Consider the following 56,857-nt stretch of genomic DNA (forward strand, 5'->3'; position numbering starts at 1 on the left):
AATCCAAATCAGCTGAAACTTGGACTATACTTTCAATGAACCGGACAGCCGTGGCCTTGTGCCGGGCATCCACGTCTTACTGGTTTCAAGCGGGAAAGACGTGAATGGCCTGGACAGGCCCCGGACATGCAAGGTTGAAATGACCGATATCCGCCGCGACGACCGCCTCAAGGGCAAGGTTGCCGTCGTCACCGGAGCCGGCTCGCGCGCCGAAGGCATCGGCAACGGCCGCGCCACGGCCGTCATTCTGGCGCGGCATGGCGCGAAGGTCACGCTGGTCGACACCGTTGCGCAATGGGCGGAAGAGACCAAACGGCTGATCGAAGCCGAAGGCGGCAACTCCCAGATCGTCGAAGCCGACGTCAGCGATCCAGCTTCATGTCAGGCCATCGTCGCACGCACGGTCGACAATTGGGGCAGGCTCGACATCCTCGTCAACAATGTCGGCATCACCGGGCCGCGGGGCAATGCCGTCGAAGTCGATGCGGCAGCGTGGGACCAGGCCATGCGCATCAATGTCGCCTCGATGATGCTAATGGCGAAATACGCAATTCCCGAAATGATCAAAGGCGGCGGCGGCTCGATCGTCAATCTGACATCGGTAGCGGGGTTGCAGGGCGGACACCCGAGCCTGCTGTATCCAACGTCCAAGGGTGCCATCGTCAGCCTGACGCGCGCGATGGCGGCGCATCACGGCCGCGACGGCATCCGCGTCAATTGCATCGCACCTGGCACCGTTTATACACCCATGGTGGCTTCTCGCGGCATGACGCCGCAGATGCGCCAAGCCCGCAGCGAACGCACGCTGCTCGGAACCGAGGGCACGGGGTGGGATATTGCCTATGGCGCCCTGTATCTTGCCAGCGACGAGTCGCGCTGGGTCACCGGCATCACGCTGCCGATCGACGGCGGCGCCACCGCGGGCAGCCGTGGATCGCCGGTGCCGCCGAGCCAGCCGGCGAGCGTGACCCCGGCGCGGTGACCGCTTCCGTTCACGAGAAAACGGTCCATCCATCGGCACGGGACGCGCAATATACGACGACCAGCCGGGTACGGGTTGCAAAGCAATTGTGCCATTCCCATATCTTCGGGCGCTTGTTTGCACAGGGGAAGGCCAATGCTTATCGGAAAGACAGTTAAGGCAGCGCGGGTCACCGCTACGATCTTGTTGGCCAGCGCGAGCACCGTAGCCTTCCTCAGTTCGAATGGGGGGCGATCGCTGTATGTGCGCTACGTTGAACCGGTGCCCTCGCCGCGGGTTATTCAGGCTCCGGCCAGCCAAGTCTCTCAAGCGGACAAGAACGTAGTTGCTAGGCCCGCTTCAGAAGGGGCGACATCTGCGCGGGGTTCGACTGAGCCGCCGCCGGCAAGCAGGCCGTCATCCGAAACGACGGCAACCGCAACCAAGGAGGATTCGACCTCGATGGCGGTTGGGGCGGGAAATACCGGATCGACAACGACGGGGTCGACAACAACCGGTTCGGCAACGACCGGGTCCGCCTCGACTGTGGCTAGACCAGTTCGTAGCTACGAAAACGAGGCAGCCGAGCTTCGTCTCAAGGCGGTGATCAGCGACCTGCGTTTCGATGCACGGACTTCGATCGGTGAACTTAACGACTACGCGGCAAATTTGAGGGGGCAAGCGCGAAATGCGCTTCAGCGGGCGATCGATTTTATTGCTCGCACTCAGGATCGGACGGAGATTCTGTCAGATGTCGGACGCGACCTTATTGGTCAAAGAGACAATGCGCTTCGGACGAACAAAGACGACAAAGCTGCAAGGTCCGGAAGTGCGGCTGCCTCGGAGAGTCTTACCACGGGCCAAGTGAATTCGAAGGAGAACTCGTCGTTCGATCTCGGAACGATGGTGGCGGTACTCGGATTTGCAATCACGGCCATGGTCGCTTGGTTCGGGGACAATCTAGGTGAGCGCAAGTTCGGCCGGAAGCCCGGTTCCAAACCTGCGTTAGTGCAGACTGAACCGCCGACAGGCACCGCCGCCGGATAGCCGCTCTCTTCATGAGCTCAAGGTTGGGCCGCAGGAGCGTGCGGCTCAACGTCGCGCTGCTGCGCCAGCCCGGTCCGTTATTGAGGCCTTCTATTTCTTGGTGCCCAGCCGCGGCACGCATTTTCGCGCCCGTGCAATCCCGGTCGCGGTCATTTTGACGCCAGTGACTTCCTTGATCTGCCCGGCGGGGCATGATCCGTCGTCGACCAAGATGCGTTGCCCTAACCGCACGTCGGTAATGTCCTGTTCGCGCGCGACTTGCTGCGTCATACCGGGGGCGGTGAATCCGACCAACAGAAGCGCGGAAAAAACCGCGCGCCAGACTTTCATGCGGCCTGTCATTTGTTCTGGATCTTCAGTCCGTCAGGACCGACATTGATCTGAACGCCTTTCGGCTCCTTCCTGGCCTCATAGAGATTGTAACCGAGCACGCCCACGACCACGATTAGCGCGCCGACGACGAGAAACATGAGATTGCGGTTGCCGGGCATCGGATTTCCTTGCTGCGTTTGTCATTGCAAGGAGCGAAGCGACGAGGTGGTCCAGTTTTCTCATAGCTCTCGACGCTTCCCGGAACCCATCTTCGGGCGGCGCTTTGCGCCGATCCGTTGGCTCGCAATGACGATCCATTGTATGGACGCGCTTGCGATTCTCCTAGCGATCAAAAACGTCGGCAAATCCTGATAAATATGGTTTGATCGGACCTCAACGGGAGCAGCGACACCATGGGTTCCGACGATACCGAACGCAAAATCCTGGATGCCGTGGATGCCGGCTTCGACGCGCAACTGGCAACTACCAAGGATTTTGTGGCGATTCCATCGACCCGCGGTGCGGAAGGCCCGTGCCAGGACATGATCGGAGATCTGCTGCGCCAGCGTGGTTACGAAGTGGACGACTGGCACATCGATGTCGACGACCTCAGCGACATGCGCGGCTTCGGCCCGATCGAGCATGATTTTTCCAAGGCGCGCACGGTGGTCGGGACTTACCGGCCTTCGAGCAATAGCGGTAAATCGCTGATCCTGCAGGGGCACTGCGATGTGGTGCCGGCCGGTCCGCTCGGAATGTGGGAGACGCCGCCGTTTGCGCCGGTGATCAGGGCCGGAAAAATGTATGGCCGCGGCGCCTGCGACATGAAATCCGGCACCATCGGCGCGCTTTACGCGCTCGATGCGATCAAGGCGGCCGGGCTGAAGCCGACCGCGCGAATTCATTTCCAGTCCGTGATCGAGGAGGAGAGCACCGGGGTGGGGGCGCTGTCCACATTGCAGCGCGGCTACCGCGCCGATTGCTGCTTCATTCCGGAGCCGACGTCGGGTCACATGGTGCGCTCGCAGGTCGGCGTGATCTGGTTTCGCCTGAAAGTGCGCGGCCATCCCGTGCACGTGTTCGAGGCCGGCGCCGGCTCCAATGCGATCACGGCAGCCTATCATCTCATTCAGACGCTGGAAAAGCTGGAGGCGGAATGGAACGAGCGCGCCAAGGGCGATCGGCACTTCAAGGCAGTAACGCACCCGATCAATTTCAATCCCGGCATCATCAAGGGCGGCGACTGGGCCTCCAGCGTGCCGGCATGGTGCGACGTGGATTGCCGCATCGCGATTCTGCCGGGCTGGTCGGTCAAGGATTGCCAGGCCGAAATTCTAAGCTGTGTCTCCGCGGCAGCGCGCGACCATCGCTTCCTTTCCAACAATCCGCCGCAGGTGGAGTGGTCCGGGTTCCTGTCGGAAGGATATGAGCTGAAGGAATCCGCCGCACCGGAAGCCGCATTCGGCAAGGCCTACGATGCGGTCTACGGCGGGGCTGCGCCCGATCTGGCGTTCACCGCGTTGACCGACACGCGCTTTTACGGGCTGAACTACAATATTCCGAGCCTGTGCTTCGGCGCCAGCGGGGCCGCGATGCATGGTTTCAATGAATATGTCGACCTGGAATCGCTGCGCAAATCCACCAAGGCGACCGCGCTGTTCATCGCGGAATGGTGCGGCGTTGAAAAGGCATAGGTCTCGCAGGATGGGTTGAGCAAAGCGAAAACTCATCACACCATCGGCCGCGAGCTCCCGCGTCGTCGTGGCCGGACCGGCTTAGTTCGCGCTTGGTCATGGCCGGGCTCGTCCCGGCCATCCACGCCTTTCTCTGCTCAACCCCGCCAGGACCCAGGAATGACGGTTTCAAGATGGATACGCGGGTCGAGCCCGCGTATGACGAGGTGGGGAGGCCGATCGATCATGACGCCGCTTGAAAAAATCAACGCGATGAAGATGCCTTTTGCCGAATTGAAGGGCGTGACCTTCACCCAAGCCGAACAGGACCGGGTGGTGGCGCGGATGCTGGTGCGGCCCGATCTCTGTACGCTCGGCCATACCATTCATGGCGGCGCGCTGATGGCCTTTGCGGATTCGGTCGGGGCGGCGGCCACCATCATCAATCTGGCGGACGACGCCAAGGGAACCGCGACCATCGAGAGCAAGACCAATTTCGTCAGTGGGGCGAAGGAAGGAACAACGGTGATCGCGACTGCGACGCCGGTGCATCGCGGCCGACGTACCCAGGTGTGGCAGACGCGGCTGGAAACCGAAGGCGGGAAGCTGATAGCCCTCGTCACTCAAACCCAGATTGTGCTCTGAGCGGAACATTTTGGAACAATATTATTGAGTGCACAACGCTTTCTGCCATTATTTCAAGTTGTTAAGGTCTTGTAATTATGGTGCGACGCACAATATTAGTGCTCTAGGGATTCGACGCCTCCTCGAGGGCTTCACGAGGAGAAAAGATCATGGCTGCACTTCCTGCGAACGGCACCATCCGAACCCTCACCGCGCGCGAGATGCCGTTGTTGCGCGAGCACCTTCTCAGACTGGATTCCGCCAGCCGGCGTGATCGCTTCAATGGCGCCGCCGACGAGCGGTTCATCGAATCCTACGCGGCGCGCTGTCTTGCCGACGGAACGGTAGTGATAGCGTATGTCGAGGACGACAAGGTCCTTGGTGCCGCCGAACTGCATCAGCCGGATTCGTCGGACGGCGGCATGCCCGAGATTGCCTTCAGCGTCGAGCGTTCGGTCCGCCGCAAGGGCGTCGGTACCATTCTGTTCCGGAGGCTGATCGCGGAAGCGGAAGGGCGCGGCTATCGTAGCCTGCGGATCACCACTGGCTACAGCAATGGCGCGATGCGGGCGCTCGCCAACAAGTTTGGCGCGCATTTGACATTCCGCCAAGGGGAATCGACCGGGAGTATTGATCTTAAACAGCAAAAACAGCCCGAGCTCGGCAAACCTTCATCGGCGGTGTCCAAGGCGGTACGTGCCAGTGTGAGCTTCAACCGTGCCTGGTGGAAATTGTTGTGGGGAATGTCCGGTTGGGGTCGGGCAGCCCAGCCAAGGGCAGAATAACACAGGCACACCAAGCTGTTCGTGTGCCGGAGCCGCCTGAGCGTCAGGTGCCGGTGCGCTTGTCGTTGCCGAATTTCCTGACAATGCGGCGCTCGACCACTATGGAGCGCTGCGCGCCTTGTTCACCGGCGATGACACGCGTTGTCGAGCGGCCCGCGGTGACGCGGCCGGCCTTCTTTACCACGGCCTGCACCTCGGCGATTGGCAACCCCATCAGTGCGGCGGCGATCTCGGCCTGCGCTTCCTGATCGTCGGTGATGCCAATCGCGGCGAAGACGGCTTCCTCGAGCGTCGGCGGGTCGCGGCGCACGCGCCGGGGCCCGTATTTGGTGTTCCAGTCTTCGCTCATTGTGCGCCTCGCATGTCCCACCTACCTAATGACGCCAATGTTGCAACGCAATATAGGATTAAAGAAGGCAATGCTGCTATGCAAGGCGCCGAGCTAAAGTTTCTCAAGCTTTGTTGCGTCATAAAGTTCAATCGTGGCTGCCGTTGCGGCCAACGCCTGCAACGCGCGGACGAAATCGCGCGAGGCGGGCACCGCGAAATGCGCCAGCAGTGCGGCTCGGTCGGTCCATTGCTCGATGAACACCAGCCGCAGTGCGTTCTCGCAATCGATATGTACGGCATGGGAGATGCAGCCCGGTTCGCCGCGCGAGCGATGCACGTGTTCGAGGCTTAACCTGCGTACTTCGTCGAACGTATCCTGCCGGGCCACCACGCTGCCCGTCACCACGATCATGTTGCCCTTCCTCACGTCTCAAATTGCTCAAGGTCAGCAAGTCGGCACGAGTTGGCCTGCATCCGCGATTGGCATCAACTGCTGCGGCCACCGTTTCAACGCGGCACGTCCGGCGTCGGTCAGCGCGTAAACGCCGCGCTCGGCGCGGTCGAACCAGCCATAATGATTATGACGCAGGATTTTCGGTGCGTCCGGGATGTCGGGGCGCAACTCGCGCACCTTACGCGGGCCGAGTGCCAGCGCCGCCGCGCAGGACAGCGCTTGCTGGCGGTATGCGGTCATGATCGGCGATCGTGTGCTGCCGCCGGCGGTCGGATCGCCCTTGCGCCGGTTATGCTCGGCGACCAGCCGCGAGCGTTTGTTGGGATTGCGGCGCGGGGCCATGGTGGCCGGTCGGACGATAACTTCGACCTGGTCGCCGGCGGTGACAGCCAACATGCCGAAACCGAGCCGACGGCACAGATTGCGGTAGCGCGGGTCGCTCTCGCGGCCCCGGCCGCGTGCCGACATCCTGGCCGCGAGCCAGACCTCGTCACAGGCGCCGGCGCGGTCGACGGCCTGCAGGATCAGTTCGAGATTGAAGGTGAGTTTCAACTCGCCGATCACCACGACCGGGGAATCGCCCCCGCTCAGCGCCACCAGATCGCAGCCGCCGACCTCGCCCTTGACCGTGAAGCCGAGGTTTTCGAGGAAACGTTTGACGGGCAGATATAGCGCGGTTTCCAAGGGGCAGGCTCCGGGGCTGCGGCAGCGGCGACTCAAGCCCGCAGTCTACCCGAATCTCCGTAAAGGATTTGCCCAAACCGGCCGGGAGCGGTTACGATGGGCCCGGGACAAGATGAATCATGGCATTTGAATAAACCCGCGGATCGGGGATCCGCGGGTTGCGACGCATTTCATCGATGCCGGAGCGACTGCGGTGCTGCAGGGGCTGTACAAGGTCGAATTTAATACGGTGCACGGTTCGCGCTGCGGTGTGATCTATGCCTATGACGGCAAGATGCTCGGGGGAAATTCCGCCTTCGCATTCATCGGACGCTACGATGAGTCCGGCGAGGAGATCAGGGCGGAAGTATCGACCGTGCGCCACCATGAGGATCCGAACTATCAGCCGCTGTTCAAGACCGACAAGATCACGCTGAAATTGCGCGGATGGCGGGAGGACGATCATTTTTATTTTGAGGGGGGCAGCACGCAAATGCCCGGCATCCCTTTCAAATCCCTGATGACCCCGATCAGCGACGAGGCCGCGCCCCCGGTTACTCCCACCCAAGCGCGCGGCATCGGCAACGGGCTCTATTCCATTCACATCCAGATGCTCGACGGCGTCGACGGCGGCAACACCGGGGTGATGGTGCTGCGCGACGGGTTGATACGCGGCGGCGATGGTTTTTTCGATTACATCGGCTCCTACACCTGCGCGAACGGCAAATGGAAGGGTGAGATCGTCAATCACGAGCACACTCCGAGCAAGGGCGAGCGGCCGGTATTCGGCGGGCATGAAGTGGGCATCGGCTTTTCCGGCACCTACTCCAGTTCAGGCGCGGAAGCCGAAGCCACTGCGCTCGCCGGCAAGCGCAGCATTCGTTTCAAGGCGGTGTTGAAGAAACTCGCCGAAGGATGATTGCGCTGTCACCCGGCATCTGGTTGTCGCGGGCGCGGCGAAAAGCATGGTGTCGAGAGTACGGATCATAGGCTTTCGCCGACCAGGGCAAGCCTACACCCGCCCGGCGACCGGCAGCAATGCGCCGGTGATGGCGCTGGCGGCGTCGCTGGCGAAAAACAGGATCACCTTGGCCAGTTCGTCCCCGGTCACCCATTTGGTAAAATCCGCGTTCGGCATGCCGGCGCGATTGGCGGGCGTATCGATGGTCGATGGCAGCACCGCATTGACCGTGACCTTGCCTTTAAGTTCGGCGGCCAATGCTTCGGTCAGGCGGTGCACGCCGGCCTTGGACGCGGCGTAGGGACCCATGCCGGCGCCCGCCTGAAGCGCGCCCATCGCGCCGATATTGACAATCCGACCCGCGCCGGATGCGATGAGGTGCGGGACAGCCGCGCGTGAAGCGTTGAGCGCGGTAAGCACGTTGATCGCATACAGCCGCTCCCAGGTCTTCGGATCACCCTCGGCGATGGGTTCGAATGAAAAGCCCCCGGCAATATTGATGAGCACGTGGAGCCTGCCGAAATGCGCCACTACCGCGTCGACGGCCTGCCTGGCTTGCGCCGGGTTGGACAGATCGATGCCGCCCTGCCGAAACCGGCCTGGGCCGTCGGTGCCCTGGGACCGCGGCGCAAAGTCTACCGCACCGACCTGCGCTCCTTCGGCAATCGCCATGTCGACGACCGCGACCCCGAGGGCGCCGAAGGCGCCGGTTACGAGCATGACTTTTCCGCGCATGGAAAATCTCCGGTGATCTTGTCGGGCTTTGTAGCCCGGATGCAGCCGGGTGCAATCCGGGATTGCCCGGCTCGTCCGATTTGTTGGCTCGATTTTGGGGTCAAGCCGGTCGATCGCGGGAATTTCATTTGCAATATTCTGACGCTTTGGCTTCCAGATCCGCCGGCAACCGGCGATGGTCTTGGTTAATGGACTATTCACATGCTTGATATGTCACGGCCCTGTATTCCCCATCCCCAGCTTGTCCGGTTCAAGTATCCTCTTCCGCATTTGGCCCGAGCGCTCAAATCGCAGCGGAAGATAAGGATCGTGGCGATAGGTTCGTCATCGACCGCTGGCGAAGGAGACATTGTGCCTTACCCAAGCCGGTTGCAGATGGCCTTGCGTAAAACGTTTTCCGACCGGATGATTGATGTTCTCAACAGGGGAATTGGCGGCCAGGAAGCGCCGTCCGAGCTTTCGCGCTTTGAAAGCGATGTCCGCGCCGAGGCGCCGACATTGGTGATCTGGCAGGTCGGAACCAACGCGGTGTTTCGCAAGGAAGAATTCGATCTCGGCGGCGTGAGTGCTTCGATCGCGACGGGGCTTGGTTGGCTCAGGGATCTTGCGGCGGATGTGGTGCTGATGGACCTGCAATACGCGCCAGCCATCGTCGGCCCCGACAGGATCAAGTTTTCCGAAGAAATGGTTTTGCGGATCGCGGACGTGGCGGACAAGGCGAACGTTGACGTATTTCGTCGCTTCGCACTGATGAAGCGATGGACCGTGGACGACGGCGTCCCGCTCCAGGATATGATCGATCCGACCGACCCGGAGAATCTTCACCAGAGCGAATGGAGCACCATGTGCGTGACGCAGGCGCTTGCCCAAGCGATCGCGGAAGCGGTGCCGTCGCCGATGATGGCGTGAGAACGCCGAGGCTGCCCGAACCGTTAAAATTTGCCGGAGTTTTGTAAGTGGATTTCAGAAATACCCCGCTACAACTGTCATGCCCAACAGAAGAAGGCCGGGGAAAAAGTCATGATGAAATCGCTTGCCGATCACGGTCTGCCGCTGGTTCAGCTCAAAGAACAGCGGAGGGATCTCGTGGTGGCTCTGCAGAAGCGCAACGGTCCGATCAACGGCTGGGAATTGATGCAGATCGCCGCGGTTCAGCAGGCGATTTCCGCATTCGAGGACGTCATCGCCGATCTCGACGCGGAAATGGAAGCTGCAGCGTAAGTTGCTTCCGTCGTCTCCGCGCAGGCGCAGACCCGGATCGGCGGGTTTGCGCCGGATCAAGTCCGGCCATGACAAACCGGGCTTTCCATGCGCTATATTCTGCCGAAACGGCTGGGACGGAGCATGAAGCGGGGCAAGGCCACACTCAGTCCCGGCGCGGCGATAGCGGCTGCGCGCGTAACAATCGATCGGCGCCGGCGACGGCGGAGACCTTCCGGACCTACGTCGGTGCCGACGGCTCGGCGTGCAGCGAACCGCGATGGCCGCAGCTGTTGCTTTGTCGCCGTCCTGGGGGCCTGAGGTTGCAAATGACCGAGATGTTCGATCCGGCCCAGCACCGGCGTTTTGAAACCCGCTGGTTCGGCGATTTCAAAATCGGCGAACGCTTCGTCCTTCCCAGCCGGACCATGACGGACGCGCTGTTCGCCGCATTTCAGGGCGCAAGCGGGGACAACCATCCCGTTCACTATGACGTCGAATATTGCCGGCGACGCGGGATGCCGCACATGCTCGCGCACGGCTATCAGGTCCTGATCCAGACCGCGGCGGGAGCGGGGGACTTTCCATACATGGTGGAAGACAGCCTGATCGGCTTTCTCGATCAGTCATCGCGGTTTCTCAAGCCCGTCTATAGCGGCGACACGCTATATCCGGCACTCGAGATCGCCGAACTCGCGCCCAATCGTACGACCGGGGTTGTCGCGATCCACAGCACCGTTCATAACCAGAGATCGGACCTGGTGATGGAAGGCACGCAACGCTATCTCCTGCGCAGGAGACCGTAATCGATGGAAAATGTCGTCCGGGTACTCTCGACATTGGCTTTGAAGGGCGCCATTGCCGCGCTGGCCGAACGATATGAGGCGGTGACGGCAACGCGTATCGAAGCTGATTACGCGCCGACGCTGGCGCTGCTGGATCGTCTCAAGGGCGGCGAGGGCGCCGATCTCGTCATCCTGACCCGCGAGGGGCTCGAAGGCCTTGCGAAAGACGGCACCGTTGTGCCGGAGAGTTGCGTAGACCTGGCGCGGTCCTATGTCGGCGTGGCCGTAAAGGCCGGCGCGCCACACCCCGATATCGCCACATCCGCCGCCCTGCGCGCCACGCTGCTCGGCGCCCGGTCGGTAGCCTATTCGCGCCTCGGGGCAAGCGGCATCTTCTTCGCGCAGCTCATCGAGCGGATGGGCATCGCCTCCGATGTTAACGCCGCGGCCACCATCATTCCGCAAGGTTTGACCGCCGAACGGCTTCTCAGCGGCGAAGCCGACCTCGCCGTGCAGCAGATCAGCGAATTGAAGCAGGTCGCAGGCGTTGAAGTCGTCGGACCGATACCGCTGGATATGCAAAGCGCGGCGGTGTTTTCCGCCGGACGGCTGGCGGGGTCGCCGCGGGCGGTTCAATCCGACGCGCTGCTCCGGTTTTTGACTTCGGCGCAAGCAGCATCGGCGTTGCGTCAATCCGGCCTAGAGCCGTAACCGCGCTTGCGCTATGGGGCAGGGCCGAATTTGAGGTTGCCTTGCTGCGAGACCGTCGTGCCGTTGATTGTGAGCTTGCCCTCGATCCGGCCGTTGCCCTCGATCACCGTCGAAGCCCCGGTGATTTTCACGTCGCCCTTCGCCGTGCCGTCTAGCCGCAGGCGCGTGCCCCGGCCGCGCAGGATGATGTCTCCGATCACTGTGCCGGTCTGGCCGATGGTGAGCGTATTGCCGGATCCCCGTTCGTCCACCGCGACGACGTCCTTGGTGTAGGCCGATTGAAATTCTTTTGGGATGGCTCCAATCAGGGTGCCGTCGATCTTGACCGCATTGCCGCGGCCCTGCAACGCCAGCATCGAAGGCGGCGGCGGCGACAAGGACAAGCTCTCGGTTGGCGCCGCCGTCGTCAGATCCCGGGGAACCGGCAGTGGTCGCCGTATCGGCGGCAGACCTGGCGCGGCGGCCGACACGAACTGATTGGTTGGGGGGGTGAGCGGTACGTTGCGCAGGACAAAGGAATTCGATTGTCCGGGCGCAGCGGTCAATAATGCCGTCTGTGGCGCCAGCGCGCGCGACTCGGAGACATAAAGTCCACGGCCTCCCGGCGCGATTGACAGCGAATTCCCGGTCCCTGCCAGCACGATTGGACCGACCACGGCGCCCTGGGGGCCGATGGAAAGTGCATAGCCGCGCGCTTCCCGCCGCACCTGCACGGCCTTGGTTTTGATCCGCTGCGTTTGCACGATTCCGTCGACCGTGAGCTTGCCATTTCGGCCGGCGAGATCGATCGCCGTGGAGACATCCCTGTCGGTCGCGACCATCTGGGTCGAAGGGGTGCCGGGGAGCTGCTGGTCGGGATTCCACCAGACCACCGAACTGTTCACCTGACCGTCGACCGTCATTGTATTGCCGGTCCCGGTGTCGCGCAGCCCGGTGACATCACGTCCCGATGCCGCCACGCTTCCTTCGATCGAGACGGTATTCCTGGCGCCTTTCACGCTGATCGCGGCCGATTGATTGCCGACCAGCGCCAGGGCCGCGCTCGGCTCGATCTTGAGCGTTGCGGATCCGCCCAATGCGAGTGCGGATTGATGGTGTCCGTAGGACGCCAGCGTGGGGACCGGGGTGTTGGCGTTGTCACTGTGGAGACCATCGGCCGTCGGCACGTAGGTATCGTAGGATTTGCCCGAAGGCTGCAGGGTCAAAGCACGTGCAACTGCGAGTGACGACAGCCGAACGCTATCGCCCGTGCAGATCGCCTGATAGGGCGCCGGCTTTGCGTTGGAACCGCAATTACCCCTGGACTCGATGGCTCCCCAGACGTTGCGGTCGAGGATCCATACCAGGGCAGGGGCTGTGAACTGGTCGGTGAGCAGAAACGTGGCGACGTTGGCCGCATAATCAGTTTCGTTGTCGAGACGCCGGAATACGTCCGAGGTGTATCCGAAGATCGAACCCGCGTGGCCGAGCATCCTTTTGTTGTTGAGCATCGACTGCATGTAATAAATGCCGAGCCCATATTGTGCGGGTATATAGGCCACGCTGCCCGGGTTCGTTTCAGTGACGCGTTTGGCTTGCATCTCCAGCGACAGCAGACGGAATTCGTTGGTGGCCAACTGGCTCGACCAGATCAGTTCATCCTCCGCGGTAGAGATCATCGCCCCGGCGGTCCACGGCACCTGCGGCTTAACGTGCGTAAACTCTACGTATTCGTCAGCATCGGGATTGGCGAATGCCGACGCTCCCTCGATCGGTTGTTTCGCCACCGCGCGCGCATAGCCACCGCTGAAGGGCGGTTGAGGGAAATCCGCGTCGTCTGGGAACGTGGTGCCCTTCAGGCCGGGGACACGGCTAAGCACGCGGCGCTTCAGTTCGTCGATGTAGCAACTCGGCGGCGGAGCCTCGCCACAGCCGGCGATTTTCTCGGCGATCATTCCGAGCAGCACGAAGTTCGTATTGCTGTAGGCCATGGTGCCGAGGCCGGTGTTGGCCTGGCAATTGGCAGCAGCGACCAGTTCGGCCGGTGTCGCGGTCATCAGCCCGCGCTTTCTCACCCATTCGTCGAGCACCTGAGAGTTGTCGCTGGGCTTGGGACAGCCGCCGCCGTGCAACGCCGCCGCCGGACCGGTGAGGTAGTCAGGAACGCCGCTGGTCATATCGAGGAGCATGCGGATGGTGATCTCGCGGTCGTGATCCACATTCAGAGCCGGCAGCCACGCCTGCAATTTATCGTCGAGGCTGATCTTGCCCTCCTCGACCATCTGCAGGATTACCGTGCCGGTATAGGTCTTGGTCTGGCTGCCGATCCGCATCTGGTCGGTCGCGACCATTTTCTTGCTGCCGTCCTTGTCGGCTGATCCGGCGGCGCCCGACCATCGTTTGCCGTTCTTGAATGCGATGCTTGCAGTCACGCCGGTGGTTGGGCGTTGCGCCGCTTCGGCTTCCAGCGTGATCTGGGCGATCGGGGCGATGTCGCCTTCGCTCCAGGACCATGCCGGCCGCGGCGTGTTCAACAGCGCGGTGGCGGAGAGCATCAACGTGCCTGCGAGCACGCGTCGGGCTCGCTTACAGCTATGAAACGCGGTCATCGCACAGTTCCCCCTTGTCGCACCTTCAGGTTGTTTTCAACATCATGCGCGCGTGCCTGTCCAAGTCAACGTCCGGCTGCCGACGCCACCGTCTTTCAGCGGCCGGATGCGCCGGGCTGCTCGCGCGCCGAAGCGATCTTTCCTTCTTCCATATGCAAATGCAGGTCGGCGACGTCGAAATATTTGTCGTCATGCGTGACGGCGATGATCGTGATGCCGTCCGCTTTCAATCGCGGCAGCACTACGCGGTAGAATTTCTCCCGGAAATGCGGGTCCTGGTCGGCCGCCCACTCGTCGAAAAAGCAGATCGGCCGCTTTTCCAGAAGAGCGGCGATCAGCGCCAGCCGCTTGCGCTGCCCGCCCGAGAGCTGGGTGGTGCCGAACGCCCGTCCGTTCAGTTCGGTCTTGCGGTTCATTTCGAGCAGCTCGAACAGCTCGGCCGCCAGCGCCCGATCGATGGTTTCGATGCCGAACAGCTCGCCGAACAGGTGGTTGTCGGAAAACACCACCGAAAACAGGTTGCGGTAAGCGTTCACGTTCTGCGGTCCGACCGGCTCGTCGTCGAGATGCAACATGCCGCTGTGCGGAGGATACAGGCCGAGCAGCATCAGCATCAGCGTGGTCTTTCCCGAGCCGTTGCCGCCGGTGATGAACACCGTCGATCCGCGCCGAATCGTCAGGTCCACCGGACCGACCTTGAAGCCGGGTTCGCCGCTTGGCCCGGGATAGCTGAATTCCAGCGCTTCGGCCTTGATCTGCCGGAAATACAGGAACGGCGGCGGGTTCTCGACAACGCTGCGCTGCAGGCGCGCCATTCGCGTTTCAAGTTCCATGATGGCGTCCGCGGCTGCATTAGCGTTGCCGAAGATCGGGATGCTGCCGACCACGTTGGAAATCGGCCCGATCATGAACAGCGTGGCCGTCGTCGTCTTCACGACGACGTCGATATAAGTCGGACTCAAGGCGGGGACGACGAATACCATCATGCCGGTCAGCAGGAAAAAGGTGACCTGCGATATGACGAAATCGTTGGCGTGCAGCGTCTGCGTCCTGGTCTTGAGCTTCGCCACCTCCGCCGATATCGATTCGACGCGATCCGCGACCTCGCGCGCCCGCGCGGTGCTCATCTTCACTTCCTTGAAGCCGTCGAGCATGTCGATCAGACGTTCGACCAGTTCGTTCTCGCGCTCATAGGCGTTGCGCAACTGGCGTTTCACCTCGGTGTTCCGGAGTCGGTGAATGAATGCACCCAGCGCGGTGAATATCAGCGAGAGCACGAAAGCAAGTCCGGACAGCGTTGCGATATACAGCATGGTGCAGATCACCAGCACCGCCGACTGCATTGCAATGACGATGGACGGCGCGGCCTGGGCGAGCGTCTGCGTTTCGCGACTCAGGCAGGCGTAAATCTCCGAGCGGCCGATCTGCTCGATCTCGAGCAGTTCGGCGTGGCGCGCCCGCTCGATCAGGCGAACCCGCATGCGATGGATGACTTCCTCGACCCTGCGGCAGATATCGATCATCAGGTGCCGCTGCGAAACCGCAAAGATCGCGATTGCAAGCCCGAACAGCAACAGGAAGCGAAGATTGCCCTGGCGCGTGGCGACGTTCGATGCCGCTGTATTGATAATGGCCAGCACCGCCGCACTGGACAGGCCCGAAAGCGCCGCCAGCACGATGAACGGCACCGGCTTGATGCGCGCCTCGCGCTGAAGAAGCTGCACCAGCGCCGCCACTTCAGTCTGCCTCCAGGAGTTGGTCGATCTGGTCGGCCGAGAATCGGCCGTAGGTGAAATCTTTCGCCCGCGCATGGCCGGCGTGGTCCGTAACTCCTTCGGCAATTGCAGTCAGCGTCTCGACGATCGCCGAAAGCAGGCGCTCGGCGGTCTGCCGCCGATACCGGAGCTTGTCGAAATCGATGGTCAGTTCGAGTCTTCCATCCGTCACCATCGCTATAACGTCGAGGGCATGCGGCCGCGGCATGTCTGGCGCGATCGCTCCGCCGGGTGCGTTCCAGTCGACCGAAAGAGCCGGCCTTATCCGGCTTGCGCCGAAATTGCCCAGGAAATTGAATCCGATCTGACCGGTCACAGCCGGGAGCTTCGGTCCGGATGGATGCCGCGTCAGCAAACCATAGGTTCGCCCGCGATCGGGCATCCGCCGCAAGGCGGAGTGGATCTCCTCGATCGTTTGCGCGACAGCGGCGTCGGTGCGCGTCAGCAGCAATGGAAAGAAATTGGTGAACCAGCCGACGGTGCGGCCGAGATCCGGAAATTCCAGGTCGCCGTCGATGGGTGCCTCGCGGCCGTGTCCTTCCAGGGTGACCAGCACCGCGTTGCGTTCGAAGACGCGGGCTACTGCAGACCCGAGCGCTGCGAGCAGCAGTTCCTCGGTCCCGGTCCCCCAGTCCCGCTGTGCATTTGCGAGCAGCGCTTCAGTCCGGTCCTGATCGAGGACCAGAGAAACCTGTTCAAGGTCGCCGAACATCGGCACGCCGACTACGGGTAAATCGGCCGGCAGCGCCGGGGGGACACTGACGGTGCGCCAGTAGTGAATTCGGCTGCTCCAGTCGGTTTGCGTCGCCAAACGCTGCAGTGCGGATGCATATTGCGCCACCGATGTGGATAGCGGTCCGAGATCAGGCGCCACGCCATCGTGGGCCTGAGCATAAGCGGTCGCGAAGTCCTCGATCAACACGCGCCAAGAAACCGCATCGACGATGGCATGATGGGCGATCAGCAGCAGTTCGCCACCGGCAGGGCCGGATGCAAGCAACCCCTTCATTAGCGGACCTTGGCTCAATGAGAATCCGGCCTGCGCCGTACCCGCTGCCTTTGCCAGCGCTTCGCCATTCGGCAGCAGTTCGAGCAGTTCGACCGGGTCCGGCGAGCCAATGACCTGGATCACGGTACCGCCCTCGCGATTGAACTTCGCGCGCAGCGCGTCGTGCTGGCGCCACAGCGCCGTCAGCGCGGCGGCAACCGCGCCGGTATCGAACGCAGCGTCGCTGCGCAGCACGACCGCCTGGTTGAAATGCGATGGAGTCCTTTGCGTAGTGTCGAACAGCCAGCGCTGGATCGGCGACAAGGGGACCTCGCCGATGACCGGAAAGCGAGCGTCGTCCGCCGCGACGCTCACGGCGGTCGCCGCCAAATGTTCGGGTGTGGGATTCTGGAAGACATCGCGGATTTCCGTGCGCCAGCCGTGCAGGCGCAATTCCGAGACGATCCGGATCGCGTGAATTGAGTCACCGCCGAGCTGGAAGAAGTCATCGTCGAGCCCGATTTCTTCTCGTTCCAGCACCTTTTGCCAGGCTTCAACGACCGCGAGTTCCGCTTTCGAGCGCGGCGGCCGTCGCCGTGCCTGAGCACTCGCCAGCGGCAGCGGCAAGGCGGTCCGGTCGACCTTGCCGTTGACCGTCATGGGAATTCGGTCGATCTCCACAAGGAACGCGGGGACCGCGTAGGGCGGCAGGCGTTCGCCGAGGGCGCGTCGCAGATCGACGACCGACCGGCTAGGCGATCGCGGGATCCGGCCTTCGGCGAATAGCCGCTCGTAAAAAGGAGCATGGCGAAAGCCGTCGGCAATGTGTGCGCTGGTCCAATCCACCTCGACGCTTTCCCGCCCGGGACGCTCAATGACGCCCGTTATCCGGAAGTCGGGGTTGCGGCCCGTGAAGCTTGCGTGCCGCTCGACATTGAGCCTGATGCAGTCACCGGGGCGTGCATCGATACCTTGCGGCAGCGCCGGCAAGTAGACGGGAATCCAGCTCGCAGGGCTTTCCAGGATATCGACCACCAAATCGGTGTCCACGAACAATCGCAGCCAGACCACGAAGCCCGTGATCCGGCTCGCTTGCGTGATGCGAAGGACAATCCGATGCTCGTCGTTCAGCGGGACTTCCTTTGTATAGTCGAGATCCTCGAACGGCGCTTCGGTCGAGACGATGGCCTCGTCCGGCAGATTCTTGAGGCATAGACGAAGATCGAACGGACGGCCGACCGCTTCGAAGATGCGTTCGACATAATGGGCCGCAATATCCGAAAAGCCTCGCGATGCGACATCGTCGTCAATGCTGACGGCCGCAATCAAGGTGAGGCTGCGCCGCGGCAGCATGTTGGCGGGATCGGCCAGCAGCCGGCGGGCGCCGTTGATGATCGCCGCAGCGCCTTCGGAGCCGCCAATCGCGCCGACGATTTCTGAGATGCACCAGTCGGCAGGCTCCGGCAGTGTGATGGCGGCCGCGTCGCCCTGTATAACCTCGATCCGATCCGACAGTCCGAGCTCGGCGACCGTCCGGCGCGCCGCGGCGGCGGTCTGCTCGAGCAGATCAATCGCGTAGACCTTGCGTGCTCCTGCCGCAACCGCAAGTTGTGCCAAAATGGCCATCGGTCCGGTGCCCACGTCCACGACGACTTTGCCCGGAAGATGCCGGGCGAAGGCCGTGCGGTAGCGCCGGTTGCGGTTTTCGTCCGCGGCCATCCGGCCATAGGTGACGTCATCGTAGACGAAGAATTCGGCAATCGAGGGCCACAGTTCGAGCACCGGTTCGGGCACGTAATAACCGATCAGGGCAGTCGAGCCGTCGCCGCGCAGATGGGGAGCTACATGCGCGTCGCGGAGCCACTCGACCGCACGCATCGCCTGCTCGACCTCGCCGAGTTCGATCCGGTGGCCGGAGACCTTGACCTGTTCGTCGCGGCGGCCGAGGAAATCCACGCTGCCGTCGCTCAGCCAGCGGGCGCGGTCGCCGGTCCGATAGAGCCGCGCCCCGGTGTCCGGATGGCGGACGAATTTCGCCGCTGTTTGCTCGGGCTCGTTCTGATATCCGCGCGCCACGCCGAGGCCGCCGAGAAAGATTTCACCGTCGATACCGATCGGAACCCGCCGCAGGCGCGCATCGAAAATATGCAGGCTGGTGTTCGGCAGCGGCTGCCCGATCGGAACGCGCGGCGGCTGCAGGCCGGAGTGGACGGCGTGCATCGTGGCGCAGACGGAAAATTCCGTCGGTCCATAGGCATTGAAGGCGGCAAGCTGCGTGGCATAGTGCGCCATCTCTCCGGATGGCGCTGCTTCACCCGCCGAAATCAGCGTGCGAATGCCCGAGAGCTGCGCGCGCTCCAAAGCGCGCAGGTAGGTCGGGGGCAGGGTGACGACGGTTGCCTTGCTGACGGCAAGGTATTCCAGGAAAACTGGCAGCGACTGCAGCGCGGATGACGGCGGCAGCAGGACGGTACCCCCGGCGAACAACGCCATGAACATGTTCGCCAGCGACGCGTCGAATGACGGCGAGGCGAATTGCACCACGCGGTCGGTTGCGTCCAGCCCCAACGCTTCGATCTGCCCGAGCGACATATTGACGAAACCGGCGTGCTCCACCATCACGCCCCGCGGTTCGCCGGTAGATCCGGATGTAAAGATCACATAGGCGACGTCACGCGCGGCGCTGCGGTCCTTAAATGCTTCGCTGTTCGGGCGGGGGTGCGCAGCAGCGATCAAATCGTCGATCAGTACCGTTCGCACGCCGAGGCGGGGTGTGGCGATGCGCAGCGCCGGGTCTGCGAGCACGAGCCGGCAGTCTGCACGACGTGCCATCGCGACCATCCGCGCCGCAGGCAGCGCCGGATCAATCGGAACATAGACGGCTCCAGCCTTGACGATGGCGAGCATGGCGGTGACCGATGCGATACTGCGTTCCGCGAGCACCGCCACCCGGTCGCCGGGAACGATACCCAGCGCGCCGGCAAGATGCAGCGCGAGATCGTCCGTAATCGTCGCAAGCGCGCCGTAGCTGATTTCCCTGCCTGGTTCGGCCAGCGCCGCGCGATCGGAGAAACGAGCGGCGGCGGCGCTGAAACACGATGTGATGGTTGCCGGGGCCGGTCGCTCGACCACCGGACCCTGTTCGAATTTCGCGATGGCGCCGTGCTCGGCCCCGGTCAGCAGCGACAGATCGCCCACCTCGGAATCCGGAGCGAGCGTTGCGCTCCACGCCAACTGCTGGAAGTGCTCGCCGCAGCGCCGGATGCGCGGAGCGTCATACAGGTCGGTGTTGTAATTGAGGTCGAGCACCAAGCCGTCGCCGGCGCGCTGAAAGTGAAAAACCATGTCGTAGCGGCTGAACGCCCAGGCGTTCTGGGGGCCGAAGGGCGAAGCCGCGATACCGTCCAGAACGAGGTCCACCGCGTCGAACGCCTGTTCGATGATCATGACGTCGAACAGCGGCGAGCGGCTCATGTCGCGCTCCAACGCGAGCTCGCCGATCAGTGCATCGAATGGATAGTTCTGATGCTGCTGGGCCTCCGCCACCGTCCGCGCCACCGCGCTCAGCAGGCCGGCAAACGGCGCCGCGGAATCCACGTCGTCGCGCAGAACGACGGTCGTGGCCAGATAGCCGATCAATGGCGCCATGGCGGGATGGTCGCGACCCGCCGTGGTGGTGCCGACTGCGATGTCGCGTTGCCCGGTGTAGCGATGCAGCAGGGCTTTGAGCAATGCCGTCAGCAGCACGAAGATCGTAACGCCGCGGCGCTCGGCGAGTCCCGCCAATGCCGCGCTCAGCTCCGGACCGAACTCGAATCTCTCGGTCGATCCGTTGAACCTCTGCAGCGGCGGCCGCGGCCGGTCGACCGGCAGCTCCAAGGGCCCCGGCGGGGTACGGAAGCGCTCGATCCAGTAGTTCCGCGCGGTGGCGAATTCACCCGCCGCCTGGCGTTGCTTCTGCCAGGCCACGACGTCGCGGTACTGCAACGGCAGCTCCGGCTGCAGCGGCTTGCCCCGCCGGCAGTCCCGATAGAGCTGCGCCAGGTCGCGCACCAGAACATCGAGCGACCAGAGGTCGCTGACGATATGGTGAATATTGAACAGGAACAGATGCCGTTCGCGGCCGTCGGATGCGGCGGGTAGCCGCGCGAGGCCAACGCGCAGCAACGGACCGTTCGCCAAATCGAATGCGCGATTGCGCTCGGCTTCGGCCAACTGCGATGCGGCGTCGGCCGCATCTGGCCGCTCGCTAAGATCATGCCGCTCGATCTGCCACGGCAGATGGTCCTGAACGACCTGCCGCAATTCTCCGTCGTCTTCGCCGAACGTCGTCCGCAGCGCTTCGTGCCGCGCGATAAGGATCGTGAAAGCCTGTTCCAAGGCGGCGGCATCGAGCGCGCCTTCCAGCAGATACGCTTCAGCAAGATTGTACGCGGTCGCCGCAATACCCATGCGATCAAGCCGCCAGAGCCGCTGCTGGCCGGGCGACGTCGGATAGGACCGCGCCTTTTCCAGGCGAGGGATCGGCAACACCGACCCGCTGTTTCGGTGCAGCGCGATGAAAGCGGCGAGATCGCGGACTGTCGATCGCTCAAAAAAATCCTTCAGCGCGATCTCGACGCCGGTTTCCTCCCATATCCGCATCACCGCGCGGATGGCTTTCAGCGAATCACCGCCGAGTTCGCGAAACGCCGCCGTCGCGCCGACTCGCGCGATCCCGAACAACTCGCTCCAGACCCGCGCGATTCCTTGCTCCAGCTCGCCTTCTGGAGCGACAAAGGGAATGCGCTGGTGGATCAGCTCGTCGGGCCGGGGCAGCGCCTTGCGGTTGACCTTGCCGCTGATCGTCTGCGGCAGTTCGGCCAGCACCATGAAGAAGTGCGGCTGCATGCCCGCCGGCAGCGTGCGATTCATCTCGGCCTGAATGGCCGCCGTCGCCAACGCCTCCGTCGAGTTGTCGCTTCGCGTGTAATAACCGACCATGCATGGCTGGTCGTTGATGCCGGCATGCACGGCCACCACGGCCTGATCGATGCCGGCGACGCCGCGCAGCGCGGCCTCGACTTCTGCAAGCTCGATCCGCACACCGTTGATCTTGATCTGGTTGTCCATGCGGCCGAGGCACTCGACCGCGCCGTCGGGAAGGTAGCGGCCGAGATCGCCGGTCTTGTAGACGACATCGTCCGGTTCATTGCTGAGCGGATTGAAGATGAAACTTGCGGCGGTGAGTTCGGGCTCGCCGAGATAACCCAGCGAGCGATAGGGTGTCTGGATATGGATTTCGCCGATCTCTCCGGGGCGGCACAGCCTGTTTCCGTTGACGATCAGTGCGGCAGTGTTGGGGAGGGCCAGTCCGACCGGCAAAATCTTGCCTGGATCTTCCGGCAGTGCGGTGATCCGATGAAACATCTTCGCCAGCGTCGTCTCGGTCGGCCCATAGAGATTGACCACCTCGGCTTCGGTGCCGGCGATCTCGCGCCATGCCCGGATGTCCCCTGCGAGCAGCGGTTCGCCGGCGACCAGCAAATGCCGGAGCGCCGGAAAGGGCCGCTCTGCGACCTGACGGCGCTGCAATTCCCGCACGATCATCCGCAGCATGGTCGGCACGATGTGCACGAGGGTCACGCCGGTCGCTGCCAGCCAATCAACCAGGCGGTGGGGCAGAACACGGGTGTCGGCCTCGGGAATGCATAAGGTGCCGCCGGTCATCAGCGGCACCAAGACGTCACGCAGGCTGACGTCGAAGGTAGAGGGCGCCAGCCAGGAGCAGCGACACCTCGCGTCGAGGGCAAACGTATCGATTTCCCAGCGCAGAAAATGGCTTAAACCGCGTTGCTGGCCAAGGATGGCTTTGGGCGCGCCGGTCGAACCGGAGGTAAACATCACGTAGCAGGGATCGCCGGGCGCGATCCGCAGGCCCGGATTGCCCGTTCCCGGTCCGGCATCGGCGGCGGTATCCGCAACCACAATTTCCGGCTTACGGCTTGTCGCGCCCAGCGCGGCGCTCAGGCGGTCGACATTGCTAGGGTCGGTGACGATGTGCCGGGGCGCCGCCTTGTCCATCTGAGTTGCAAGCCGGCGCTCGGGCAGCGCCGGCGGTAGCGGCAGGAACGCGGTGCCAGCCTTCGCTGCGCCGAGGAGACCGGCGACGTAGTCGATGCCGGGATCCATGAACAGACCCGTGACCTCGCCGGCCTGGGCGGAACTGCGCCGCAGAATGTCATGGGCGATCCGGTTGGCGGCCTGGTTCAACCGGCGATAGTCGATCGAGCGATCCCATGTCCGTACCGCAACGGCGTCCGGATGCGTCTCGGCCATCAATTCGAATTGTTCGACGAAAGCGTTGCGTTGCATGAAACGTTCCGGGCTCAGGCTGGCGGCAGATTGAAAATATCGAGAAAGAGGCCGAACGTCAGGACCACCATCAGCAGGTCATCCTCAAAAGTCTGGCTCAGGGCGAAATTGGGACGCCGATATTGCGCCTTGAGCCGTTCCACGGTCTCGACGTTGAAATAGCCCTGGCGGCGGATCCGCTCCGCCGACAATAAATCCTCCACCCAAGGCAATTTCAGTTCCAGCAGCGCCGGGCTCGCCGGCGCGACGAAACTGAATTTTTGGCGATCGACAATGGAATCCGGCAAATAGCGCCGCGCCAGCGTCTTCAACACCGCTTTCTCGCGGCCACCTTCCAGCATCAGTTGCGGCGGGATCTGCCGTACGCATTCGATGACGCCGACGTCAAGAAAAGGGTAGCGGGCTTCCACGCCGTTGGCGAACGCGACGCGGTCGCCATGATCGGCGAGCAGATGATCGGCCATCCGCAGCTTGAAATCGACATAGGAACGCTTGTGGAAAACGCTTCGGCCATCGAGGCGCGCGAGGTCGACCGGCGGTTCGGCAAGACAGTCGAAGTCCGTATGCCGCGCCGCAAGCGGTGGTGCGTAGAGCGCCTGTTTCATCTCGCCCAGCGCGTAATACGGCTTTTCGTAGAAGAAGTCGGACGCGCCCCATAAACGGGTGCGCATTTCCGCTTCCAGCATGTCGGCCACGTCATGACCGCCATTGTTGCGGCCGCGCTCGAGGTCGAGACGATATCCGATGTAGCCGCCGAACAGTTCGTCCGCGCCTTCGCCCGTCAGCACCACCTTGAGGCCGGCATCGCGCACCATCCCCGACAGCACAAGCGAACACGCGTTGTAGGATTCCCGCAACGGAGCTTCGGCGCAGCGCACGATGTCGGTGAGGCAACCGAGGATATCGCCCGAACTGATCTCGCGCTGGTGATGGCGGGTGCGCAGCCGCTCCGCCATTACCTGCTGATACCGTCGTTCGTCGATCGCAGGATCGGCGAATGCGATCGAGAAGCTGTTCCTTGCTTCATTCGGTGCGAGGTCGGCGGCAATGGCGGCGATCAGCGCGCTGTCGAGGCCGCCGCTCAGATAGGCGCCGACGGGAACGTCGGCCTGCAGGCGATAGCGCACCGCCTGGCGCAACGCCGCATCAAGCGATTCGATGCAGGAGGAGGGATCGGCGGCGGTGTTTTCGGTTTCGCCGGGATAGTCCAGATCCCAATACTGAATCAGTTGCGGCTTGCGGCCGGCCTCGGCGACCAGAATATGTCCGGGCGGCAGGCTGCTTACGCCCTGGAATAAGGTGCGGGGCGATATCGGCCCCGGAAACGTCAGCACTTGATCGAGCCCGGTAAGGTCGACACGCCGCGGCGTGGCCGCGTGCTTCAAAAGCGATTTGATCTCGGAGGCGAACAGCAGGCCGGTGCCGGTTTCCGTATAGAATAAGGGTGCGATCCCGACGTGATCTCGCCCGAGCACCAGCCGGCGCCGCCGCTCGTCATACAAGGCAAAGGCGAACTGTCCATTCAGCTGCGACACGAAGTCGAGGCCGTGCTCGATATAGAGTGCGGGCAGTACTTCGATGTCCGAACGCGTGCGGAAACGGTGGCCGCGGCTTTCCAAACGGGCGCGCAGTTCGCGGTAATTATAAATCTCTCCATTACAAATACAAACGACGCTGCGGTCGGCGCTCCAGATCGGCTGGTTGCCGGTTTCCAGATCGACGATCGAGAGCCGCCTGAAGCCGAGCCCGATGCCGGGCCCCATGTGGTAGCCCTGGTCGTCGGGACCGCGGTGCACGAGGGCTTCGGTCATTGCCGCAAGCGCGCGCGGGTCAATCGGTACCGCTGCATCGAATCCGTGGATACCGGCGATACCGCACATCGGGCTTACCATCCCTCCGCGAGCAACTGGGCTCGGTCGGCGCCTGCAACGATCATCGGCGTGGCGGCGGGGCGCCCGATCCGGTCCGCAAGCTCCGCCACCGTCAAGCGTGGATCGTTCGCGACCTCGGCGGCAAGCGCCACGAAATCCTGCGCGATTGCGGCGGCGGAGGATCGATCAAACATATCCACGGCGTACTCCAGCAGTAATTCGAGCGATGGCTTGTCTTCGACCATGAAGTTGAGGTCGTATTTGGCGCTGATCGAAACGTCCCTCAACGGCCGCGCCTTCACATCCGGCAGGTCAAGCCGCAGTGGATCGTTGTTCTGCAGGATCAGCAGCACGTCGAACAAGGGGTGGCGGTTAGCCGCCCGCGGGCCGGCGATGTCCTCCACCAGCCGATCGAAGGGGTATGACTGGTGCGCAAGGGCATCGAGCACCACGCCGCGCAGTTCGGAGAGAACGGAGGCGAAAGTCCGGCCGCTGTCATGAACCGCGCGTAGCGGCAACAGATTGAGATAGAAGCCGACCTGTGGTTCAAGCTCGAGCCGCTGGCGTCCGGCCACCGGCGTCCCGATCACGACGTCAGCCTGTCCTGACAGCAGATGCATCTGCACGTGGACCAACGCTGCGAGGACCATGAACAGACTGGCCTCATGCCCGAGGGCCAGATCGCGCAACCGGCTCGACAGCCGCGCATCGAGCGTCAGTGCAACGATGTCTCCGCGACGCGTCGGTACCGCAGGCCGCGGCCGGTCGTAGGGCAGATCGAGGGTATTGCCTCCATCTTCGAACCGTTCGAGCCAGTATCGCCGCGCCGCCGCGACCGCCGGGCTGTCGGCGCCGGCGCGCTGCCATGCCGCGAAGTCCTTGTATTGGATCGACAAGGGCGTCAGGCGCGTCGTCAACTGCGCGGCCGATAAGCCTGGTTCGGCGCGGGCGATCACATACAGCGCCTGCAGGTCGCGCAGCATGACCGTTACCGACCATCCATCCGCGACGACGTGATGCATGTTGAGCGCCAGCAGAGAGCGGTCCTGGCCGGCGGCGGCCTCGGGCAAGCGCATTAGGCGCGCACGCAGCAGCGGCCCCTTGCTGAGATCGAAGACATGGTGCAACTCGGCAGACAATACCTTTTCGATCAGTGGGGCTTCCGCCGCCGAGGCGTTTTCCTCCAGCGGCAGCGTAAAGCCTTCCGGCGCCGCATCGACGATCTGCCGCGGTTCGCCGCGCCGGAGCACGAACCGCGTTCGCAGCACTTCATGGCGCGCGGCCAACGCGGCGAATGCGCGGGCGAGCGCATCTGCGTCGAGCCGGCCTTCGAGAACAAAGGCTCCCACCATGTTGTAATGCACTTGATCGGGTTCGGTGGTCTGCAGCAGCCACAGGCGACGCTGGGCAAAGGAGAGCGGGTAGCCGGCATCGGGCTCGGAAGGTGTCGGGGCGGGGCCGATGCAATCGCCGGCAAGGGTCGCGCGGGCGTCGATCAGTTCGGCCAATGCGGACAGGGTAGGGGCGCTGAAAAAGTCTTTCAGGCTGAGCTGCCGGCCCAGCCGCTGGCGAATCCGCGCTACCGCCTGGCTTGCCTTGAGGCTGTGGCCGCCCAATTCGAAGAAGTTATCGGAACGGCTTACGCTGGCCGCGCCGGTCAGCTCGCGCCAAATCTCGGCCAGCGCCTGCTCCAGCGCCGATTGGGGCGGATCGTCCGAACCCAGCGGAGAGGCCAGCGGCGTTGCCGGCAATTGCGTCAGCCGTTTGCTGTCCACCTTTCCGTTGCCGGTCATCGGTATTGCGCCGATGAGCTTATAACGCGAAGGCAACATATAGTCGGGCAATTTGTCGCCCAAATGGGTGAGCACGGCCTCGAGCGTCAGCGCTGGTTCGGCCACCAGCCAGGCGGTCAGGCCATTCGCGCCATCGGCACGTACGGCGGCGTCGCGTATCAGCGGGTGGGTCAGCAACTGGCTTTCGATTTCCCCGGTCTCGATGCGATAGCCGCGGACTTTGGTCTGGTCGTCGATACGGCCGAGGTAGATCAACTGCCCGTCCGGATCGAGCCGGCCGAAGTCGCCGGAGCGGTAGAGCCGTTGTCCCGGCAAGTCCGGATGTTCGATGAAGCGCGCGGCGGTCAATTCGGGCCGGTTGAGATAGCCTCGCGACACGCCGTGGCCGGCCACGCAGATTTCTCCCGGAACCCCCGGCGGCTGCAGCCGCAGGTCGGCATCGACGACCACGATGGCGTAACTGGGCAGTGCATTGCCGATCGCACTGCGTCCATCGGCGATCTCCGCCGGTCCGATTACCTTCCAGGTTACGTGAACCGTCGTTTCGGTGATGCCGTACATGTTGACCAGCCGCACGCCGGGATGCCGGCGGTGCCAATCGGCCAGCCGCGCCGGCTGCAATGCCTCGCCGCCGAATATCACGAGCTTGAGCGCGAGCTCCGGCTGACCGAGCGCGGCATCGCTCAGGGCATAGAAAGCCGTCGGTGTCTGGTTCAGCACCGTCACCTGGTGAGCCGACAACAGTGCGAGGAATGCCGGCGCATCCTGCGCCGTATGTTTCGGCACGATCACGAGACGGCCGCCGAACAGCAGGGCGCCGTACGTTTCCCATACGGAAAAATCGAAGCAGGGCGAGTGGAACAGCGCCCAGGTATCTGCGGGTCCGAAACCGAAAGGAAGGTTTTGCTGGAACAGCAGTTGGATCACGTTGCGATGTTCGATCATCACGCCCTTGGGCTGCCCCGTCGAACCGGACGTATAGATCACATAGGCAAGGCTGACCGGCCGCGCCGCCGGCGGGAGATTGCCTTCCGCTTCATGGTCGAGCGCGGCGAGATCCACCACCGTCGAAACCATCGAAGCCATCCCAGAAGCATGCGCAGCGTCGGTGACGATTACACGCATGCCGGAATCCTCCGCCATGAAGCGCGCCCGCGCGGCGGGATAGTCGGGGTCGATCGGAACATAACCGCCGCCGGCTTTGAGGATTCCGAGCATGGCGATCGGCAGGCCGATATCGCGGTCGAGGCAGATTCCGACCGGCTCGTCCGATTGTACGCCGAGAGCTTTCAAGCGGTGGGCGAGGCGGTTTGCCGCCCGGTTGAGTTCATCATAGGACAGCGTCCGCTCGCCGCTGATGACCGCGACGGCCGTTGGCTGCGCCGCGGCGATGCGCTCGAATACGCCGTGAATGGTGAGGTCGCGCGGATATTCCGCAATGTCGCGAGCCCGTGCCAGCGCGGCTTGGCGCTCCCCGTCCAGCAGGATCTCGAGTGCGGCAATCGGCTGCGAAGGCTGCGCCGTTGCCTCGGCGAGCAGCCGATGAAAGCGCGCGGCGATGCGGGCTGCGGTGCTTTGTGCAAACAGATCGCGATTGTAGACCAGGCTGAGATCAAGCCCGTCCGCATGGGCGCGGATGCTGAGTACCAGATCGTATTTGCCCCAGCCCAGCCCGGTATCGACCATGCGCGCGTGCAGCGTGCCGAAAGCGGGCGGCTCCGGCGCATCGTCGTAGTGGAACAGCACGTCGAACAGCGCCGTCCTGCTCATGTCGTTTTTCGGCTTGACCGCCAATACCATGAGATCGAACGGCATCGCGGCGTGCGCCAGCGCGGTCCTGTGGATGTCGCGGGACCGGATGACCAGCGCCGCAAAGGTATCGCCCGGCAACATCTCGAGCCGCTCCGGTACCAGGTTCGACGCCGGACCGAACAACAGGGGAAACGCGCCGGAAACAGGCTCGCCGATCATGATGTCGGCTTGTCCCGACAAGCGATGCAGCAGCGCCTGGAATGCGCCGCGCAACAGGTCTGCGCGTACGCAATCGTGGCCCACCGCGCAGGCATCCAGCCGCGCCGTCAGCTCCGCGGGCAATGTCATGGCGACGCGGCCTGCCGAATAGGTATGGATGGAGGGACGCGGCCGGTCAGTCGGCAACAGGAGCGGCGTCATTCCGTCCAGTGCCGCGCGCCAGAACTTTGCGTGCTCATCGTGCGCGCCGGCCTGGGCTCGTTCCGTCGCCGCTACCACGGATATAAAGCTCGAAGCTTCCGGAAGCGCCGCGCCGGGGTCGGCGTATAGAATCGCCATCTCCGCTGCAAGCGCCGCCAAAGCCTGCGGATCGGCGATCGCATGATGCGCGGTCAGGCATAGCAGCGGCTCACGGTCACCGCCGCAGAGTGCTGCCCGCAGCAGCGGCGGCCTGGTCAGATCGAACATTTTTTGGCTGTCGGCAATCGCCGACGATAGCGCGTCGCCGCCGGAATCCAGAACGCTCAAGACGACGTTCGCCATCGGCGCGACCTCGATCACGGGGCGCTCGCCGTCCGTCGTCAGGCCCGCGCGGAGCAGTTCATGTCGCGCTACCAGCCGGTCCAGCGCGGCCTGGAGCCGGATTTGGTCGGGCGGCCGGTCAAAAGCGAGGACCGCCGGCATGTTGTAATAAGTCGGCCCCTCGGCGTAGAGCTCGCCGCGCTCGAACTTGTCGACGAACCACAACCTTTCCTGATGAAAGGATGGCGACGCCGCAACGGGCGCCAGAGCGAGCCGGGCGACCGCCGTCTCCGGCGCGGCCGCCGCGGCGGCCAGGATTGCGACAAGGTCGCGCATCATCTTCTCGATGCGCGGGCGATCGAACAGGTCGCTGTTATAGACCGCCTTGAGCAGGATTTCGGCGGGGCTGTCGGTCACGTAAATCGTGAAGTCGAACTGGCTGGTGGGCGTGTCGATTTCCATAAAGCCGAAATCATAGCCTTGCAGGATGTCGCGGATCTCTTCGCGCTCATCCAGCACCAGAACAACGTCGAACAGCGGATTGCGCGCCGGATCGCGGGGCGCGGCGACGCTGTCTACGATGCGATCCAGCGGAACCTCGCCGAGCTCGATGGCCTTGAGTAGTTCGTCGCGCACGCCGCAAGCGAGCATTTCGAACGACTGCTCCGGATCGATCTCGACCCGCAGCGGTACGGAATTGACAAAAAAGCCGACGACATCCTCGATGGCCGCGCGATCGCGTCCCGCCACCACGCTGCCGATCATAAATTCCTTTCGTCCGGTGAGGCGATGGAGCAGGAGATCGGCCGCCGCCGTGACAATGGCAAACGTTCCCGCTCCGATCCTGGAAGCCATGGCCCGGAGCGCGTGCGCCGCTTCTGTCGTGACCGCGGCCAAGACCTGATCGCCGCGATAGGTTTTCACCGCTGGACGCGGCCGGTCGGACGGCAGATCGAGCGGGGCGCACAACGGCAGCAGGTGATCGCGCCAGGCGCTGACCGCCGCGTCGCGTGCCGCCGTCCGCGCGTTATGCCAGGCGGCATAATCGCGATATTGCAGCGACAGTTCGGGCAGCGCGACGGACGGCGCCCCTTCTTCCTCGGCCAGAAGCGCCATGAGATCGCGGGCCAAGATGCCGATCGACCATACGTCGCTGATCACGTGGTGAATGCTGAACGCTATCCGGCTTTCGTCGCTGAGAATGATCAGCCGCACGCGCCACAGCGGCGCGGAGGACAGGTCAAAAGGTTGGGCGGTCAACCCTGCCGCGGCCTGATGCGCGGCTTCCGCGGCATTCGCGGAAGCCCGGAGATCGAGCGTATCGTAATCCAGCGCGGCTGCGGGCTGCACGCGCTGGCGCGGTTCTCCACCGACGTCGAACAGGGCGGTGCGCAAGCTCTCGTGCCGCAGCGCCAGCCGGGTCAATGCGGCCTCCAGCACGGCGGCATCGATGGTCCTGCCGGTGCGCAGGACAAATCCGATGTTGTAGGCGGTCAAATCCGGTTCGAACTGGTCAAGCATCCACAGCCGCGCCTGGGCGCTTGACGCCGGATAGTCAGCGGCCTCCGGCAGCCGCGGGATCGGCTCGCTGGAAGCCGCATCCGCAAGGCAAGCGGAAAGCGCGGCGACGGTCGGCCGTGCGAGGAAGTCGCGCAAGGCCGGCGCGCGGCCGAATGCGCGTTCGATGCGCGCCAGAATGGCGATCGCCTTCAGGCTATGGCCGCCGAGATCGAAAAAGCTGTCGGTCACGCCAAGGCTCGGCAGACGAAGCACGTCACGCCAAATGGCGGCTATGCGCGCTTCAAGCGGGGTCCTTGGCGCCAGTTGTCGGACCGCCGCGACCCGCGGCAGGGTGAGCGCGGCAAGCGCGTCACGGTCAGGTTCGCCGTCTTTGTGCCGCGGCAAGGCAGGCAGCACCACGTATCGCCGCGGCCGATGGTCTGCGGGAAGATCGGCAAGCAGTGGTGCCAGTCGTCCGGGCTCCGCGGCAGCACCGGCGATAAAAGCGGTGACGCCCTCGTCCTCGACGATCGCCGCGGCTGCACTGACGCCGGGTATGGCGGAAAGTGTGCGTTCGATCAGATCAAGATCGACCCAGCCATGGGTGAGGCGCAGGAGCCGATCGGTAGAAGCGAGCCGCTCAATGGCGCCATCGGCCGACAATCGGCCAATGGCGCTTTCCGTCTTCCACCCGCCCGGCGTCCATGCTTCGATTGTCCCCAAAACACCGACGGGCGCCGGCGTGCCGAACCGGCCTATCACCCGCCGGCTCTGGTCGCTGGCCGCGGGCGGCGTGTCGCCGAATGACAATGGCAGCGCCGCAACGGCGAGATCGGGCGAGGTCGCGGCGGCAGCGATGATCGCAGTCAGGCTGTCGAACCAGCGCGCAGCCGTCGCCGCGCCGATCAGCGCGGTGTCGTAGTCGAGATCGAACAGCGCGGCGCCATTGAATTCCAGCACATTGAGAAAAATATCCGCCTTGGCGCGGTCAATCGGCGCCGATACCCACTCCGTATGCAATCCATCGAAATCGAGCGCAAATCCGCGGTCGACATTGAGCAGCGCTTTCACCGGCGCGGCATCGGCACCGTCGCGGAACAGCGCACGCGCCTCCTTTTGAAGGGAGAGCAGCGCGTTGTGCAGGCGCCGAGTCAGGGCAGCAAAGGACTCGATCGGATCGAGATCCACCGCAATGGGGACCACGACCGAGGCGTGGCCCACCAGCGTCGGCATGCCGGCGGCGATGTGGCCGGCTACCGGCAGGCCGATTGCAAAACGCGGCTGATCGGCCAGCCTCCCCAGCAGAACCGCAAAGGCCGATAGTAGGGCCGCGACGGGGCTAACCCCGATGGAACGCGCCAGTCCCTTTACCGCGTCGTAAACAGCCATGCCGGTCGGCAGCCTCGGATCGCGGCGATGCAGGCGACTGCCGGTCACGCCGGCCGCCCGGGTCAGGCTGTCGCCGGGCAATGCCAGCGGCGGCATCGCGGCGGCATCGGCCGCCGGATCGTCGCCCGTCAGCGCCGCTCCCCACGCGACAAATCGCTGAAACGATATCGCGGGCGCGAGCAGCACTTCTTCGCGGCGCCGTTCGGCATTATAGAGTGCGGCAAGTTCGGTCATCAGCAGTCCGAACGACCAGCCATCGACGATGATGTGATGAGCCGTCAACACCAGCACCGCCCGATCCGGGCGACGGCGCAGCAATTGCGCGCGGAATAGCGTCCCGGCTTCGAGGTCGAAGGCAGTAGCCAATCCCTCTGCGAGCAAAGCGTGCACCGCTTCGTCTCGATCCTCGATATCGCGGACTATCAGGCTTCCTTGGCTCGGAGCCATGACGCTGCATTGTTCACCGTCGAAAGCCGTTGCGCGCAGCGCTTGGTGACGCGCTATCAGGCGGTCCAGCGCCCCGGTCAGCGCCAATTCGTCAAGCGGCCCTTCAAGGTCGAGCGCGACGGTCTCGTTGTAAGCTCCGCTCGCTTCCGGCCGCGCGGCGAGCAGAAACCAGATTTCGCGCTGCCCGCGCGCGATCGCGCAGCGTGTCTGCGCCTCGATTGCGGCGGCCGGCGCCAGCCAGCCGTCGGCGCGCATGGCGGCCAGGCCCGCCGCAACCGCTGCGCTGATCTCATCCAAGTCGGCGTCGGTATGTGCCGTGGACAGGAAACAGTTACGCCCCTCCCAGACGAACACGCCGTTGTTGAGCAGGTGATAGTTGAGAATTTCCGTATTCTCGGCATATTCGAAGCGAAACAGCGAGGCAAAATGAGCGGTGCGGATCGGCACGCCCGCCTCGGAGAACTGCCGGTCCAGCCGATCGCAAAACACAGACGTGCGGGTATTGAGCTGTTGCTGCAGGGCAGGGCCCTGCTCCTGCAGGTGGGTCAGCACGGCTTCGGCGGCCGCCATCGTCAGCGGATGCGCGTTGAAGGTGCCGGCAATAAAAGCGGTGCGCGCGCTGGGTATGCTGTCGTCGCCATAATTCCACATGCCGCCATCGACCGCGTCGAGAAAACGCGAGCGGCCGGCAACGACGCCGATTGGCAGTCCACCGCCCACCACTTTGCCGTACGTCACGATGTCGGCGGCGACGCCGAAATGGCGCTGGGCGCCGCCGGGATGGATACGAAAGCCGGTGATGACCTCATCGAAAATCAGAGCGACGTCGTGCGCCATGGTCAGTGCCCGCAATTCGCGCAGGAACGCGGCCGGCTGAACCGCGGGATCGCGGCTCTGCACCGGCTCGACCAGAACTGCAGCGAGGCTCGCGGCGTGTTCCCGCAACAGATTGAGCGAGCGGGGATCGCCGTAGCGCAGCACCATCACGTCATCGATCATGCCTTGCGGCGTACCGTCGGCGATTGGCAGCGTGGTGACGCGCCCGGGCTGGGCCCAGCCGGCCGCCAGCACGCCATCGAAAGTCCCATGGTAGGAGTTGGTAAAGAAGGCGATGCGATTGCGATGCGTGACTGCGCGGGCAAGCCGCACCGCGACCATCACGGCTTCCGACCCGGTGCTGAAGAACGCGACCCGCTCGACGCCGGTCATTTCCGCAATCATCCGTGCGACCTTGCCCGCGCGCGTCGATTGCGGCCCCAATGCCGCACCCGCCGCCAGTTCGGTTTCGATCGCGCGGCGCACAAACGGCGGGTTGTGGCCGAACAAGGTGGCGCCGAAGCCCATGGTGATATCGATGTAGCGGTGATCGTCGATGTCCCAGACGTGGGCGCCGTCGGCGCGGGCCACATGCAGCGGATAGGTGAGCTCCTTCCATTCCGGGCGGAAACCGATGACCGATCTCGGGTTGGCAAACACATCGCGATACTTTGCGGTGTGTTCCTTGGAGCTGCGGGCGCGTTTGCCGTAGGCGTCGGCGAGCTTGCGGACGTGCTGCTGCTGCGCCGGCGTCCAGTCGGCGCGGCGGTCGGGTATCTTGCGATAGAGGCCCTTGACTTCGACGTCGGCGGTGGACGCTGCCGGCGCGGCAGGGGCGGAAACAACCGGCGAAGCGGTTCCCGCCGGAACGCCCTTGAGCGCATCGAGCTGGCGCGCGAACAGCGCATTCATCGCCTCGATCTGCTTGGCAAACAACTCGGTAAGCGGTCCGGGCGGAGGGGACGCCGCCGGTTTCTGATCCGCGGCGGCCGGAATCAATTCGGGTTCGGCCGGCAGCCTGGAGAGGATCAATTCTCGCAGCCGGTTGGGCGTGTCTCCGTGCTCGAAAATCTCGGCGATCGGAATCGCGATGCGGTGCTCGCGGTTGAGGGCCTGCTGCAGTTGCACGATCAACAGCGAGTCGAGGCCGAGGCTGAACCAGTTCGCATCGGCGTCGACCTGATCCGCAGCAAGCCCCGCCAATCCCTGAAGGGCGGCATCGATACTGTTCGAGACCCGCTCGCGAGTCCGGCCGGCAGGAGGGCGCGGGGTTGCGGCAGACGTGGAAACAGCAGCAAGCGGAGCTGCGCGGCCAGCAATCGGCAACAACCGCACCTGTCCTTCGAATGGATAGGTCGGGGCGTGGGTCCTGCTCGCGCCGCCATCGGCGAAAAGGCGAGGCCAATCGATGTCGGCTCCGCGCTCGAACAACTCCGCTACCGCTCGCAGCAGCGATGTTTCCGGATCCGGCGCCCCGCCACAGCTCAACCACGGCAGCTCCGGCATCGCTCTCGCTACGAGCGGAGCCAGACTGCATTTGGCGCCCAACTCCATCACGACCGTATCGTCGGCGACCGGAAGCGCGCGTAATGCATCATGAAAGCGGACCGGCTCGCGGGCCTGACGCGCCCAATAGGCCGGGGCGGCAATTTCACCGTCGGCGCGGTATCCCGACAGCGTCGAGTAGAAAGGTACCGTCGGCGCGCCGAATCCGGCTCGCTTGGCCAGTTCGTGCAGTCCCTCAAGAATGGGATCCATCTCTGCGGAATGAAATGCATTTTCAACATCAAGCCGGGTTGCCGGAACGCCGCGGGCGCGCAAGCGGCCGAGCAGGCTTTCGATTGCCCCCGCAGGGCCGCTCAGCGTGAGCTGCGCCGATCCGTTGATGGCGGCAACAGCGAGTTCAGGTAAATCCGTCAGGTCGGCTTGCAGTGCGGAAAGGCCGGTGCCGACCGCCGCCATCGCGCCCCCCGATCGCGTTTGCATCAGACGGCCTCGTTCGGCCGCAAAGCGCAACGCCGCCGCCGGATCGACCGCCCCTGCCGCGGCGGCGGCCGCGATCTCCCCCAACGAATGCCCGACCACTCCCGCAGGGCGGATTCCCCAATCGCGCAAGGTCAGGACGAGCGCCCATTGGAACGCGACGACAGCCGGTTGGGTTACCTCGGTGCGCGCCAGCGCCGCAGCATTGCCGGCATCGAACAGCAACTCGGTGAACGGTCGATCGAAATAGCCGGCCAGGATCGTCTCGGCTTGAAGCATTGCGCTGCGAAACACCGGGAAACGCTCGAACAGGACGCGCCCCATGCCCGCGGTCTGAGAACCATGGCCGGCAAAGGCGAATACCACCCTGGGCGGTTCGCCGGACGATCGTATTTCCGACCGCGGACAGGGCCGCAAGTTACGCAGCGCAGCGGCGGCACCCGCTGCGCTTGAACTCACAATAGCGGCGCGCGCCGACAACTTCGCCCGGCCGACGGCGGCCGTAAAAGCAAGATCGGTAACGGCGATGTCGCCTCGCGCGGTGAAGGTCTCCGCCCACCGCGCCGCTGTTGCAGCAAGGGCCCTGTCGCTGCGAGCGGAGAGCGGCACGATCACCGGCCGCAACGCGGCATCGGCGGTCGGCGAGGGAGCCGCCGCTTCCAGCACCACATGCGCGTTGGTGCCGCTCATGCCGAACGAACTGACGCTTGCGCGATGCGCCGTCCTCGTGCCGGCTTCAGCCTGCTCAGGCCATGGCCGCGATGCGCCGACTACCTGGACCGGCAGGCTGTGCCACGAAATATGCCTGTTGGGCGTGCGAAAATGCAGGCTTGGCGGCAGCGTGCGATGTCGCAGGGCAAGCACCACTTTGGCCACGCCGGCCAGGCCGGCGGCGGCTTCCAGATGCCCGATGGCGGTCTTGACCGAGCCGAGCAGCAGCGGCCGCGCGGCGTCGCGGCCCTCGCTATAGACGCTGGCTGCAGCCGCGACTTCGATGGGATCGCCAAGCGCCGTACCGGTCCCGTGTGTCTCGAGATAATCGACCGTGTCGGGCGCGACGCCGCCGGCTGCCAGCGCGGCTTGCATCACCGCGGCCTGGGCTGCGCCGTTTGGCGCGGTAAGTCCGTTGCTCGCGCCATCGTGATTGACCGCGCTGCCGCGGATCAGGGCCAGCACGCTGAACCCGTCGGCAAGCGCGCGCTCCAGGCGCATGGCGACCAGCACGACACAACCTTCACCGCGGCCATAGCCATCGGCGGTGTCGTCGAAGGTCTTGCAACGGCCGTCGTGCGCCAGCGCATTCATGCGCGACAGGCCGGTCTGGGTCTCCGGATCGAGCAGCAGGTTGACGCCTCCGACAATCGCCAGGTCGCTCTCTCCGCTGCGCAGGCTCAGGGCGGCCTGGTGCAGGGCCACCAGGGAGGAGGAGCAGGCCGTGTCGATTGCAAGGCACGGCCCGTTCAGCCCGTAATGATAGGACAGCCGGCCAGCGGCTACCGAGGGCGCGGTGCCGGTGTAGAAATACGGGCCGTCGGCGGCTTCCGTTGCGCGATAGTCGCTGCCGCTGATCCCGACATACACGCCCGTATGTGTTCCCTTCAGTGCGCCGGGATCGATGCCGGCGTGTTCCAGCGCTTCCCAGGATACCGTGAGCAGCAGTCGTTGCTGCGGATCCAGTGCTTCCGCCTCGGCAGGCGAAAGACGAAAAAACGGCGCGTCGAAGGCGGTGAGGTCGTTGAGATACCCGGCGTGGTCGGTCGCCATTTCGGAAGCGGCTGTTCGGGTCCAGCGCCCCGGCGGCGGCGCGCCGACGGCATCGCGTCCTTGCTCAAGCAGCCGCCAGAAACTAGCCGGCCCATCGACGTTTCCGGGCAGACGCAGACCCAGGCCGACGATTGCGATGGGCGCAACATCAAATTCATCTCGCAAGCGCTCGGCGGAGCGGGTTTCGTCGGCAGCGGGGGCTGCGGCGGTTCGGCTGTGCGGAAACTCGGTTGCAATCAGGGCGTCGGCGAGATCGTACAAGGTCGGCCGCTCGAACAGGGTCGTGACCGGCAATTCCAGTCCCAACGCACGATTGAGTCTGGCTCCGAATGCGGCGAGGCGCAGCGAGGTAAACCCGTTCTCCCGAAGCGGCACGGCGGGATCGATCGGGTTCGGCGCAAGATGGGCGGCCGCAGCGGTCAATGCCGCGATAAGGCCGGTACGGTCGCGCGCGAACCAGGCCTGCCGGACGGCATCGTCCATGGGCGCCGAGACGCGCTCGAGCGTCGCCACCTGTTCGGCGAAGCCGCCGGCGAGAAACCGCTGGGCAAGTTCGAAGCGCTGGATCTTGCCGCTGGTTGTCTTCGGAATGCGAGGGACCGCCAGGCAGTAATCGACCGGGATGCCGATCGCGCGGGTCACGCGGTCGGAAATGTCGCGGGCAACCGGTGCGAAGGCCTCGAGCTTCTTGCGAAACAGCACGAAGACCGCGAGCTGCTCACGCTCCCCGCCTGCCGGGCGCACCGCGCAGGCGACCACCTTGTTGAGGTCGAAGCCGTCAGCCGCCGAGGCGATCCGCTCAATATCCTGCGGATAATAGTTGACGCCATCGATGATAATGACGTCTTTACGCCGCCCCGTGATGATGAGCTCGCCATCCCGGCAGAAACCGAGATCACCGGTATCGAGCCAGCCCTGCGCATCGAGCGTCGTGCGCGTCGCCGCCTCGTTGCGATAATAGCCGCGTGTGACACTCGGGCCGCGCAATTTCACCGTACCAACGGTGCCATCGGGATAATGCGCGCCGGCGCCGTCCGCGATGCCGACCTCGAAACCGTCAAGCGGCCGGCCGACGACGGCAAATCCGGCCGCGTGGGGATTGTCGCGAGCCTCGAGAACCGCGCGGCACCCCGGTGCGAGGCTGCGCCGGTCGAGGTAGAGCGACCGCAGTCCCCGTTTGTCTCCCATGGTGACGACCAGGGTTGCTTCCGCCAGACCGTAAGCGCCGCGGATCGCGGTCGGTGGCAGGCCCTGCGATGCAAGCGCCGTGGTGAACTCATCGGCAAGTTCCGGCGCGATCGGTTCTGCGCCGTTGATGATCACCCGCAAACCGCTCAGGTCCCAGCCGTAATTCCGGGCCGGATCGAACGATCTGAGGAAATGGCGGTAGGAATAGTTGGGGCCGGCCGTCACCGACGCGCGGAAGGAAGCGCATCGCTGCATCCACACCAGTGGATTGCGCGTGAACGCTTTGGTCGGGATCAGACAGTGATCGAAGCCGAAGACTGCGGGCAGGACGTGGAAACAGATCATTCCGAAGTCGTGGGTGAGCGGCATCCAGTTGACCAGCCGCGGTTCCGGCACATCGGCGCGGATCGCGCCGACGATCGCCGATACGTTGGCGATCAGGTTGGCATGCGTGAGCGTCACGCCCTTCGGCGTTCCGGTGGAGCCGGACGAGAACTGGATGAAGGCAATATCGTCCGGCCTGCAGGGATGCGGCGGTGCTGCAGGCATTGAGCAGTCACGGGAGGCGGGGATGCGGCGTTCACCGAGCGCCGCGAGGACCGCAGTTGTGTTAACGTTCGCCGCCCGCGCCAGACGTTCGGTAAGGTCGGTGTCGGTATAAAGCCAAGGGCGCGTCAGCGTTTGTCCAACGTGCAAAATCTTTAGCGCCACCTCGTCGGTGGTCGGCACCGCGAGCGGAACGGGGACGATGCGACCGAGCACGCAAGCCCAGAACGCAGCAAGGAAGATTTCGAGGTCATCCGTAACAATGATAACCTCGTCGCCGGGTGCGACGCCTGCTTCGAGCAACGCTGTCAGCCGGCGTTGCGCGCGCGCGAGAAGTTCTTTGTATGGCAGGCAGGTGTCGGCTGCGCCGGATCCGGCAATAACAATGCCGCGGTCCGACAACGCCGACTCGTGCAGCGCTTCGACAAGCGTCGTTGGCCCCCTGTATCGCATCCGCGATCTACGCCGGATATGCGAAACGCGGACGGACCGCTTGCAATTGGCCGATATCTGCCATGGATTGCCGCCCCGACGCGGCTCTCCTGGCCAGCCCACCCAATCTCAATCTCACTACCCCTACCCCTTCGGAGCGCTTGAGCGCCCGACTCAACAACATACCCGCACGTTCGACAATAACACCCGCATGAAGTGCGTCACATATCGTAAAAGTTGCGCGGCAGAATGTCACCATTGAATTGGAAGTCAATCGGACCGGGCTGCAGTTCTCGCGGAGTTTACTTTAAAGAGTCGCGGCTTCGGAGCGACGACAGTATTGCGGCCTGGGCGGGCCCGTTTCGCAGGCGTTCTGCCACGATGCGCAGCAACAGTTCTTGCGAATGCGCGATGAAGAAATGATGGCCGGGCAATGTCAGCCGTTCAAAGTTCCCGACCGTCGCAATCCGCCAAGCATCGATTTCCTCAACCGTGACGCTGCGATCGGCATCGCCGCCGATCGCAGTGATCGGGCAGGACAGCACGGCTTCCGGCGCCGGCTCCGCGGTTTCCACGACGGAGAAATCAGCTCGCAGCAACGGCTCCAAAACGCCTCGCAGTTCCTGGTTCTCGATCACCTCGCGCGGCATGCCGTCGTAAGTAGCAAGCCGTTGCCAGAATTCATCGTGCGGCAGCTCGTGGAGCTCCGGCCCGCCGCGCTGGATTCCAGGTCCCCGGTGGGCGGCCGCAAAGAGATGTATGGGCTCGCCGAGGCGTTCCGCCGCCAGCCGATGTGCCAGCCGGTGCGCCAGCAGCGCGCCCATCGAATAGCCGAACAGGGCATAAGGCCGGTCAAGCAGCGGCCGCAGGCCCGTTGCCGCCCTGTCGGTGAGGACATCAAGGCGGGTGATCGGCGGTTCTGCGAAGCGCATTTCCCGCCCGGGCAACGTTACCGGTATGACGTCGACCTCCGGCGCGAGCCGTTGCATCCAGCCGCGGTAGAGAGCAGCACCCCCGCCGGCCGGCGGCAGACAGAACAGGCGCAGCCGGGCGTTCGGCGAAATGCCGCCCGCGGCGACCCACGGGTTGCGATCGATGCCGCGCGGCGAGTTCGGTTGCATCACGTCGCCATCAAGGCGCTCTCGACCCGTTGCGCCAATCCTTCAAGATTGGGCGGCTGAAACATGGAATAATGATCGCCGGCGACGCGCTGCACAACGCAACGGCCTGATGTCACCGTGCCAAAGCTTCCCATGCCTGCGGGAGCAGCATTATCCAGCGCCTCGATGCAGAACAGATCGGCAGCGACATTCCCGGTAAATACGTAATCCTGCAGCATCTGCCGGTTTTGTACGCCGAGCCGCTCGAGACGGTTGCGTTCCTCCGCAGACAGCGAGGCAAACAGTTTAGCAAAGACACCGGCCCAATAGGGCTGCCGGGCAAGCTCTTCAAAGTTCGCGAACGGCGGTTCGTCGTCGATACACGGCTTGCTCTCCGGCAAGCGAGGGGGACTGTCGATGAGAACGAGCCGAAGCGAACGTCCGGCGCGCTCCAGGCGGAGCGCGGTTTCGAGCGCGAGGTGCGCGCCCATCGACCACCCGACAAGCCGCAGCGGGCTCGTATGGCCAAGCGTCGCTGCCTTGCCGGCGAACAGGTCTGCGAGCGCAGATAGCGAATCCATGATGTTTTCTTCGCGATCGAAGCCCGGGCATTGTGCACCGTAGCAGGCAAGGTCGGCGCCGAAATAACCGATCAATTCCCTGTAGACCGTCGATGATCCCAACACCGGCGGGAGAAAAAGCGCGGCGGGCGCCCCCGTTGGCGCGGAACGGAGGGTCAGCAGACCGTCGCTGGCGCCGCGCGCGCCGGCCATGTGGCGTGCAAGCAGCCGCACCGTCGGATGCTCGAACAGTTCGCGGATGACGAGGGGCCGCTTGAGCTGCTTGCGCACCCGGGAAACCAGCAGCACCGCCTTGATGCTGTGACCACCGAGATCGAAAAAATCGTCATCGAGCCCGATCTGCTCGACGAAAAGAACGTCGGCCCAGATACGGCGCAACGCTTCTTCCAGATCGTTGCCTGTCTGCTCCATCGGTGCCGCAACCGAAGCGAGGCGAACGCCGTCGGCCCGCAGCGCAGCCCGATCCACCTTGCCGTTGGTGGTGAGCGGCAGCCGCGACAGCAGCACGAAGCGGCTCGGGACCATGGGTTCGGGGAGATTGGCCGAAAGCGCGGTTCGCAAATCCGCAGCCGAGAGGGTTGAGCCGGGTTTCGGCACGACGAAGGCGATCAGTTCCGTCTCACCCGCCGCCGATGTCTCCGCCACCACGGCACATTCGCGAATGCCGGCAATACCGGCCAGCACCCTCTCGATGCCTCCCAGCGTAACCCGGTGGCCGCGTACCTTGATCTGATCGTCGCGCCGGCCGTGGAAGGCGATCGAACCGTCGGCAAGCCACTCGCCCCAGTCGCCGGTCCGATAAGCGCGGACCCCGCCGAGGCACGCCGGGTTCACAAAGCGCTCGGCGTCACGGCCGCCGGCACCGACATAGCGGTCGGCGAGGCCGGCGCCTGCTACGATCAATTCACCAGGCGTGCCCGGCGGGACCGGCATCATGGCTTGATCGCACAGGATCACCTGGGCTCCCGCGATCGGCCGGCCGAGGCGCTGCGGCGGATCGCGGTCCGCCAACAAATCGTCGTCGATACGCCCGGCAATGCAGCCGATGGTGGCCTCGGTCGGGCCGTAATGGTTGAAGATCGTCACGCCGGGCAGGGTCTCCTTCAATCGGCGCAAATCCGCGAACCGCTGCGGTTCGCCGCCGAGCAGCACCAGGCGCAGGTCTTGCGCCGCGGACAGCTCCGCGGCTTCGGTCAGCAGCATGCTCAGAAACGAGGGCGTGGCCTTGAGCCAGCTCAACCGATGGCTGCGGAAAATTTCGATCACGTGCTGGGGATCGCGACGTTCGTCTTCGCCGATCAGGCTGAGGCAGCCGCCCAGCAGCAAGGAACCGAACAAGCCGGTGTAGCCCAGATCGTAAGCGGCAGAGGTGACAAGCGCGGTGCGGTCGGCCGCGGTGATGCCGAGGTCGCGCGCCAGCCACCCGGCATAATTGAGCAATGCCGCTTGCCCCACCTGCACGCCCTTCGGCGTGCCGGTGGTGCCGGACGTATAGATGATATAGGCGGCCGATACTTCAGGCGCCTGCTGCAGCGCGCCCCCAGGCTGCGTCGCCAGCTCCGCAACGGTCACCGTGGTCACGCCTAGTTCCGGCATTTTTCCTTGCCCGGTCGCGATCATCAGGCGCGCGCCGCAGTCCGCCAGAACGTCAATGTTGCGCGCGGCCGGCGCGGCCGCGTCCAGCGGCACAAACGGTGCGCCGAGCAGCAGGCATGCGAGCATCGCGACCACGGTGTCCTCGTTCGGCACGGCCCACACGGCGACCGGGTTGCCGGGCCGAATCGCAAAGCGGTCGTGCAAGCCGCGCGCCGCGGCCTCCGCGGCCTCCTGGAGCTCGCTGTGCGTGATGACGCGATCGCCGACGCGCAGCGCAGGGCGGGTGCCGCCCTCGGTCAACAGGCGCGCACGGGCGGCCGCCACGCTGGGCGCGAGAGGGGCCGGCGCCGCGCCGTGGCTCCATCGCTGCAGGATCTGTTCGGCCTCGTCAGCAAACAGGATCGGCACCGCGTCAACGACGCAGCCAACATCGTCCGCCACCTTTGTGGCAAGGTGACAGAACCGGGCCGCCAGAAGCGAGGCGACGGAAGGATCGATATTCTCGGCGTTGAAGCACAGTTCGAGCTGCAAGCGCGCGCCGGACTGGGCGGAGAGATAGAAATCATAGTTGGTCGTGATGAAGCTGCGGACGTCCTCGATCGTAAGGCCGGGGGCGAATTGTTGCACGTCGCCGCGGAACTGGGCGTCGAGAGGATAATTCTCGAAAACCGCAAAGTGATCGAACAGCGCCGTTCCAGTGCGGCAGCGCGCCTGGACATCGGCCAGCGCGCAGTGCGTGTTGCTCAGCCATTCGCCGGTTTGTGCGCGCAGACGTCGCAGCAAGCCGCGCATCTCGTCGCCGGGTTGGTACCGTACCCGCAACGGCAGCATGACGATGCACGGTCCGATCATCGAGTCGCTGCCGGGCAGGTCGGGCAACCTGGTGGAAACCACCGCTCCGAATACGACGTCGCGACGGCCGTTGAGTTTCGCGACCAGGACGCCCCATAGCGCCTGAACCAGGATATTCAGTGTCACGCCTTCGCGTTGCGCCAGCGCCGTGAGCCGTTCGCTCAGTTCATTTCCGAGCGCGATCGGGAGTCGATGTTGCGAGGCATCGCATCCGGGAGTTTGTACGCGATGACCGGGCAGCAGCGGCCCCGGCTCATATCCGGCGAGATAATCCGCCCAATAGGCCAGGATGTGCTCGCCGCGGCGCTTTTCCGCCAGGACGACATGCGTTCCGAACTGCGGCGCCGGCGGCAGGTCGGGTTGACGGCGGCTGGAAAAGTCCGCGTAGGCTGCCGCAAGCTCGCGCTGCAGAATGCCGATGCACCAACCATCAACGAGGATGTGATGGAAGCTCCAGACCACCAGATGCTCGGTTGCGCCAAGCGTCAGGCATGCAACCCGCATCAGCAGATCCCGCTGCAAATCGAACGGCCGAGCGCGCTCGCTCTGGATGCAGCTTTCGATCGCGGCAGCCTGTTCCGGTCCGGTCAGGGCCGAAAGGTCCTCTCCGTCCAGCCGGAACGGCCGGTGTTTCACAACGATCTGCAACGGCCGGTCGGCGCCGCCGGTGCGAAACACGGTGCGCAGGATATCGTGACGGGCGATCAGCCAGGCCCAACTGCGTTCGAACGCCGGGCAGTCGAGAGGGCCGCGCATGCGGAAGATCAGTTGCTGGAAATACGGCCGCTGCGCCGCACCGGCGTCGTGGCCGAGCATGTCGTGATAGAGCAGGCCTTCCTGGAACGGGGTGAGCGGATAGATATCCAGGATGTCGTCACGATGAGGCGGCATTTTCGAGATTTTCTTTTTTTTACGGTGTTCTCTTAAGTGTACCAGGACACTATAGACAACTGCGGGATGCCTATGCCACAATTGTCTTATTGTAGGGACGCGCCGCTGATCGCATTCGCAGCGAAGTCGTGATGCGCTAGAATTTCCGTCGAGAATGCACGACCGAGGAGAAGACCATGGCCGAGCACGCGCATGAGGATTACTCACGGCACGAACGGCACGACAGACATAATCGCGACGAACCATGGCGTCATGACCGCGATGACGACTGGTGGCCCGCCCACCGCCACGAACGCGAATCGGCCGACGAAATTGTAAAGGACTACGCGTTGTGGGCAGGCGGCTTTGGCCTCGTGCCATTTCCTCTGATCGATGTCGCTGCGATCACGGCGACGCAGGTGCGAATGGTGTCGGAGCTGAACAAGCATTACCGGCGCTGCTACCCCGAGCGCTATCACTACAGGTTCTCGCACGAGCGCATGCGCGCCATCATCGCTTCGCTGATCGGCAGCTCGATTCCGGTCGCCGCCGGGACCGGAATCAGTTCCATGCTCAAGGGAATCCCGGTGATCGGGCAGGTTCTGGGGCTGGTGACCACCCCGGTTTTTGCCTGGGCATCCACCAAGGCCGTCGGGCGCGTCTTCATCGAACATTTCGAGAGCGGCGGCACGTTGCTCGATTTCGATCCCGAGAAGATGCGGCATTATTATTACAAGCAGTTTGAGGCCGCCAAGCGCGGAGGCAGGGGTCGGGAAGACAGGGAAGAGACGGTCAACGCTCCGCCCGCCGCGACCACCCCGCCGCGTACCGGGAAGGCCTGAAACCTTCGAAAGGTTTGGCAACGGGGACGCGCTCCCCGTTGTTCGTGACGGTGAATGGGACACGGATGTTTACGGCGCTTTATCTGATCTCCGCGCTGCTTGTTGGTTTGTTAGCGATCGGGCAGCGCGGCGGGTTCGTGATCTACTTCGTCCTGGCGGTCGGGGTATCCCCGATTCTTGCCTTGCTGATTCTGATCCTGGCGTCGCCCCGGGCCCTCAATCGCAGCCGCTATGACTATTACGACGATTACCCGGACGATTTTTATCCGCCGCGCCGTCGTCGTTCGTGCTGATCAGCAGCCCGCTCTTGAGACGCCGCCGCATCGTGCAGTTCCCCGGCGCTGCGGCTTGAAGTTCGATGACGGATACTGCGCGCGCCGAACCTGAGCAACCGAAAGCGGCTTTCCACCGCTGGTGGCGGCGCTTCAAGCGCTGGTATTGGGAACGCCGCCGCACTATCCTGCTGGTGGTTCTGGTCGGGCTGTTCGCGCTGGTCATGCTCGCGCCCTACGTGCTCATCACCGTTCCGTCCGGCCATCTCGGCGTGCTCTGGCTGCGCTTTTTCGGCGGAACGGTGGTCGGGGAGGGGCTTGATGAGGGACTGCACCCGATCTTTCCCTGGGACCGCATCTACATCTACGATGCGCGCCTGAAGCAGCACAGCGAGACCTATGACGTCGTCAGCAGGGACGGGTTGTCGCTGCAGGTCGAGGTCACCTTCCGCTGGCGGCTGCTGAAATCGCATATCGGCGGGCTGCACCGCGACATCGGCCCGAATTACCTGGAGGTGCTGCTGATCCCGGAGGTCGGATCGGTCGCCCGGGAGGTGATTGCGCGCTACGATTGGCAGGCGCTCGCATCCTCCCAGAGGCTGTTGATACAGCAGGGCATGCTGAGCACCGCCACCGGATGCGAGCTTGGCGGAACGTCGCCGACGGGCGTCGCCCCTGGACCTCCGACCGACCGCGCCAGTAATCCGTTCCTGACCCGGCTTTTCACGGCGCCGGGATTGGCGGCCGCGCCAGCCTGTCCGGTCCGTCAGCCCGAACTTCAATATGTCGGCATCACCGACATCCTGATCAGAAGCGTCATCCTGCCGGCTTCATTGCGCCTTGCCATCGAGCGCAAGCTCGAACAGAGTCAGGTATCGCTGGAGTACGACTTCCGCATCCTCCGCGAGGTCAAGGAAAGCGAGCGAAAAGCCATCGAGGCGCAGGGCATCGCCGCGTTTCAGCGGACGGTGCAGTCCGGCATCTCCGAGACCTACCTGAAATGGCGCGGCATCGAGGCGACGCTCGAGCTCGCCCGCTCGCCCAATTCCAAGGTCGTGGTGATCGGCGGCAATAACGGGCTGCCGATCATTCTCAATACCGGCGACGAGGTGAGGGGCGGTCCGGCCGCGGCGCCGTCGGCGCCGAAGGCCGACCTGCCGCCGCCGGCGCTGCCGCCGAACCAGCCGGGCGAGCCGCCGCCGGGACCGAATGTCTCGCCGACGTCGCCGCCGCCTCCGTTATCCACAGCACCTCCGGATGTGCCGGCACCGGCGCCGACGCCAGCTCCGCCGCGGACGTCGCCGCTCGGCGGCGCCAACCTGATCGAGCAGCTCGGGACCACGCTGTCCAATACATTCGGCTGGAATAGCGCGCCGCCGCCGCGCTGAACCGTCATGGCCCGGGCTCGGCCCTGACGATTCATACATCCCGTCACACGCGGGCTTGATCCGCGTATGACCATGACGCGGCATGATTCTGCGCCGGCGGGGGACATCATGGATAGGTGGGACGGCTTCGGCTACGTGGTGTTCGGGACGCTGCTCGTGCTTTTCCTGCCGTTCATCGCGGCGGTGTTCGGCCGCGGCGCGCGCTGGAAGGCGCTGTCGCTCGGACTCTGCATCGCCACGCTGCTGCTGACCGGGTTCGATGCCCTGATGGTCTCATGCTGGCTCGGCGCCTGCGTATTCGCAGGGTTGGCGATCCGAGAGCGGATCAAGGCCAGGGCCGGGCGCGCGGATGCTCCGCCGTGATCGCTTCGCGACAGGCAGCCACCCCCGCTATAAGCACCGGATAAAACCCAAGGTGACGGTGCCCCATCCGAAACGAGACTTGCATCCAAAGACGGTCCGCTCGATCTACAGGCAGGCAGCACTGAAGGCGCCACGGTGAGAAGGTGCTTCACAATTCGCGCGTACGGCCGGCGCGGTGGGCAGCCAGGGCCTCCTGCGCAAGGGCATCGAGCTTGCCCGCCTTCGCGTCACGTTCGATCGCGGCGTCAAACTCTTTGGCGTCGAAGGCTTCGAACCACGCGCGAAACCGCGCCAGCTCGCGCGGCGGCAGTTGTTCGATGGCTTTTTCGATGTCCTCTGTTGTCATACCGGCACTATCCCCCATCCGCGGGAGTTTGCGAACACCGCCTCGACTTGCTGGTCGGTGGCAAAGCGACCTTCCGCCTCGGCACGCAACCCGCGTTCGATCCCGGCCAACTCCTCAGGCGTCGGCTCATAAATATCGTCGTTCAAACCGGCGTCAAGTTCGAGCGCGAAGTCGGCAAGCTGGTTCTGCGTTTCCGGCGGCCAAGCTTCGATGCGTTCAAGAACGTCGGTCAGTTTTTTGGTTTTCATGGTGTGAACGTATCCCAACCGCTATCCGTCGTCTGCCAGCAGCGAACGCGAACCGCTGATGTGGCTCGCGGCAAGAGTGTGGAGTAACTCATGTCCCGGGCGCGAAGCAGCATGCAGTGCTTCGTAGAACCCGCATCCCGCTGCAGTTAAAAAAGCCGGGCCCCGGCAGCGCCCCGCTCCGCTAGCAGCTACACGTCGCGCGGCGTCAGGGGCGCGAAGTTTTATTGAGTCTATCAGACGCACCCGCAATGATTGTAAAGGTGGCACTATTATCCGTGGGCCTATTGTGCGTGGTTTCATCGACCGCAGGCTGCTGATCTTGCTCGATGAAAGCAGGCGCTTTGGTCGCTCGAAACATCCGGCGGCTTCGGCTCGCATCTGAGCTCTCGCAAGAGATGCTGGCGGTGGATGCCGGGATCGACCGCACCTATGTCAGCCGTCTCGAACGCGGACTGGAGAATCCGACCGTCGCCGTCCTTGAAAGACTGTCCCGCGCGCTGTCGTCGAATATCGAGGAGTTGTTCAAAACGCCGCGTCCTGCGGAAGCGCCGAGCACGGCTTCGGCTCTTGCCGGTCTGCAATTGATGAAGGTTTTCCTGAAACTTGGCAGCGAAACAGACCGCAAGAAAGTTCTCGATCTGGCAAAGCAGCTTGCGCGCGCCGGTGGGGACGCAAGAACATGATGCTTCGTAAGGGCATGATGATAGCAGGCCGGAATGCGTCATTGCGAGGAGCGAAACGACCAAGCAATCCAGTCTGTGCTTGCGGTTTTGGATTACTTCGCTTCACTCGCAATGACGGTGCAACCCGGCGGATGCATCGTCTTCTTGCCTTCATGCTGATCGCGGCCTTAGCCGAACCCGCACTCGCCCAGGATCAGCCGAAGCCCCTCAAGACGGTTAGAATACGCGAGCCGTCACCCGGAGCCGCCACCCTCTACGCCATCGATGAAGACGGCACGGTGCGGATCGACTGGCACACCGCCGAAACGCTCGCAGCGTCGAAAGCGGACCGCACCGTGCTGGCGATAGCACAATTGATGCTGGCAATCAGAGACGGGACGTGGAAGCCGGCGCGGTGAGATAAGGCTGTTTCGCCAGGCTTCTGTTTCGCCTATATTTGGCAGGGTCCACGCTATGCGGAGGTTACTGACATGGGAGCGCTGCGAAAGGCACCGGCAGTTAAAGCGGAAGTTGTCAGCGATCCGACCGTGATGAGCGGCGATCCCGTTGTGAAAGGAACGCGGATTCTAGCCGAAACGATCCTCGGCTACCTCCGTGCCGACACTTCACCGCAGGCAATCTTCCAAGACTACCCAAGCTTGCCGGTTGACGGCATCGATGCAGTGGCCCGGTGGGCGGAAAAGACATATGGCGCCGATTGGAAGTCGACCATGCCAGTTTCGTAGCCCGGGTGAGCGAAACGGATCGGGACCGTTATCTCGTCAAGCAAAGGCCCCGGATGTTGCTTCGCTCATCCGGGCTACGCTGGCTACCTTCGACCATTAGAAGCTACGTCATCTAGCTTCTTGATTAGAATTTCCACCAACGAGCTTGTTGCCGCAGGTAAGTCGGATCGATCGAATCCTAGATAGCCGATTTCTTCTAAGCGGCTAAAAACCCCAGCGGCGGTTCCATTCAGCAAGACCGGAATAACTTGACCCGATTTAAAACGCTCTTCAAAAAGTTTCGATTCCACGCGCGTCCAAATCTTGCGTGGGTAATGATCGCCCAATATACAAACAACGAATTTTGCTTCCGATGAATAGATCGGCGCAAGATATTCTTCGATGTTTTCAGCGGCTATACGATCTTGTTCGTTTTTGTCATAGAAGACCGATATCTCGCGTTCCATCAATTCGTTAAAAAGCGCAGCCGCAACGTCGCGATCCTCACCCGCAAAAGATAGGGCAAAGTCATAACGAGAATCAAAACCAATTTGCTTAAATCCCAAATCACTTTAGAATGATTGCCACGGCATATTCCTCAGATAGAAAAGGAATTGAGGATCTTCGACGATGATTTTTCCTGCTCGCTTGTCGAGGTGAAGAACGGAGGACAGGGTAGGATTGGTCAAAAATAAGTCAGCTAAGAATCCCTTATCAAATACCTGCATTACGCTTAGTCGCATATCCGGATTAGTTCGAGCATATTGCTTGATATCAAGATGCCACTTGTCCGAGTTAGCGAGACCATGAAGGAGATGTAGGTAGGGTGCCCGTCCCTCAGGTCGATACCGAGATCCAAGGGCGAAACGCTTCGCATGATCACCAAACTTTTCATCTAGTCTCGACCAGATTGCTGATTTCGCGCCTTCAAAACTGACCACCAATTCCTTTTTTGTTGAGCACGCTTCTAAGACATCGGCCTTCTGACAGAGCTCGTTACAAAGCATCTGGGCCAGATAAAATCCTCCACTGGCATCCTCAATAATATTGTCATGACAATTGAATTCGACGTTTAACGCGGCTTCGCCTTTTTGAATGAGGTCGAGTATCTTTTCGTCAGGGTTATTCTCAAATTTTACGGTATCAATTCGATTTACGAGATCCGGTGCAAAGTTTATTAAAGAACGACCTGCCTCATTTATGCCAACTATGATTACTTTGGCGTTTTGTTGCTCAGCATCAGCCAGAGTTTTTACGTAGTCGGCAATAGCCGCTTTTGTGGCATCATCTAAACGATGAAAGTCGTCGATGAAAACGATGCCGAACTCTCCGATGTTAGGTAGGTCTCGTATAATTTCTGCATCGCTCGGTCGGGTAGCCTTCAGCTCGGTAACTTTTTGTTGCAGACCCAAACCCTCGATCGCCTTTTTGATTGCGGTCGTTTTACCGATGCCTGAGGGCCCTTCGACAACGAGAGCTCTGCCCGGTGTTCGGAGATTTACGATTATCCGATTGTAATCAATGGGAGGAACAAAGGTGTATGTGGGTACACCGCTCGTCTTAAAGACCTCCTGTAATTGAATCGGCGCCATTGTTTTTTCAATTTGTTGCTCAGCCAATGTCACGAACACCCCGTCGTGCTCCCACACGTATCGCACTTCATGCACGTCCCGTTCCGCACCAGCGAGAAGTGCCCGCACTCCCCGCACATCTCGCCCTCGTAGCCCTTGGCCTTCGCCTCCGCGCGCCGCTCCGCCTTGCTCGGTGCCGCCTGTGCCGCGGTGCCGGCGCGGCTCCATTGCAGCGCCTCGAGTTTCTCGGTCGGCGACAGGTCGTGCTGGACTTCCTGCTTCAGCGCAACCGCGCCTTCCAGGGCGTCGGCGGCGCGGGAGGTGGCGAGCGACATCACGGTGCCGCCTTGTGCGCCGCCATGGGAGGAGGGTGAACCGGTCTCGCGCACCACGTGAAGGCTGTCTGTGCGCGAACGCGTCAGGCCCTTCGAGACGTACTTGGTCGAATGCGACGGATCCGGCTGCTTGCCTTCCTCCACGCCCTTGCCGAGCGCGTCGAAATTGCTCTCGGTTGGATCGACATGGGCGAGGTCGAAGCGGCCCATGTAGCTCACCGCGAGTTCGCGGAACACGTAGTCCAGAATCGAGGTGGCGTATTTGATCGAATCGTTGCCCTGCACGGGGCCGGCGGGCTCGAAACGGGTGAAGGTGAAAGCGTCGACATATTCCTCCAGCGGCACGCCGTATTGCAGGCCGAGCGAAACGGCGATGGCGAAGTTGTTGATGAACGACCTGAGCGCCGCGCCTTCCTTGTGCATGTCGATGAAGATCTCGCCGATGCGGCCGTCGTCATATTCGCCGGTGCGCAAGTACACCTTGTGGCCGCCGACCACGGCTTTCTGGGTGTAGCCCTTGCGGCGGTCCGGCATCTTTTCGCGCTCGCGCATCACCACGATGCGCTCGACCAGGCGCTCCACCACCTTCTCCGAAAGCTGCGCGGTGCGCGCCGCCATCGGCTTGTCCATGAACGCCTCGATGGCGTCGTCTTCCTCGTCGTCGTCGCTGATCAGTTGCGAGTTCAAGGGCTGCGACAGTTTCGAGCCGTCGCGGTAGAGCGCGTTGGCCTTCAGCGCCAGCTTCCACGACAGCAGATAGGCGGACTTGCAGTCCTCCACCGTGGCGTCGTTGGGCATGTTGATGGTCTTTGAGATCGCCCCCGAGATGAACGGCTGCGACGCCGCCATCATGCGGATGTGGCTTTCCACCGAGAGGTAGCGCTTGCCGACCTTGCCGCAGGGATTGGCGCAGTCGAACACGCTGTAATGCTCGGGCTTCAGGTGCGGCGCGCCTTCCACCGTCATCGCGCCGCAGATGTGCACATTGGCGGCCTCGATCTCGCGCTTGGAAAAACCGACCGCGGCGAGCAGGTCGAAATTGGGCGCGGCGATCGCGTCCGGATCGAGCCTGAGCACGTCGCGCGGAAAATCCTCGCCAAAGGTCCATTTGTTGAAGGCGAACTTGATGTCGAACGCGGTGGGGAGTGCGGCTTCCACCTTCTTCAGGGCCTCGTCGGTAAAACCCTTGGCCTTGAGCGTGGAGACGTTGATCGCCGGCGCATTGGAGAGCGAGCCGTGGCCGACGGCGTAGGCCTCGATCTCGGCAATGTCGCTCTCGCGGTAGCCGAGCGCGCGCAGCGCTTCCGGCACGGCGCGGTTGATGATCTTCCAGTAGCCACCGCCGGCGAGCTTCTTGAATTTCACCAAGGCAAAATCCGGCTCGATGCCGGTGGTGTCGCAATCCATCACCAGACCGATGGTGCCGGTCGGCGCCACCACCGAAACCTGCGCATTGCGATAGCCGTGCAGTTCGCCGAGTTCGAGCGCCTTGTCCCATGCGGCCTTGGCATGTTCGACGATGTCGGCCTGCGGCACGCTGGCATAATCCAGCGGCACCGGGTTGACGGCCAGGGCCTCATAGCCGCGCGATTCGCCGTGCGCGGCGCGGCGGTGGTTGCGGATCACGCGCAGCATATGGCCGGCATTCTTCTTGTAACCGGGGAACGGGCCAAGCTCCCTGGCCATCTCGGCGGAGGTGGCGTAGCTGACGCCGGTCATGATCGCGGTCAGCGCGCCGCACAGCGCGCGGCCTTCGCTCGAATCATAGGACAGCCCCATGGTCATCAAGAGCCCGCCGATATTGGCAAAGCCAAGCCCCAGCGTGCGGAATTCGTAGGAAAGCTCCGCGATCGCCCGCGAGGGAAACTGCGCCATCATCACCGAGATCTCGAGCACGATGGTCCAGAGCCGCACGGTGTGCTCGTAGGCGTCGACGTCAAAAACCCTCGTCATTCCGGGATGCGCCTCTTGGCGCAGGCCTGGAATCCATAATCCCGAATCGTGGTTATCGATTCCGGGTTCGCGCGAAGACGCGCGCCCCGGAATGACGGTGGTGCTGTTGTAGAACGTAATCAGATTGAGCGACGCCAGATTGCAGGCGGTGTCGTCCAGGAACATGTATTCCGAACACGGATTGGAGGCGCGGATGTCGCCGGACGCCTTGCAGGTGTGCCAGTCGTTCATGGTGGTGTTGAAATGCAGGCCGGGATCGGCGCTTGCCCAGGCGGCGTGGCCGATCTTTTCCCACAGCTCGCGCGCATCCAGCGTCTTGGCCACCTTCCTGTTGGTGCGGTTGATCAGATTCCATTTCCCGCCGGTCTCCACCGCGCGCAGGAAGTCGTCCTTCAGCGAGACCGAGTTGTTGGAGTTCTGGCCGGAAACGGTGAGATAGGCTTCCGAGTCCCAGTCGGTGTCGAGGACCGGGAAATCGATCTCCTTGTAGCCTTGCCTGGCGAACTGGATCACGCGCTTGATCATGCCGTCGGTGACCAGCGCGCGGCGCGCCAGTTTTATCTCGCGGCGGAGAGCCGGGTTCTTCTCCGGGTCGAAGCAATCGTCGCCGGAGCCCTCGCAGTTCACGCAGGCTTTCAGAATCGCCTTCAGGTGCCTGTGGTTGATCTTGGAGCCGGTAACGAGCGCCGCGACCTTCTGCTCCTCCTTCACCTTCCAGTCGATATAGGTCTCGATGTCCGGATGGTCGGCGTCCACCACCACCATCTTGGCGGCGCGCCGCGTGGTGCCGCCGCTCTTGATCGCGCCCGCGGCGCGGTCGCCGATCTTGAGGAAACTCATCAGGCCCGACGAGCGTCCGCCGCCGGACAACTTCTCGCCTTCGCCGCGCAGCCGGGAAAAGTTCGAGCCGGTGCCGGAGCCATATTTGAAAAGCCGCGCCTCGCGCACCCACAGGTCCATGATGCCGCCCTCGTTGACGAGGTCGTCCTGGATGCCCTGGATGAAGCAGGCGTGCGGCTGCGGATGTTCGTAAGCCGATTTCGATTTGGTCAGCTTGTGGGTGAACGGATCGACGTAATAGTGCCCCTGGCCAGGGCCATCGACGCCGTAGGCCCAGTGCAGCCCGGTGTTGAACCATTGCGGTGAATTCGGTGCCACCATCTGCTTGGCCAGCATGTAGCGCAGCTCGTCGAAGAACGCGCGGGCGTCGGCTTCGGAGGCGTCGAAATAGCCGCCCTTCCAGCCCCAATAGGTCCAGCAGCCACTGAGGCGGTCGAACACCTGCTTTGCCGAGAGCTCGCTGACATAGCGCTCCGATTCGGGGAGATCGGCCAACGCCTCGGTGTCCGGCACCGAGCGCCACAGCCAAGACGGCACGGTCTCTTCTTCGACTTTCTTCAGGCGCGCCGCGACACCGGCTTTACGAAAGTACTTCTGCGCCAGCACGTCGGAGGCGACCTGCGACCAGAACTCCGGGACCTCGACATTCTCCAGCCGGAACACCACCGAGCCGTCGGGGTTGCGGATCTCCGATGTCGTCAGCCTGAAATCAATGCCGGCGTAAGCTGACTGGCCGTCGGTGGTGTAGCGCCGTTCGATTCGCATGGTCGTGCCCCGTTCTTATCTGACCGGACCGCATCGGACGCGGGCGGCGGGTGGTTTTCCTTGAGCGAACTCATCGTCCGCAAGCTTGGCCGGTGGACCCCGGCCCCGTGTGTTTCTCAGCGTCGTTACCGCCCAAAACCCCTCCGATTGAGGACGCGAAAATCCATCGCCGTTTGCCTGTCGCGGCGCACGGAATGGTCATTCTGAACCCTTTTGGGGGCGTCCGGCGGGACCAAGAACTAGCCGGCGCCGAACGAGCAGAAGCTAAGACAACTCGCTTGCGCCCGTCAAGCACTAGTACGGGTTCCTAAATCAAATACTAAATATGGTGGAAACTGGCAAAACCAAGGGGTCTGGCCGCACCTTGATCGCTGCCAAGTATCAGTGAGTCCTCATGGATTCGGAAGCGAAAAGAATCTTTTCGGCGCAGCGAGTTCGAGCTTCGCCCGCTGTTCACAGGACAACTATTTATTGTCGGGCAGGGGTTGCGCGGGCGAGACTCAGCGCGTTCGGGCCGATCTGACTGCCGGTGGCATCGTGCGCCGATTACCGGCATGGTGCGGCCGATTCCATCGGTCAGTTACCCCCATGACAATGCAAACCCCCCGGGCGCGAACGCTCATCACGCCCGCCGGCCTGATGTTCCTCGCCATCACCTCGCTCGGCTGGGGTTTCAACTGGCCCGTCACCAAATACCTGCTCGGCGAACTGCCGCCGTTGACCCTGCGCGGCGTCACCGGGGTGATCGGCGCCAGTCTGCTGGCCGCGCTGGCGGCGATGCGCGGACAAAGCCTGAAGGTCCCGCGCGCGCTGTGGCCGCGCCTGATGCTGGCGGCGCTCCTCAACGTGACCGGCTGGATGGTGCTGATGGGCCTGGCGCTACTGTGGCTTCCCGCCAGCGAGGCGGCGCTGATCGCCTACACCATGCCGGTCTGGGCTTCGGTCATGGCGTGGCCGGTGCTCGGCGAACGGCCGACCGTGCTGCGCGCGATCGCGCTGGCGATGGCGTTTGCGGGCCTCGCGGCGATCATGGGCGGCAACGGCATCGCCGCGAGCGAAGCCAAGCTGCCGGGGATCGTCATGGCGCTGGCGGGCTCGGTCGGATTTGCGCTCGGCACGGTGCTCGCAAAGAAGCTGCCGCTGCAGTTGCCGCCGTTCACGGCTGCGGCATGGCAGATCGGGCTCGGTTGTTTTCCGGTCGCGGTGGTCGGGTTCCTGCTTGAAACCTCGCATTGGGACGCCGTGACGCCACTCGGCTGGCTGCTCGTGATTTATTCGACCGTGGTGCAGTTCTGCGTCGCCTATGTCGCGTGGTTCGCAGCGCTGGCGCGCTTGCCAGCGTCGGTGGCCGCGATCGGCACCATGGCGGTGCCGGTGATCGGCGTGGTCGCTTCGGCCGCAGCGCTGCACGAGCCGCTTGGTCCCGGCCAGATCGCCGCGCTGGTCTTCACGCTGGCCGGCGTCGTGCTGGCAACGCGATCGTGACACATCCCGGTCACACCGGCGGGCCGGCGCGCATCTCAGCGCTCGGTCTTACACTCCTCACCGTCACATCGCTGGGCTGAGGGCTCAACTTCCCGATCATGACGGATCTGCTGACCGAGTGGCCGCCATTGCCGTCGCGTGACTTGTGCGGCGCCGCCGGCGCCGCATTGCCTGCGCTGATTGCGCGCGCGACGGGTTCAGCAACTGACCGTGCCGCGGAGGGTGCGGGCCGGGTGCTGCTGCTCAGCCTTGGCGGCTGGATGCATGTATGTATGGGACTGGCGCTAATGGTCACACCGATCGGCGTGCTGTCGTCGGTCGCGATGCTGCACGAGCCGTCGGGGCGAGGAAATCGCAGCGCTGCTGGTGGCGCTTGCCGGCATCGCGCTGGCGACGCGGTCATAGCGTCGCAGGGAAACGAAAAGGACGGCGCATCGTGTGCGCCGTCCCGAACCTTCTGTTATCCGCGCATCCGTTTACGGGCAGGGGTGCCGCAAACCGTCATTGCCGAGATAGGTGCCGGATTCCGGATCATAGGAACGGAAGCGCTGCACGCAATAGGAGACGTCGTCCCCGCCCGGAGCAGGAGCAACGGCTACAGCACCATCATCGACATATTGGTCATCGTAATAGGCCGGGCCGCCGTAATAGCCGCCGTAGCCATACGGATACTGGGAAGCGAGCGCGCCGCCGATCACGGCACCAGCTACGGCTCCCGGGATGAACCCGCCGCCGCCCCGGTATCCGCCGCGATACCCGCCGCCGCGATAGGCGTATCCGCCACCGCCACCACCGCGAGAGATCGCGCCACCGCGGAAGCCTCCGCCACCCATGGCTGCACCGCCGCCGCGAAAGCCTCCGCCTGCAGCAACGCGGCCACCGCCACCGCCGCCGC

Annotated in this window: 38 protein-coding genes; 19 read left to right on the forward strand and 19 right to left on the reverse strand. The window is 63.5% G+C overall.

The genetic code is table 11. From position 1 onward, the window contains the following. Positions 1 to 139 precede the first annotated feature (139 nt). Positions 140 to 982: an SDR family NAD(P)-dependent oxidoreductase gene (locus ACFE72_RS14890; protein WP_375413878.1), complete on the forward strand. Its 843-nt coding sequence runs from the start codon at positions 140 to 142 to the stop codon at positions 980 to 982. Between the two features lie 441 nt (positions 983 to 1,423). After that, positions 1,424 to 2,008, forward strand: coding sequence for a hypothetical protein (locus tag ACFE72_RS14895; protein ID WP_375413879.1), 585 nt, complete (start codon positions 1,424 to 1,426; stop codon positions 2,006 to 2,008). Positions 2,009 to 2,098: 90 nt separating this feature from the next. Here ACFE72_RS14895 and ACFE72_RS14900 read toward each other — a convergent pair whose 3' ends face one another. Together ACFE72_RS14900 and ACFE72_RS14905 are read right to left on the reverse strand one after the other, a co-directional pair. After that, entirely contained in the window at positions 2,099 to 2,338 is a 240-nt protein-coding gene (locus ACFE72_RS14900) for a DUF6719 family protein (protein WP_375413880.1), read from the reverse strand. Positions 2,339 to 2,346: 8 nt separating this feature from the next. Next, positions 2,347 to 2,499 carry a hypothetical protein gene (locus tag ACFE72_RS14905; protein WP_375413881.1) on the reverse strand — a complete coding sequence of 51 codons (153 nt, stop codon included), beginning with the start codon at positions 2,497 to 2,499 and terminating at the stop codon, positions 2,347 to 2,349. A gap of 234 nt (positions 2,500 to 2,733) precedes the next feature. Between ACFE72_RS14905 and ACFE72_RS14910 the strand changes: the two genes are divergently transcribed. From ACFE72_RS14910 to ACFE72_RS14920, 3 genes are all read left to right on the forward strand, one after another. Further along, positions 2,734 to 4,014 (forward strand): ArgE/DapE family deacylase, encoded by a 1,281-nt coding sequence (locus ACFE72_RS14910; RefSeq protein ID WP_375413882.1) that lies wholly within the window; start codon positions 2,734 to 2,736, stop codon positions 4,012 to 4,014. 225 nt (positions 4,015 to 4,239) lie between these two features. Continuing rightward, positions 4,240 to 4,638 carry a PaaI family thioesterase gene (locus ACFE72_RS14915; RefSeq protein WP_375413883.1) on the forward strand — a complete coding sequence of 133 codons (399 nt, stop codon included), beginning with the start codon at positions 4,240 to 4,242 and terminating at the stop codon, positions 4,636 to 4,638. 149 nt (positions 4,639 to 4,787) lie between these two features. Further along, positions 4,788 to 5,402 (forward strand): GNAT family N-acetyltransferase, encoded by a 615-nt coding sequence (locus ACFE72_RS14920; protein ID WP_375413884.1) that lies wholly within the window; start codon positions 4,788 to 4,790, stop codon positions 5,400 to 5,402. A 43-nt stretch (positions 5,403 to 5,445) separates the two neighbouring features. Here ACFE72_RS14920 and ACFE72_RS14925 read toward each other — a convergent pair whose 3' ends face one another. The 3 genes from ACFE72_RS14925 to ACFE72_RS14935 form a co-directional block, all read right to left on the reverse strand. After that, positions 5,446 to 5,751, reverse strand: coding sequence for a hypothetical protein (locus ACFE72_RS14925; protein WP_375413885.1), 306 nt, complete (start codon positions 5,749 to 5,751; stop codon positions 5,446 to 5,448). 93 nt (positions 5,752 to 5,844) lie between these two features. Next, on the reverse strand, positions 5,845 to 6,144 hold the full coding sequence (locus ACFE72_RS14930) for a putative quinol monooxygenase (protein WP_375413886.1): 300 nt from the start codon (positions 6,142 to 6,144) through the stop codon (positions 5,845 to 5,847). 33 nt (positions 6,145 to 6,177) lie between these two features. Next, positions 6,178 to 6,870, reverse strand: a complete 693-nt coding sequence (locus tag ACFE72_RS14935; protein WP_375413887.1) for a DUF2161 domain-containing phosphodiesterase — start codon at positions 6,868 to 6,870, stop codon at positions 6,178 to 6,180. Between the two features lie 193 nt (positions 6,871 to 7,063). Here ACFE72_RS14935 and ACFE72_RS14940 point away from each other — a divergent pair, with 193 nt between their 5' ends. Continuing rightward, positions 7,064 to 7,768 carry a GrlR family regulatory protein gene (locus tag ACFE72_RS14940; protein WP_375413888.1) on the forward strand — a complete coding sequence of 235 codons (705 nt, stop codon included), beginning with the start codon at positions 7,064 to 7,066 and terminating at the stop codon, positions 7,766 to 7,768. A gap of 93 nt (positions 7,769 to 7,861) precedes the next feature. On the opposite strand, the gene fabG is transcribed toward ACFE72_RS14940, so the two are convergent. Continuing rightward, complete coding sequence (gene fabG / locus ACFE72_RS14945) at positions 7,862 to 8,545, reverse strand: 3-oxoacyl-ACP reductase FabG (RefSeq protein ID WP_375413889.1); 684 nt, start codon at positions 8,543 to 8,545, stop codon at positions 7,862 to 7,864. Between the two features lie 210 nt (positions 8,546 to 8,755). Here fabG and ACFE72_RS14950 point away from each other — a divergent pair, with 210 nt between their 5' ends. From ACFE72_RS14950 to ACFE72_RS14965, 4 genes are all read left to right on the forward strand, one after another. After that, positions 8,756 to 9,454 carry an SGNH/GDSL hydrolase family protein gene (locus ACFE72_RS14950; RefSeq protein ID WP_375413914.1) on the forward strand — a complete coding sequence of 233 codons (699 nt, stop codon included), beginning with the start codon at positions 8,756 to 8,758 and terminating at the stop codon, positions 9,452 to 9,454. Between the two features lie 111 nt (positions 9,455 to 9,565). After that, entirely contained in the window at positions 9,566 to 9,766 is a 201-nt protein-coding gene (locus tag ACFE72_RS14955) for a hypothetical protein (protein ID WP_375413890.1), read from the forward strand. Positions 9,767 to 10,074: 308 nt separating this feature from the next. Next, on the forward strand, positions 10,075 to 10,551 hold the full coding sequence (locus tag ACFE72_RS14960) for a MaoC family dehydratase (protein WP_375413891.1): 477 nt from the start codon (positions 10,075 to 10,077) through the stop codon (positions 10,549 to 10,551). A 3-nt stretch (positions 10,552 to 10,554) separates the two neighbouring features. Continuing rightward, complete coding sequence (locus ACFE72_RS14965; RefSeq protein WP_375413892.1) at positions 10,555 to 11,241, forward strand: substrate-binding domain-containing protein; 687 nt, start codon at positions 10,555 to 10,557, stop codon at positions 11,239 to 11,241. A gap of 11 nt (positions 11,242 to 11,252) precedes the next feature. On the opposite strand, the gene ACFE72_RS14970 is transcribed toward ACFE72_RS14965, so the two are convergent. From ACFE72_RS14970 to ACFE72_RS15000, 7 genes are all read right to left on the reverse strand, one after another. Then, a complete protein-coding gene (locus ACFE72_RS14970) occupies positions 11,253 to 13,775 on the reverse strand; it encodes a serine hydrolase (protein WP_375413893.1) in 2,523 nt (840 codons plus the stop codon). A gap of 149 nt (positions 13,776 to 13,924) precedes the next feature. Further along, on the reverse strand, positions 13,925 to 15,553 hold the full coding sequence (locus tag ACFE72_RS14975) for a cyclic peptide export ABC transporter (RefSeq protein ID WP_375413894.1): 1,629 nt from the start codon (positions 15,551 to 15,553) through the stop codon (positions 13,925 to 13,927). A 13-nt stretch (positions 15,554 to 15,566) separates the two neighbouring features. Next, entirely contained in the window at positions 15,567 to 22,946 is a 7,380-nt protein-coding gene (locus tag ACFE72_RS14980; protein ID WP_375413895.1) for an amino acid adenylation domain-containing protein, read from the reverse strand. Between the two features lie 14 nt (positions 22,947 to 22,960). Continuing rightward, positions 22,961 to 24,826 carry an asparagine synthase (glutamine-hydrolyzing) gene (gene asnB / locus ACFE72_RS14985; RefSeq protein WP_375413896.1) on the reverse strand — a complete coding sequence of 622 codons (1,866 nt, stop codon included), beginning with the start codon at positions 24,824 to 24,826 and terminating at the stop codon, positions 22,961 to 22,963. Between the two features lie 5 nt (positions 24,827 to 24,831). Then, entirely contained in the window at positions 24,832 to 39,189 is a 14,358-nt protein-coding gene (locus ACFE72_RS14990; protein WP_375413897.1) for an amino acid adenylation domain-containing protein, read from the reverse strand. A gap of 281 nt (positions 39,190 to 39,470) precedes the next feature. After that, positions 39,471 to 40,289, reverse strand: coding sequence for a thioesterase II family protein (locus ACFE72_RS14995; RefSeq protein WP_375413915.1), 819 nt, complete (start codon positions 40,287 to 40,289; stop codon positions 39,471 to 39,473). After that, on the reverse strand, positions 40,289 to 44,188 hold the full coding sequence (locus ACFE72_RS15000) for an amino acid adenylation domain-containing protein (RefSeq protein ID WP_375413898.1): 3,900 nt from the start codon (positions 44,186 to 44,188) through the stop codon (positions 40,289 to 40,291). Before ACFE72_RS15000 ends, ACFE72_RS14995 begins: the two co-directional genes overlap by 1 nt. 176 nt (positions 44,189 to 44,364) lie before the next feature. On the opposite strand from ACFE72_RS15000, the gene ACFE72_RS15005 reads away from it, so the two are divergent. The 5 genes from ACFE72_RS15005 (at position 44,365) to ACFE72_RS15025 (ending at position 47,171) form a co-directional block, all read left to right on the forward strand. Further along, complete coding sequence (locus tag ACFE72_RS15005) at positions 44,365 to 45,009, forward strand: YcjF family protein (RefSeq protein WP_375413899.1); 645 nt, start codon at positions 44,365 to 44,367, stop codon at positions 45,007 to 45,009. Positions 45,010 to 45,074: 65 nt separating this feature from the next. Further along, positions 45,075 to 45,302 (forward strand): hypothetical protein, encoded by a 228-nt coding sequence (locus tag ACFE72_RS15010; protein WP_375413900.1) that lies wholly within the window; start codon positions 45,075 to 45,077, stop codon positions 45,300 to 45,302. A 65-nt stretch (positions 45,303 to 45,367) separates the two neighbouring features. Next, entirely contained in the window at positions 45,368 to 46,669 is a 1,302-nt protein-coding gene (locus ACFE72_RS15015; RefSeq protein WP_375413901.1) for a prohibitin family protein, read from the forward strand. A gap of 108 nt (positions 46,670 to 46,777) precedes the next feature. Beyond that, positions 46,778 to 47,032, forward strand: coding sequence for a hypothetical protein (locus ACFE72_RS15020; protein ID WP_375413902.1), 255 nt, complete (start codon positions 46,778 to 46,780; stop codon positions 47,030 to 47,032). Next, positions 47,019 to 47,171: a type II toxin-antitoxin system HicA family toxin gene (locus ACFE72_RS15025; RefSeq protein ID WP_375413903.1), complete on the forward strand. Its 153-nt coding sequence runs from the start codon at positions 47,019 to 47,021 to the stop codon at positions 47,169 to 47,171. Before ACFE72_RS15020 ends, ACFE72_RS15025 begins: the two co-directional genes overlap by 14 nt. A 9-nt stretch (positions 47,172 to 47,180) precedes the next feature. On the opposite strand, the gene ACFE72_RS15030 is transcribed toward ACFE72_RS15025, so the two are convergent. Both ACFE72_RS15030 and ACFE72_RS15035 read right to left on the reverse strand, forming a co-directional pair. Continuing rightward, positions 47,181 to 47,378 carry a hypothetical protein gene (locus ACFE72_RS15030; RefSeq protein WP_375413904.1) on the reverse strand — a complete coding sequence of 66 codons (198 nt, stop codon included), beginning with the start codon at positions 47,376 to 47,378 and terminating at the stop codon, positions 47,181 to 47,183. After that, positions 47,375 to 47,626, reverse strand: a complete 252-nt coding sequence (locus tag ACFE72_RS15035) for a hypothetical protein (protein WP_375413905.1) — start codon at positions 47,624 to 47,626, stop codon at positions 47,375 to 47,377. The genes ACFE72_RS15030 and ACFE72_RS15035 overlap by 4 nt, the downstream gene beginning before the upstream one ends. 326 nt (positions 47,627 to 47,952) lie before the next feature. Here ACFE72_RS15035 and ACFE72_RS15040 point away from each other — a divergent pair, with 326 nt between their 5' ends. From ACFE72_RS15040 to ACFE72_RS15050, 3 genes are all read left to right on the forward strand, one after another. After that, positions 47,953 to 48,309 (forward strand): helix-turn-helix domain-containing protein, encoded by a 357-nt coding sequence (locus ACFE72_RS15040; RefSeq protein WP_375413906.1) that lies wholly within the window; start codon positions 47,953 to 47,955, stop codon positions 48,307 to 48,309. A 131-nt stretch (positions 48,310 to 48,440) separates the two neighbouring features. Next, the gene (locus tag ACFE72_RS15045) at positions 48,441 to 48,707 is read left to right on the forward strand and encodes a hypothetical protein (RefSeq protein ID WP_375413907.1); all 267 of its coding nucleotides are present in this window, start codon (positions 48,441 to 48,443) and stop codon (positions 48,705 to 48,707) included. Positions 48,708 to 48,779: 72 nt separating this feature from the next. Continuing rightward, complete coding sequence (locus ACFE72_RS15050) at positions 48,780 to 49,034, forward strand: DUF433 domain-containing protein (RefSeq protein ID WP_375413908.1); 255 nt, start codon at positions 48,780 to 48,782, stop codon at positions 49,032 to 49,034. Positions 49,035 to 49,117: 83 nt separating this feature from the next. Here ACFE72_RS15050 and ACFE72_RS15055 read toward each other — a convergent pair whose 3' ends face one another. The 3 genes from ACFE72_RS15055 to ACFE72_RS15065 are packed head-to-tail and all read right to left on the reverse strand — an operon-like array spanning position 49,118 to position 54,477. Beyond that, entirely contained in the window at positions 49,118 to 49,579 is a 462-nt protein-coding gene (locus ACFE72_RS15055) for a TIR domain-containing protein (RefSeq protein ID WP_375413909.1), read from the reverse strand. Positions 49,580 to 49,585: 6 nt separating this feature from the next. Then, positions 49,586 to 50,644 carry an ATP-binding protein gene (locus ACFE72_RS15060; protein WP_375413910.1) on the reverse strand — a complete coding sequence of 353 codons (1,059 nt, stop codon included), beginning with the start codon at positions 50,642 to 50,644 and terminating at the stop codon, positions 49,586 to 49,588. Then, a complete protein-coding gene (locus ACFE72_RS15065) occupies positions 50,635 to 54,477 on the reverse strand; it encodes an adenosylcobalamin-dependent ribonucleoside-diphosphate reductase (RefSeq protein ID WP_375413911.1) in 3,843 nt (1,280 codons plus the stop codon). The genes ACFE72_RS15060 and ACFE72_RS15065 overlap by 10 nt, the downstream gene beginning before the upstream one ends. Positions 54,478 to 55,065: 588 nt before the next feature. Between ACFE72_RS15065 and ACFE72_RS15070 the strand changes: the two genes are divergently transcribed. Continuing rightward, on the forward strand, positions 55,066 to 55,962 hold the full coding sequence (locus ACFE72_RS15070; RefSeq protein WP_375413912.1) for a DMT family transporter: 897 nt from the start codon (positions 55,066 to 55,068) through the stop codon (positions 55,960 to 55,962). Between the two features lie 476 nt (positions 55,963 to 56,438). Here ACFE72_RS15070 and ACFE72_RS15075 read toward each other — a convergent pair. Then, the coding region (locus tag ACFE72_RS15075; RefSeq protein ID WP_375413913.1) for a BA14K family protein at positions 56,439 to 56,857 on the reverse strand (419 nt) is incomplete at its 5' end.

It is taken from the genome of uncultured Bradyrhizobium sp. (assembly GCF_964252615.1).
Lineage (GTDB): Bacteria > Pseudomonadota > Alphaproteobacteria > Rhizobiales > Xanthobacteraceae > Bradyrhizobium.

What these genes read in the sequence shown, in the direction of transcription:
- ACFE72_RS14890 (WP_375413878.1), top strand. Translation starts at nt 140, where the DNA reads ATGACCGATATCCGCCGCGACGACCGCCTCAAGGGCAAGGTTGCCGTC.
- ACFE72_RS14895 (WP_375413879.1), top strand. Translation starts at nt 1,424, where the DNA reads ATGGCGGTTGGGGCGGGAAATACCGGATCGACAACGACGGGGTCGACA.
- ACFE72_RS14900 (WP_375413880.1), bottom strand. Translation starts at nt 2,338, where the DNA reads ATGAAAGTCTGGCGCGCGGTTTTTTCCGCGCTTCTGTTGGTCGGATTC.
- ACFE72_RS14905 (WP_375413881.1), bottom strand. Translation starts at nt 2,499, where the DNA reads ATGCCCGGCAACCGCAATCTCATGTTTCTCGTCGTCGGCGCGCTAATC.
- ACFE72_RS14910 (WP_375413882.1), top strand. Translation starts at nt 2,734, where the DNA reads ATGGGTTCCGACGATACCGAACGCAAAATCCTGGATGCCGTGGATGCC.
- ACFE72_RS14915 (WP_375413883.1), top strand. Translation starts at nt 4,240, where the DNA reads ATGACGCCGCTTGAAAAAATCAACGCGATGAAGATGCCTTTTGCCGAA.
- ACFE72_RS14920 (WP_375413884.1), top strand. Translation starts at nt 4,788, where the DNA reads ATGGCTGCACTTCCTGCGAACGGCACCATCCGAACCCTCACCGCGCGC.
- ACFE72_RS14925 (WP_375413885.1), bottom strand. Translation starts at nt 5,751, where the DNA reads ATGAGCGAAGACTGGAACACCAAATACGGGCCCCGGCGCGTGCGCCGC.
- ACFE72_RS14930 (WP_375413886.1), bottom strand. Translation starts at nt 6,144, where the DNA reads ATGATCGTGGTGACGGGCAGCGTGGTGGCCCGGCAGGATACGTTCGAC.
- fabG (WP_375413889.1), bottom strand. Translation starts at nt 8,545, where the DNA reads ATGCGCGGAAAAGTCATGCTCGTAACCGGCGCCTTCGGCGCCCTCGGG.
- ACFE72_RS14950 (WP_375413914.1), top strand. Translation starts at nt 8,756, where the DNA reads ATGTCACGGCCCTGTATTCCCCATCCCCAGCTTGTCCGGTTCAAGTAT.
- ACFE72_RS14955 (WP_375413890.1), top strand. Translation starts at nt 9,566, where the DNA reads ATGATGAAATCGCTTGCCGATCACGGTCTGCCGCTGGTTCAGCTCAAA.
- ACFE72_RS14960 (WP_375413891.1), top strand. Translation starts at nt 10,075, where the DNA reads ATGACCGAGATGTTCGATCCGGCCCAGCACCGGCGTTTTGAAACCCGC.
- ACFE72_RS14965 (WP_375413892.1), top strand. Translation starts at nt 10,555, where the DNA reads ATGGAAAATGTCGTCCGGGTACTCTCGACATTGGCTTTGAAGGGCGCC.
- ACFE72_RS14970 (WP_375413893.1), bottom strand. Translation starts at nt 13,775, where the DNA reads ATGCTCTCCGCCACCGCGCTGTTGAACACGCCGCGGCCGGCATGGTCC.
- ACFE72_RS14980 (WP_375413895.1), bottom strand. Translation starts at nt 22,946, where the DNA reads ATGCAACGCAACGCTTTCGTCGAACAATTCGAATTGATGGCCGAGACG.
- asnB (WP_375413896.1), bottom strand. Translation starts at nt 24,826, where the DNA reads ATGTGCGGTATCGCCGGTATCCACGGATTCGATGCAGCGGTACCGATT.
- ACFE72_RS14990 (WP_375413897.1), bottom strand. Translation starts at nt 39,189, where the DNA reads ATGCGATACAGGGGGCCAACGACGCTTGTCGAAGCGCTGCACGAGTCG.
- ACFE72_RS14995 (WP_375413915.1), bottom strand. Translation starts at nt 40,289, where the DNA reads ATGCAACCGAACTCGCCGCGCGGCATCGATCGCAACCCGTGGGTCGCC.
- ACFE72_RS15000 (WP_375413898.1), bottom strand. Translation starts at nt 44,188, where the DNA reads ATGCCGCCTCATCGTGACGACATCCTGGATATCTATCCGCTCACCCCG.
- ACFE72_RS15005 (WP_375413899.1), top strand. Translation starts at nt 44,365, where the DNA reads ATGGCCGAGCACGCGCATGAGGATTACTCACGGCACGAACGGCACGAC.
- ACFE72_RS15010 (WP_375413900.1), top strand. Translation starts at nt 45,075, where the DNA reads ATGTTTACGGCGCTTTATCTGATCTCCGCGCTGCTTGTTGGTTTGTTA.
- ACFE72_RS15015 (WP_375413901.1), top strand. Translation starts at nt 45,368, where the DNA reads ATGACGGATACTGCGCGCGCCGAACCTGAGCAACCGAAAGCGGCTTTC.
- ACFE72_RS15020 (WP_375413902.1), top strand. Translation starts at nt 46,778, where the DNA reads ATGGATAGGTGGGACGGCTTCGGCTACGTGGTGTTCGGGACGCTGCTC.
- ACFE72_RS15025 (WP_375413903.1), top strand. Translation starts at nt 47,019, where the DNA reads ATGCTCCGCCGTGATCGCTTCGCGACAGGCAGCCACCCCCGCTATAAG.
- ACFE72_RS15030 (WP_375413904.1), bottom strand. Translation starts at nt 47,378, where the DNA reads ATGACAACAGAGGACATCGAAAAAGCCATCGAACAACTGCCGCCGCGC.
- ACFE72_RS15035 (WP_375413905.1), bottom strand. Translation starts at nt 47,626, where the DNA reads ATGAAAACCAAAAAACTGACCGACGTTCTTGAACGCATCGAAGCTTGG.
- ACFE72_RS15040 (WP_375413906.1), top strand. Translation starts at nt 47,953, where the DNA reads ATGAAAGCAGGCGCTTTGGTCGCTCGAAACATCCGGCGGCTTCGGCTC.
- ACFE72_RS15045 (WP_375413907.1), top strand. Translation starts at nt 48,441, where the DNA reads ATGCATCGTCTTCTTGCCTTCATGCTGATCGCGGCCTTAGCCGAACCC.
- ACFE72_RS15050 (WP_375413908.1), top strand. Translation starts at nt 48,780, where the DNA reads ATGGGAGCGCTGCGAAAGGCACCGGCAGTTAAAGCGGAAGTTGTCAGC.
- ACFE72_RS15065 (WP_375413911.1), bottom strand. Translation starts at nt 54,477, where the DNA reads ATGCGAATCGAACGGCGCTACACCACCGACGGCCAGTCAGCTTACGCC.
- ACFE72_RS15070 (WP_375413912.1), top strand. Translation starts at nt 55,066, where the DNA reads ATGACAATGCAAACCCCCCGGGCGCGAACGCTCATCACGCCCGCCGGC.